The following is a 55,651-nucleotide window of genomic DNA, read 5'->3' as shown; positions in this document are numbered from 1 at the left end:
CATCCTGCTGGGCGCTCTATGTCTCCTTCGGCGGGGTGTCGATGCCGCTGTCGGGCATCGGCGAAAGCATTCGCAACGCCGCCTGGCTGCTGGCGCTGTTCACCATCTGGCGCCGCGGACCGGTAGGGCGGACCGGCGCGCGGGGCGCCATTGCGGCGGTCTATGCGGCGGTCGCCGGCCTGATCCTGATCCAGACCTTCACGGACCTGACCTGGCGGCAACTGCCGGTCGACAGCGACCTGCATCGCGCGCTGCTGACCTGCTCGCTGGTCTTGCGGATGATGACGGCCATCGGCTGCCTGCTGCTGGTGCATCAGCTCTATACCGGCTGGCCATCGCGCGAGCGGGGCGGGATCGCCCTGCTGCTCGGCGCTCTGGCGGCGATGTGGACCTACGACCTCAATCTCTACGCCATCTGCTATTTCGCGCCCAACCGGGTCAGCGAACTTTATGCCCTGCGCGGTCTGTTGATGGCGCTGCTGGTGCCCGTAGTGGCGATCGGCATGCGCAAGGGGATGGCCGGGCGGCTGCAACTGTCGCGCACCATCGCCTTCCAGTCGCTCTCTATCGTGGCGGTCGCCCTCTATGTCGCGGTGCTGGTCGCCGTCGCGGTGCTGATCGAACTGATCGCCGGACCCTATGCCCGTCTGGTGGAGATTGCAGCGGTCTTCTTCATCGCCGTTACCGCGCTGGTCCTGCTGCCATCGCCCCGCATCCGGGCGCTGTGGCGGGTGCAGGTGGCCAAGCATTTCTTCCAGCATCGCTATGATTATCGCACCGAGTGGATGCGCTTTGGCGAAACCATCGGCCGCCCCGGTGAAGACGCCGCGCCGCTGGGCGAACGGGTGGCGAAGGCGGTGGCCGACATCACCGACAGCCCGGCCGCCATGCTGATGCTGCGCGACGACAGCGGCGACCTGATCTTCGAAACCCATTGGAACTGGAATGACGATCTGGCCGCCGTCGGCACCGTGCCGTTCGCCATCGTCCGCAAGCTGGAGAAGAGCGGCTGGATCGTCGACCTCGCCCGGCTGAAGGGCGGGGAGGGGACACTCGACCTGCCCGACTGGTTGATGCAGGACCGCCGCGCCTGGGCGCTGGTGCCGCTGATCCATTATGGCCGACTGATCGGGGCTATCCTGCTGGCCCGGCCGCCCGTCGACCGGCGGCTGGACTGGGAGGATTTCGACATGCTACGTGCCGCCGGGCGACAGGCGGCCACCCATATCAGCGAAGCGCAGGGGCAGCAGGCGCTGGACGACGCCCAGCGTTTCGACGAATTCAACCGCCGCTTCGCCTTCATCGCCCATGACATCAAGAATCTGGTCAGCCAGTTGTCGCTACTCTCCCGCAATGCGGAGCGGCACGCCGACAATCCCGAATTTCGCGCCGACATGCTGCTGACGCTCAAGGAGTCGGTGGGCAAGATGAACGACATGCTCGCCCGCCTGTCGCTGCATAATAAGGGGCGGCCCGAAGAACCCCGGCCCATGCCGCTGCGCGACCTGCTGGTCCAGCTTGCCCAGGCCCGCGCACGCCAGCATGCCGTTCAGGTCAGTGGAGACGCCCCGCTGGCGCTGGCCGATCCCGCCCGCGTCGAACAGATCGTCCAGCATCTGATGCAAAATGCCATAGACGCCAGCCCGCCCGGCAGCCCGGTCGATCTGCGCCTGTCTGCCGATGCGCAGGACGTGATTGTCGAGGTGATCGACCGGGGCAAGGGCATGAGCGCCGAATATGTCCGTCGTGACCTGTTCAAACCCTTTTCCTCCAGCAAGACCGGCGGTTTCGGCCTTGGCGCGTTCGAGGCGCGCAGCCTGGCGGAGGCGATGGGCGGCCGCATCGACGTGGACAGCAAACCCGGCGTCGGCAGCCGTTTCACCCTGCGCCTGCCACTGGCGCCGCTATCCGATCGTAAAGAGAAGGCCGCCTGATGAGCGACACCCGCCCCAAATTGCTGATCGTGGAGGATGATCCGGGCCTGCAACGGCAATTGCGCTGGGCCTATGAGGATTATCAGCTCTTCATCGCCGGCGACCGGGAGGAAGCGATCGAGATGCTGCGGGCGGAAGCGCCCGATGTGGTGACGCTCGACCTTGGCCTGCCGCCCGATCCGGACGGCACCAGCGAAGGTTTCGCTACGCTGGCGGAGATGCTGAAGATCAAGCCCGATACCAAGATCATCGTCGCGTCCGGCCATGGCGCGCGGGAAAGCGCGTTGGATGCGATCGCGGGTGGCGCTTATGATTTCTACCAGAAGCCGGTCGATATCGACGAACTCGGCCTGATCGTTCGCCGCGCCTTCCACGTCCACGGTCTGGAGCGGGAGAATGTGCGGCTGGCCGATGTCGCGCCGGAGGATGGCCGCGTGCTGGGCCGCCTGATCAGCGGCGCGCCGGAGATGATGAAGGTCGCCCGCACCATCGAACGGGTCGCCAGCGCCAATGTCTCGGTCCTGCTGCTGGGCGCCAGCGGCACCGGCAAGGAGTTGCTGGCGCAGGGCCTGCATGATGCCAGCCCCCGCCGCACCGGTGCCTTCGTCGCGATCAACTGCGCGGCGATCCCCGAAACCCTGCTCGAATCCGAACTGTTCGGCCATGAAAAGGGCGCTTTCACCGGCGCGATCAAGATGACGCCCGGCAAGATTGAACAGGCGCAGGGCGGCACGCTCTTCCTGGACGAGGTAGGGGACATTCCGTTACCGTTGCAGGTGAAGCTGCTGCGCTTCCTTCAGGAACGGGTGATCGAACGGATTGGCGGCCGCCAGTCGATCGCGGTCGACACCCGCATCGTGTGCGCCACCCATCAGGATCTGGAGGCGATGATCGCCGCCGGCACCTTCCGCGAAGATCTCTATTATCGCCTCGCTGAAATCACCGTGCGCATTCCGCCGCTGCGCGATCGCCCCGGCGACCCGGCCCTGCTGGCGCGCCATTTCCTCAGCCGCTTTGCCCGCGACATGAACCCGCAGGTCAAGGGGCTGGCGCCCGATGCGCTGGCCGCGCTCGACGCCTGGGCCTGGCCCGGCAATGTGCGCGAACTGGAAAATCGCATGAAGCGCGCCGTCATCATGGCCGATGGCAAGCTCATCACCGCCGCCGACCTCGATCTGGATGACGAACGGGCGGACGGCGGCGATGTCGTGAACCTGAAGGCCGCGCGCGAAATGGCCGACCGCCGCGCCATCCGTCGCGCCATCGCCCGGACGGACGGCAATATCTCCGGCGCGGCCAAGATATTGGGGATCAGCCGGCCGACCCTCTACGACCTGCTCAAACAATATCAGATGCAGAATTGATGCGCCGCACCCGACTGATCCTGATTCTGGGCGTCGCGGCCCTGCTGCTTGGCGCCGCCGGCCTGTGGCAATGGCGCGCGCATGAGCGGGACGGCAGCGCTGCCCTGACGCGCGGCCTTGCGGCGCTGGACAAGGGCGACGCCCGCACCGCGCGGGTCGAGCTGATGAATGCGATCAAGGCCAATCCGCGCGCCGCCGATGTCCGCGCGGCGCAGGCCCGCGCGCTGGCGGAATTGGGCGATGGCTCCGGCGCGCAGGGCGAGGCGGAACGGGCGCGCGCGCTGGGCCAAACGGCATCGCAGACCCGTGCCGTCATGGCGCAGGCGCTGTTCCTGCAAGGGGATATGCAGGGCGCTCTGCGAGAAGCCCGCGCTTCCGATCTGCCCGAAGCCGATGCCGTACCGGCCGCGCGTGTCATCGCTCGCGCGTCTCTGGCGCTGGGCGACGCCTATGCCGCCCGCACCGCATTGGAACAGGCGCTGGCCCTTGCCCCCAATGATCCGGAAAACTGGATCGATCTCGGCCGCTTCCGCATCGCCATGGGGGATCAGGCAGGCGCCATCGTCGCCGCCGACCGGGCGGTGGCGCTGGCGCCCGGCAATGCCCGGGCGCTCGCCCTGCGCGGCGAGCTGGTCCGCGCCCAATATGGCCTAATCGCTTCGCTGCCCTGGTTCGACCGGGCGCTGGCCGCGAACCCGGATTCGGTCCCGGCGCTGGAGCAATATGCCGCTACGCTGGCGGACGCCGGACAGGCGAGCAAGGCGCTCAGCCTTAGCCGTCGCCTGCTGGCGCTCGACCCCGCCAATCCGCGCGCATGGATGTTTCAGGCGGTGATGGCCGCGCGGGCGGGGCAGGGCGACCTTGCCCGCAAGCTGCTCGATCGCACCAAGGGACGACTGGACGCGGAGCCCGCGACCCAATTGCTGCGCGCCATATTGCATATGGAGGATGGCAATGCCGTGCTGGCGGCCGATACGCTGGCGCCACTGGTCGCTGCGCAGCCGGACAACCGCACCGCCCGCACATTGCTAGGCCGGGCCTATTATCTGAATGGCGATTATGCGTCGGCGGCGTCCACGCTCGCCCCGGTCGTCGCCCAGCGCGACGCCGATCCCTATATATTGACGCTGGCCGCCCGCGCGCAGGAGGCGCTGGGTGAGCGCGCCATGGCCGCCGATATGCTCGCCCGTGCCGTCTGGCCAGTGCGCCCCGCGACCGATGCCTTCGCCAACTCGCGCGACGCCATGCTGGCTGCGTCGCCACCGTCCAGTGTCGCCACCGCCCGCGACAATATCCCCTATATCCGCGCCCTGCTCAGCACGGGTCAGCCGGAGGAGGCACTTAGCCGCGCCCGTGCGCTCAGCCGCGCCAATCCCGGTGCGCCCGACGCCTGGCTGATCCTGGGCGATGCACTCGCCACCGCCGGTCAGCCGCAACAGGCCGTCCGCGCCTATGAGGCGGCGGGCAATATCCGCTTCGATCGCGACGCCGCGCTGCGGCTGGCCGCCGCCTGGGGCCGCGTTGGCAATCCCGCCCGTGCCGGGCAGGTGGTGCAACTCTTCCTCTCGCAAAATCCCAATGATGTGGAGGCACAACGTCTTGCCGCCAGTGTCGCGGCGCAAGCACAGGACTGGCGCACCGCGCTGCGGATGCTGCGCGCCGTACGGGGGCAATTGGGCGACAATGACGCGCTGCTGATGGCCGATCTCGCCCGCGCCGCGCTGGAAAGCGGCGATCGCGCCGCCGCCCGCGCCTATGCCGCCCATGCCTATCGCCTGATGCCGGGCAATCCGGTGATGGCCGATATGTTCGGGTGGGTCTTGTTCAAAAGCGGCGAGAAGGGCCCGGTGCCCGTCGATCTGCTGGAAAAGGCCGTCGCTCTGGCTCCCGACGCGCCCGCGCTGCAACTGCATCTGGGGCAGGTCTATGCCGCCGCCGGGCGGAAGGGCGAGGCGAAACTGGCTCTGGCGCGCGCGGCGGCAGTCTCCGGCTTCCCCGGCCGTCAGGAAGCGATGGACGCGCTCGCGGCCTTATAGAATTTAGGCATGAAGTGCTCCTGCGAAAGCAGGAGCCCAGTTGAGAGGCCAGAACTTGGTTCCTGTTTTCGCAGGAACAAGGCTATCCTAAGCCTTAGCCATATCCAGATCGTCGATCCGCAGCCCCAGCCGCCGGATCTGCGCCGCGACCGGCGGCCAGACATTTTCGATGAAGTGCGCGCGCTCCATTTCGCGCAGGCGGCGGGTCGCGCCATCGGCCACGAACATGCCCACACCGCGCTTCACCACCACCAGCCCATCATCCTGAAAGCTCTGATAGGCCTTCGCCACCGTCAGCGGATTGGCGCCCTGCGTCGCGGCGAAGGCACGGACCGACGGCAACAGATCGCCATCGGAAAAATCCCCATCCAGGATGGAGGCGGCAATGATCTCACGCAGGCGGAGATAGACGGGTTTGGATTCGTCGGCCATGGTGCATCAGTGCCATAATACAGCCATAGGGGTCAAGCTAGGAAATTGCCTATTGCTTTACGTCCGTGTAATTATCTGTCCCAGGTCGATACGATATCGTCATATTCTGGCCGAGGACGCTCTTCCTGCGGCTTGCCCGGCGTGCCGATGAAAACGAATCCGGCGATCTTCTCGTCCGCCCCGCCAAAGGCATCGCGCACATCGTCGTTGAAGCTGGGCCATCCGGTCAGCCAGCCGCCGGCAAAGCCCAGCGCATGGGTGGCATGCAGCAGGTTCATGATCGACGCGCCGGCGGACAATTCCTGTTCCCAGACCGGAATCTTGCTGCCCGCGACCGGCTTCGACATCGCCACCACCAAAGTCGGCGCCTGCTGCGCAAACTGGTGCATCGCCTCGATCTCAAGCCGCCCGGCTTCCGGCTTTTCTGCGCGATAGGCTGCTTCCAGCAGCGCCGCCAGCGCATCGCGCCTGTCCTGCGGCACGATCACGAACCGCCAGGGCGCCAGCTTGCCATGGTCGGGCGTGCGCAGCGCCACTTCCAGTATCTGCCGCAACTGCGCGTCATCCGGGCCGGGGGCGACCAGATCGCGCGGCTTGCCGGAACGGCGGGTCTGGAGCAGGGCGAGCGGTGAGGAGAGGTCGTTGAACATCGCAGCGACAGATGGCGCGGCACGGCCGCGAGCGCAAGAGCAGGCGGGGCTTTTGACAGGACGAACCCTTCCGCTCTAGGCTGTTTCCATAAGCGGCCCCGTGCTCGGCGGCCGGAAACAAGATAGTGATAAAGGGTGCCGAATGGCGATTTCGGACAAGATTGCGATCGAGTTAGGCAAGACCTGGCTCGGTCATCCGCGCGGGCTATATTTGCTCTTCTTCGCGGAAATGTGGGAACGGTTCAGCTATTACGGGATGCGCGCCATCCTGATTTTCTACCTCACCAAACATTTTCTCTTTGGTGAGGACAAGGCTTATCTTCTCTACGGCGCCTATACGTCGCTGGTTTACATCACGCCGGTCATCGGCGGCTATCTGTCAGACCGATTCCTGGGGCCGCGCAAGTCGGTGCTGGTGGGCGGTGTCTTTATCGCCATCGGCCATTTTCTGATCGCTATGACCGAAGGACCGGGGGGGCAGGACCCGCTCTATCTCAACGGCTTCTACCTCGCGCTGGCCAGCATCATCGTCGGCACCGGCTTCCTGAAGGCCAATATCTCCGTGCTGGTGGGCGAACTCTACGCCCGCGACGATCATCGCCGCGACCCGGCCTTCTCCATCTTCTATATGGGCATCAACATGGGCGGCATGCTCGGCCCGATCGTCTGCGGCCTGCTGGGCGAGCTTTGGGGCTGGAGCTGGGGCTTCGGCGCGGCGGGCGTCGGCATGCTCGCCGGCCTCGTCATGTTCGTCTGGTTGCGGCCCTGGCTGCTGGGCAAGGGCGAACCGCCCGCACCCAAAGCGCTCAGCGCGCCGACCGCCGCCGGTCTTAATCAGGAATGGACCATCTATCTGGGCGCGGCGCTGGGCGTCGTCGCCATCTGGCTGGTGATCCGCTATGCAGAACTATTGGGTTATGCATTGCTCGCCTTCTCGGCCTTTACCGTCGTCTACATCCTCTGGCGCACGCTCGGCACGTTGGGGAAGGTGGATCGCGACCGGATGTTCGCCGCGCTCTTCCTGATCGCGCTCAACCCGCTTTTCTGGGGCTTGTTCGAACAGACCGGATCGTCGCTCAACATATTCACCGACCGCAATGTCGACCGCGCCATATTGGGCTGGGAGGTTCCCGCCTCGCTGTTCCAGTCGGTCAATTCGGTCTTCATCATCCTGTTCGCGCCGCTCTTCGCGGTGCTGTGGACCTTCCTTGACAAGCGCCGTCTCGAACCCTCCTCGCCCGCGAAGTTCGGCATCGGCCTCATCCTGTGCGGCGCGGGCTTTCTGGTGCTGGTCGCGGGTGCGGCGATGGCGGGCGCGAACCTGACGCCGGTCCTGTTCGTCTTCCTCATCTACCTGTTCCATACGCTGGCCGAACTCTGCTTCTCGCCGGTGGGCCTGTCCGCCATGACCCGCCTGTCGGTATCGTCGATGGTCGGGCTGGTTATGGGCACATGGTTCCTCGCCATGGCGGCGGGCAATTTCATCGCCGGCCTCATCGCCCGCGCGACGGGCAGCGGCGAAGTCGGAAATGTTGCCCAAGTGCTTGACGTCTATGCCCAAATCGGCTGGTTCGCGGTCGTGGTGGGGGTGCTGGTTCTGCTTGTGTCGCCCCGGATTAAACGCATGATGCATCTCGATCTTATCGGTTCGGAGGAAAAGGCATGAAGACTGGCGGCAGATGGCTGCTGATCGCGGCGCTGCTGGCGGGCAGCGCCGGCCCGCTCGCGGCAAAGCGGGACAAGGATGAACCGGCGTCCGCCGCACAGGGTTCTTCGGCAGAGCCCGAAAATCCCTATCCCTCCACCTACAAGCCCTATCCCGGTCGCCCCACGGCGATCCGCGGCGCCACCATCTTCGATGGGGAAGGCGGCCGCATCGACAAGGGCGTGGTCTTCCTGTCGGAGGGCAAGATCGTCGCCATCGGCGGCCCCGACACGCCGATCCCGGCCGATATCGCGGTGTTCGACGGCGCCGGCAAATATGTGACGCCGGGCGTGATCGACATTCACAGCCATCTGGGCGTCTATGCCTCGCCCGGCGTCGATGCGCTGTCGGACGGCAATGAAATGACCTCGCCCGTGACGCCCCATGTCTGGGCCGAACATAGCATCTGGCCACAAGACCCCGGCTTTGGCCGCGCGCTCGCCAATGGCGGCGTCACCACGCTCCAGATCCTGCCCGGATCGGGCAATCTGTTCGGCGGGCGCAGCGTCACGGTCAAGAATGTCCCTTCCCGCACCCAGCAGGGGATGAAATTCCCCGGCGCGCCCTATGGCCTGAAAATGGCGTGCGGCGAAAATCCCAAGCGCGTCTATGGCGGCAAGGGGCGTGAGCCGTCGACCCGCATGGGCAATATCGCGGTCGATCGCCAGACCTGGATCAAGGCGCGCGAATATCAGAAGAAGCGCGCCGCCGGGAAGGACCAGACCCGCGACCTCGGCATGGAAACGCTGGCGGACGTGCTGGAAGGCAAGATCCTGGTCCATAATCATTGCTATCGCGCCGATGAAATGGCGAACGTGATCGATATGTCGAAGGAATTCGGCTACCGGATCGCGGCTTTCCATCATGCGGTCGAAAGCTACAAGATCGCCGATCTGCTGCGCGACAATGGCATCTGCTCGGCCATGTGGGGCGACTGGTATGGCTTCAAGATGGAAGCCTATGACGGGATCAAGGAAAATATCCCGCTGGTGCAGCAGGCCGGCGCCTGCGCCATCGTCCATAGCGACGATCAGGATGGCATTCAGCGCCTCAATCAGGAAGCCGCCAAGGCGCTTGGCGCGGGCCGCCGCATGGGGATCAATATTTCCGACGAACTGGCCTGGACCTGGCTCGCCATCAATCCGGCGCGGGCCATGGGCATTGCCGAACAGACCGGCAGCCTGAAGGTCGGCAAGATGGCCGATGTCGTGCTGTGGAACGGCAATCCCTTCAGCACCTACACGCGGCCGGAGAAGGTCTGGATCGACGGCGCGCTCCTCTATGACAGCGCCAATCCGAAGCTGCGACCGGTCAGCGATTTCGAACTGGGCCAGATCGGCGCGGGAGACGTGAAATGAAGAAGAGCCTTCCTCTCCCCCCGTTCGCCCTGAGCCTGTCGAAGGGCCGTTCTTCTCTTCTGAAGAAGGGCAGGGCTTCGACAGGCTCAGCCCGAAAGGTGCTTGGGGCTGTGTTGCTCGCTGGTCTGGCATCCACCCCCGCACTCGCCCAGTCCATCGCCATCACCGGCGCAAAGCTAGCCATCGGCGATGGATCGGAACCGATCGAAAACGCCACCGTGGTCATCACGGCCGGCAAAGTGGTCGCAGCAGGCTCCGGCATTGCCGTGCCCGCTGGCGTGAAGACCATCGACGCCGCCGGCAAATGGGTGACGCCCGGCATCGTATCGGGCTTTTCCCGCGTCGGCCTGGCCGAAGTGCCCGGCGTCAAGGAAACCAACGACATCCGCGCCGCCCGATCGCCCTTCTCCGCCGCGATCGACGTCGCGCCGGCGATCAATCCGCTGGCCAATCCCATCGCGATCAGCCGCACGGCGGGCATCACTCGCGCGGTGGTGGCACCCGCGACCGCCAATGGCATTTTCGCCGGGCAGGGTGCCGTCATCGATCTGGGCGCGGACATGATGCCGATCACCCGCGCCCGCGCCTTCCAATATGTGGAAATGGGCGAAGAGGGGAAAGATGATGCCGGCGGCAGCCGCGCGGCGACGATCCTGACCTTCCGCACGATGCTGCGAGAGGCGCAGGAGTTCGCCAAGGCCCCCGCCAGCTATGATGGCCGGTCGAAGGATGCGCTGCTCAACCGCGTCGATGCCGAAGCGCTGGTCCCGGTCGTCACCGGCGCCATGCCGCTGATGGTCCATGCCGAAAGCGCCCGCGACATCCTGACCGTGCTGTCGCTGCGGCAGGATTTCCCGGCCCTCAAACTGATCCTGGCCGGCGCGACCGAAGGATGGATGGTCGCGCCGCAGATCGCCACCGCCAAGGTGCCGGTCATCACCGCCGGTCTCGAAGACCTGCCCTCCAGCTTCGAAAAGCTGGCCGCGACCCAGAGCAATGTCGGTCGCATGGTGAAGGCGGGCGTCAACGTCTCCATGGGCATGTTGACCGGCGACGATGCGCTGCAACTGCGCGCCGCGACCCAGCAGGCGGGCAATATGGTCGCGCTGAGCCGCGTGCCGGGCGCGACGGGTTTGAGTTGGGGACAGGCGCTGCGCACCATCACCTCCGCCCCGGCCGAAGCGATGGGGCTGGGCGACCGGATCGGATCGCTCAAGGCCGGCAAGGCAGGCGATGTGGTCATCTGGGACGGCGATCCGCTGGAAATGACCTCCGCCCCGGTGGCGGTCTGGATCGACGGCGTGGCCCAGCCGCTGGAAAACCGCCAGACCAAGCTGCGCGACCGCTACGCCACGCCCGGCGAAGGCGCGCTGCCCAAGGCCTATGAATGGTAAGAGAGGGAAGGGGGCTGCGGCCCCCTTTCTTTCTCACGGCGATTTTAATCCTATGGTCATGCATCGCTGTGACAACAGGATCATGCGTATTCTTCTTGTCCCGATGATGCTCGCTTTGACCGCTTCGCCCGCATTGGCGGACGATATTCCGATGGTGGGGATCGGCCTGCCCTTCGCGCCCGAAACGCCCCGGCCGGTCGCCGCCAGTCACCCGCTCTATCATCGCATCGAAACGGGCGAGATCGAAGGACTGCCCCCGACGATCAAAAGCTCCGCGCTCAACTGGATTGCCGCGGCCAAGCGATCGAGCGTCAATGCGGCGTTGCGCGACAATTTCGACCGGATGAACATGCTGGCGCCCGATGCGGCGGCGGGTCGCGCGCGACTGGCCGTTACATGGAAGGGCAGCGACACGCCGTTTCGCATCGCGACGAAGAATGAGGCCAGCGTGACCCTGCACTATCGACTGGTGCGGATCGACAATGGCCAAGTGATTTTCGATCGAGAGATCACGACCTCGGCGAAGGGCGGCGGAGTCGATGCAGGCATGCGCGACAATGGCATCGTGCGCGCGGCGATTGCGGCGAACTTTGCGTCGGCGGCCAATTGCATCGATCACGCCGCCTTCGGCACGGCCCCGGCCGATTGCGCGCTGGTCCCGAAATTCTCGGTATCGGTCGAACGCCGCCGCTGAGAGCAGGGGGGCTGCGCTATTGCTGCATTCATGCTGGTCTTTGAGGCGGCGCTCATCAGCTTGCGACCAGAATCCGACATCCAAAGTGACGCAAGAATTTCCAGTTTGCTGACGTTGCTAGGGTTACGGTCCGATGGCATAACTTTTGCCATGAGCGACTATGAGTGGGTCAAGCGACCTCCAAATATCATCGAACGCATTGTTGCCGGTGCCTTTGTCACTGTGCTCCTCTTGGCGTATGCAAGCTCATATGCTGGATGGCGCATTTTCGGGGAGCATGATGGCACAGTCGCTGTAGGTGCCACAGTCTTTGGGGTGATCCTGATACGGCTTTTGCCGCAAGCGAGACGAAAGCCACCAGCCTGATAACGACCAGAAATGGGCACTCCAAAGCAGCGGCCGGAGCGCTACAAGCGGACCTTGTGATCTATTTCGATCCGCCATAGCTTCGCAGCGCTCGAATGACTGGAAAGTTTGACTGATGTCGCCTGCAACCTTGCTGTTATTGAAAATTGCAGCAATTGCATTTGGCCCATTGGCCGTGACGGTGCTGATACCCTCACGATGGTTTTTGCCGTGGATTATCGTCTATGCCGCAGGAGCATATTGGCTCCTAGGCGGACCATATGATGGAGCTGGCGCATTTGCTGCCCCTGCAATCGCCCTTATGTTAGCCGCCCCCACTTTTTTTGCGATTGCTATCAGGATCGCGATTCTTTCAAAATAACATAGCGCTTGAATGTCGGTCTTGTTGTGTAGCTAAGCCAGTAGCTGTCATTCCCCTTCCCACCCAAACTGTCCTATGCACGCCATATCCGCTAAGCCGGAGCACGGCTCTTGCACACCACACATCAAGCGCCCCGCATGTACGAAAATTTCCCACTTTCGCACGAAAATATCAAGATTCACGGGAAATATGCGAAGTTAAGCGGCGCAAATCCTATTTGTCGGTTGCGCCCCAGATGTCGCTGGCCTTCACATAGCCGCGCTGGCCCTTGATATCGAAACCGCACCAGCCGCCCGAACAATCGCTCAGGCGGCCGACCACGCCGCGTTCGGCCCGGAACAGGGTGCGGGATCCGTCGCTGGCGCCTTCATGCAGGGGGGCAACGTCGGCTTTCACTATGGCAGTGGCGGTATCGCTCAGCAGGCGGACATGCATCCATCCCTGCGCGCCGTCCGGGTCTTCGACCTTGCGCCACTGGCCCAGCACCTGCACCACCTTCACCGGCAGGTCGCGGCGGCGATAGACCCAGTTGGACGGATAATCCAGGCTCGGCCCCACGCGCATCCGCGCTTCATCCTGCGCCAGCGAAGCCCAATAGGGCACCGGCTTGGCCGGGGCCGCCAATGCGGCGCCCGCCGCGCCGATCCCGGCAGCAATGCCCGCACCCAGTAAAAACCGCTTCATTCCAGACCTGAAAACCATGTCACCCATGGCTCTCCATAATCGCTTGCATCGATTTGCGACAGTCTTTCCTATCACCCGGCCCGCCATATCCGCTTGACCCGCGACCCGGCCGGGAATAGCGGCTTGATCCATGGCCAAGAAGCAGCGACCCGCCAAGCCGCGCGTCATCGTCACGCGCCGCCTGCCACCCAATGTGGAGGCGCGCATGGCCGACCTGTTCGATACCAGCTTCAATGTCGGCGATGTGGCGATGAGCCGCACCGAACTGGCCCGCGCCATGACGCAATGTGATGTGCTGGTGCCCACGATCAACGACCAGATCGACGCCGCCCTGATCGATGCCGCGCCTGACCGGCTGCAACTGATCGCCAGCTTCGGCAGCGGCGTCGACCATATCGATCTCGCCGCCGCCCGGCGGAAGGGGATCATCGTCACCAACACCCCCGGCGTCCTGACCGAGGATACGGCGGACATGACGATGGCGCTGATCCTGTCAGTGCCGCGCCGTCTGGCAGATGGGGAGAAACTGGTGCGTACCGGCGAGTGGCGCGGCTGGAGTCCGTCCGGCATGCTGGGCCACCGGATCGGCGGCAAGAAGCTCGGGATCATCGGCATGGGCCGCATCGGCCGCGCCGTCGCCCGTCGCGCCCGCGCCTTCGGCCTGTCGATCGCCTATCATAACCGCCACCGCCTGCCCTTCGAAGTGGAGCAGGAACTGGAAGCGGACTGGCAGCCCGATCTGGACGCATTGATGACGGCGAGCGACATATTGTCGATCCATTGCCCGCTCAACGCCGACAGCCGGGGTTTGATCGATGCCCGTCGTATCGCGTTGCTGGGGCCGAACGCCTACCTCATCAACACCTCGCGCGCGGAAATTACCGACGAGCGGGCGCTGATCGACGCGCTTGAGGAAGGCCGGATCGCTGGCGCGGGTTTCGACGTCTATACCCATGAACCGGCGGTGGACCCGCGCCTGCTGGCGCTGTCCAACGTCGTGCTGCTGCCGCATATGGGGTCAGCGACCTTCGAGGGGCGCGACGCCACGGGTGCCCGCGTCATCGCCAACATCCGCACCTGGGTCGATGGCCATCGGCCGCCCAATCAGGTGCTGGAAGGCTGGGTGTGACGCCGGTCAGGCACTGGGTCAGGCGGTGGCGAGCTGGTCCTTGAGGCCGTTCACGACCAGATGGCCACGCATCACCGACTCATTGGCCTGTCGAACGGCGGCATGGGTGTCGGCATCGATCGCCTCGTCCTTCAGCACCCGTTCGAATTCCTCGCGCAGATAATCCTCGCCACGGTCGATCGCCTGGATCACGGCCTTGTCGCCGCCGCCCAGCGCCACGAAAATATCCTCCATCCGGCGATGCACCGTCCCGGCAACCGATCCGAATTCATTGGGCTTGCCGCCCAGCGCCCGGCTGCGTGCCTGCAACAGGTCCACCGCCTTGCGGCGTTCGGCCGACAGATCGCGAAACAGCGTCTGGAGTTCGGCCGACTTCGCCTTTTCGGCGCTATGGTCATAGCCTTTCACGCTGTCGATCAGGGTAGTGATCAGGTCGTCCAATTTGCTGATGGCATGGTTGCTCGACATTACCTTCTCCTCATGATGGCGGGGAAACAACCGCCGATCGACCATGATGGTTCAATCAAGCGCCTGATATTCAACCTTAACCCGGCGTTAGTCATAGCCGATCAATCCGCTACGCAGGCGGAACAAGCTGCGCCGTAATCGGTTGAGCAGGGCATGATCGCTCTCCTATGAAAGGACCCATCATGATCAAGCTTGCCCTTATCTCGCTCGTCATCGCCGCTGTTCTGGCGCTTCTGGGCTTTGGCGGCGCGGCCGGCACCTTTGTCGGCATCGCCAAGATCCTCTTCTTCATCGCCATTGCCGTCTTCGTTCTTTTCCTGGTGCTGGGAATCCTGGCTGGCAAGGGGATCAAGGACGCGATAGACTGATCGAATGACTGAAATCGGCGCTGGAGTGAATGAAACAGGCAGGTTGCTGCGCGATGAAGCCGGTTTCCTGCTCCAGCGTGATTGCGGCGGCAGCTACCGCCTCGTCCTGTTGCGCGTGCCCGTGGACCATGTGGAAAAGCGGGTACGGGTGCAGGGCTATTATGCCGGCGACAATATTGTCGAGGCGGAGGGCGTGGCCGCCGCCTGACCCCCTTGCCAAAATCCGCGTGAAGCGCGATCCATTGCGCCCATGCGCAAGATTCTTTCTTCTCTCATCCTCTTGTCCGCGCCCGCTCTGGCGCATGCCCAGACAGCGCCCCATGACCAGCTGACCAAGGTCGTCGACGATCACTGGGCCTGGTATCTGTCGACCCATCCGGTCGAGGCGACGGCGCGCGGCGTGCGCGATTATGACGACCGCATCTACGACATGTCGCTCGCCGCGCGCGATGCGCAGATCAAGGCGGAAGGCGGCTTCGTTACCCGTCTGGAGGCCGTTCCGGCGCAGCAACTGGATGCCGCTGACCGCGTCAATCGTGACGTGTTGCTGTGGATGCTGCGCGATGATATCGACAGTGACCGGCATCCGGCAGAGCGGCTGATGCTCTTCACCACCTATTATGGCTGGCATCAGGGCTTTTCCGGCATGGCCGATGGCCTGCCTTTCTACAATCAGGCGGATTATGACAGTTATCTGAAGCGTCTTGCGCTTTATCCGAAGCAGAATGGCGATGCCCTCGCGATCACGCGTCAGGCGATCAAGGGTGGCTATGTCCAGCCCTGTTCCGTGCTGCAAAATTACGCGAAGAGCATCAGCGGCATCGTGGACGGCAAGCCTGAGGACACGCGCTTCTACGAACCGTTCAAGCGCCCCAAGCCGCGCGATATCAGCGATGCGGACTGGAGCGCGATGCAGGCGCGGGCGGTTGCCCTGATCCGCGACGTGCTGACGCCCGAATATCGCAAGTGGCATGATCTGTTCGTGACCGACTATCTGCCCCATTGCCGCAAGAGCGACAGCGCATCGTCGCTGCCCGGCGGCGCGGCCTGGTATGCCAGCCGGGTGCGGGCGCACACCACGACGGATCTGACGCCCGACCAGATCCACCAGATCGGCTTGGATGAAGTCGCCCGCATCGGCAAGCGGATGGACGAGATTGCAGCGAAGGCCGGCTATCCCAGCCGCGCCGCCTATATCCAGCATCTGCGCACCGATCCCAGCTATTATGCCAAGACCCCCGAGGAACTGCTGCGCGTCGCCGCGCGGCAGGCCAAGACGATCGACGGCCTGCTTCCACGCTATTTCGGCACGCTGCCGCGTCTGCCCTATGGCCTGAAGCCGATCCCGGCGGCCGAGGCGGAAGGGACCACCACGGCCTATTATGGTCCCGGTGCGCCGGAGAGCGGCATTTCCGGCACCTATTGGGTGAACACGTCGAAGCTCGACCAGCGCCCCTTCTGGGAGCTGCCCGCGCTGACCGCGCATGAAGCGGTGCCGGGTCATCACAACCAGATCGCGTTGCAACAGGAATTGCCGCTGCCGCCGTTCCGCAAATATCTGGCGGGCTTCACCGCCTATGTGGAGGGCTGGGCGCTCTACACCGAATATCTGGGCGAAGAGATGGGCCTATACGACACGCCCGAAAAGATGATGGGCCGTCTGTCCTATGAAATGTGGCGCGCCTGCCGTCTGGTGGTCGACACCGGCATCCATGCCAAGGGCTGGGACAAGGCAAAGGCGGTCGCCTTCATGAAGGCCAACAGCGCCCTGTCCGACGCCAATATCGATGCGGAGGTCAATCGCTATATCAGCTGGCCGGGACAGGCGCTGGGCTATAAGCTGGGCGAGATCAAGATTCGGGAGCTGCGCGCGAAGGCGGAGGCAGCGTTAGGGTCGAAATTCGACCTGCGCCGCTTCCATGACGCGCTACTGTCACAAGGGGCGGTGCCACTGACCGTGCTGGAAAGCCAGATCGACCAGTGGATCGCGACGGAAAAGACGCGCTGAGGCTGTCTTAGACGATCGGGAAGGGCGCCAGCTGGATGGATTCGGACACCATGCTAAGCCATTCCCGATGGCCCTGCTCGATCGGTAGCGCTGTTTCGCAGCGCACACATTCCGCCACTATGCGTCCCACCAGCCAGTGGCGTTCGCCGCAAGCCGGGCAAGCCATCGCGCGACCGGGACGATAGGCCAACAGGCCTGCTTGACGATCGACGGCGGCGTCCGAAATGGTCAGCGACATGGCAGTACTTCCCCTGATTACGCACAATAAACGTGCGTGCGCCGATTAGTTTCCTGAGAACCGTTTGCAGTAACGAAAAATGACGGTAAGGAAGGTCCGTTTGGCTATTTTGTCCATTTGACTTGGCCGTCTCAGCCTGTATGGCACCGCAGCATCGGGACATACTTGCTTCGACCATTGGTTGGGGCGCATCCCCTACCGACCCGCCGTCCGGCCGATTTCGCTGCACGGTGAGCCTCTGGTGGAAACGCGCCATCCTCTGGCCGCAGCGCCTTGCGAGGAGACGCACATCTTATGACCGCCATCGGACAGGACACTCTGGGCACGCGCGACACGCTGAATGTCGGCGGCAAGGACATCGCCATCTATTCTCTCAAGAAAGCGGCGGAGAAGCTCGGAGACGTTTCGCGCCTGCCTTTCTCCATGAAGGTGCTGCTGGAAAATCTGCTGCGCTTCGAGGACGGCGTTACCGTCACCATCGAGGATATTCAGGCGATCGTCGACTGGCAGAATGACCGTGGTAAAGCCGAGCGGGAAATCCAGTACCGCCCGGCGCGCGTGCTGCTTCAGGACTTCACCGGCGTTCCCTGCGTCGTCGACCTCGCCGCCATGCGCGACGCGATGAACGCGCTGGGCGCCGACGCCAGCAAGATCAACCCGCAGGTGCCCGTCCATCTCGTCATCGACCACTCGGTCATGGTCGACGAGTTCGGCACGCCCAAGGCGTTCGAACAGAATATGGAGATCGAATATCAGCGCAATATGGAGCGCTACGACTTCCTGAAATGGGGTAGCAAGAGCCTCGCCAATTTCTACGCCGTGCCCCCCGGCACCGGCATCTGCCATCAGGTGAATCTGGAAAATATCGCGCAGGGCGTCTGGTCGAGCGAAGCGGCCGATGGCACGATCATCGCCTATCCCGACACCTGCGTCGGCACGGACAGCCACACCACCATGATCAATGGCCTTGGCGTACTGGGCTGGGGCGTGGGCGGTATCGAGGCGGAAGCCGCGATGCTGGGTCAGCCTGTCTCCATGCTGATCCCCGAAGTCGTCGGCTTCAAATTCACCGGCAATCTCAAGGAAGGCGTGACCGCCACCGACCTCGTCCTCACCTGCACCCAGATGCTGCGTGCGCGCGGCGTGGTGGGCCGCTTCGTCGAATATTTCGGCCCCGGCCTTGCCACCCTGTCGCTGGCCGATCGTGCGACGCTGGCGAATATGGCGCCCGAATATGGCGCGACCTGCGGCTTCTTCGGCATTGATGACAAGACGCTGGACTATATGCGCCTGACCGGCCGCAGCGATGACAATATCGCGCTGGTCGAGGCCTATGCCAAGGAACAGGGCTTCTGGATCGATCCGACGATCGAGCCGGTCTTCACCGACACGCTGGAGCTGGACCTTGGCACCGTTGTCCCCAGCCTTGCCGGCCCGAAGCGCCCGCAGGATCGCGTGGCGCTGCCTGACGTCGATGACGTGTTCAACGCCGACATGGTCAATACCTACAAGAAGGCGCAGACCCGCGTGCCGGTGGAAGGCAAGGATTTCGACATTGGCGACGGCGATGTCACCATCGCCGCGATCACCAGCTGCACCAATACCTCGAACCCCAGCGTCCTTGTCGCCGCCGGTCTGGTGGCGAAGAAGGCGAATGAGCTGGGCCTCAAGCCCAAGCCCTGGGTCAAGACCAGCCTTGCGCCCGGTTCGCAGGTCGTCACCGACTATCTGGAAAAGGCCGGCCTCCAGTCGCATCTCGACGCGATCGGCTTCAATCTGGTGGGTTATGGCTGCACCACCTGCATCGGCAATTCGGGACCGCTGGCTGAGCCGATCAGCAAGGCAATCAACGAAAATGGTCTGGTCGCCGCGGCCGTCATTTCGGGTAACCGCAATTTCGAAGGGCGCGTGTCGCCGGACGTGCGCGCCAACTTCCTCGCCAGCCCGCCGCTGGTCGTCGCCTATGCGCTCAAGGGCACGGTGATCGAGGATTTCATCACCACCCCGATCGGCACCAGCAAGGACGGTCAGGCTGTCTATCTGAAGGATATCTGGCCGACCAATGATGAGGTGGCCTCCACCCTGGCGGGCGCTGTCGACCGCCAGATGTTCCAGGCCCGTTACGCCAATGTGTACAAGGGCGACGCCCATTGGCAGGCGATCGAAGTCACCGGGTCGGACACCTACACCTGGCGCGCCGGATCGACCTATGTCGCCAATCCGCCCTATTTCGAAGGGCTGACCATGACCCCGGCACCGGTCACCGACATTATCGACGCCATGCCGTTGGCGATCTTCGGCGATTCGATAACCACCGACCACATCTCGCCGGCTGGTTCGATCAAGGCGTCGTCGCCCGCCGGCAAGTGGCTGAGCGAGCATCAGGTCGCGCAGGCCGACTATAACAGCTATGGTTCGCGTCGTGGCCATCATGAGGTGATGATGCGCGGCACCTTCGCCAATATCCGCATCAAGAATCTGATGCTGGATGGCGTCGAAGGCGGCATGACCAGCTATAAGGGCGAGATCATGGCGATCTATGATGCCGCCATGGCGCACAAGGCCGACGGCACGCCGCTGGTCGTGATCGGCGGCAAGGAATATGGGACCGGTTCCTCGCGCGACTGGGCAGCCAAGGGCACCAATTTGCTGGGCGTCCGCGCCGTGATCGTCGAGAGTTTCGAACGTATCCACCGGTCCAACCTGGTCGGCATGGGCGTGCTGCCGCTGGTGTTCAAGGATGGCCAGACCCGCGACACGCTGGACCTGAAGGGCGATGACAGCTTCACCATCACCGGTGTCGCCGACCTGAAGCCGCGTCAGGACGTGACCGTCAACGTGACCCGCGCCGATGGTTCGACCTTCAGCTTCACTGCGCTGTGCCGCATCGATACCGTTAACGAACTGGAATATTTCCTGAACGGCGGCATCCTTCAATATGTGTTGCGCAAGCTGGCCGCTTGATCGGCTGACGCGCTGAGCTAAGGAAACAGGGCTTCTTCCGGAAGGGAGGGGCCCTTTTCTTTGGGAGTCGCGATGGCGCTGTTCGTGGAAATCATCGGCTGGGTCGGCGCGCTTCTGGTGCTGGCCGCTTATGTCGGCGTGTCGACCGGGCGACTGGCGGGCGGATCGGCAACCTTCCAATGGCTCAATGCAGTCGGCGCGACCCTGTTCGTGGTCAACACCTGGTGGCATGCGGCCTTCCCGTCGATGGTGCTCAACATCATCTGGAGCGTCGTCGGTTTCTACACATTGTGGCGTATCCTTCGCCGGAGAATATCCCCGTCATGACCCGCTTCATCGATCTGAGCCACGCCATCGAACATGGCATGGCCACCTATAAGGGCGTCGCCGCGCCGCATATCTGCGATTACTGGACCCGCGACCAGTCACGCGCCAACTATGCCGATGGCAGCACGTTTCAGATGGGGCGGATCGACATGGTGTCTAACACCGGCACCTATCTGGATGCGCCTTTCCATCGTTTCGAGGAGGGGGACGACCTGTCGATGCTCGATCTCGACCGTATGGCCAGCCTGCCTGCGATCGTGGTGCGGCGGCCGTTCGAGGCGGTAGGGCTGGCAACCGATGCGGCCGATCTGGACGGGATAGACGTGGCAGGGCGGGCGGTGCTGGTCCACACCGGCTGGGATCGGTACTGGCGCACGCCGGCCTATTTCGAGGAGCATCCCTTCTTAACCGAAGCTGCCGCCTGCTTGCTGCTGGAGCGCGGCGCCAAGCTGGTCGGCATCGATAGCCATAATATCGATGACACGCGCCCCGGTACCGGTCGCCCGGTCCATCGCGAACTTCTGGGTGCAGGCGTGCTGATCTGCGAGCATATGACCAACCTTGGCGCGCTGCCGGATGCAGGCTTCACCTTTACCGCCATGCCGCCGAAGATTGTGGGCATGGGGACGTTCCCGGTGCGGGCTTTCGCGACACTATAGCGGCAGAAAGCGAGCCATGCGCGCCTTCAACAGCGCGATCAGATCCGGGTCCATAAACTCATAATCGTCGGGGATATCAAGGCAGACGATTCTTGTCCCTTCCAGCGCTGACCGGAAACGCTTCTGGATTTTATTGCGATGGGTCTTTTCCATCACGAAGATGGTGTCGGCCCAGCGCAACATCTCATCATCCAGCGGCGTTTCTGCATCATGGTTGGTTCCGGCGGACAAGGTTTCGATACCGGGACAGTCAGCGAAAATCTGTTCCGCCGTAGGGCTGCGCAGCTTGTTCTGGCTGCAAATAAACAGATAATGCCGCTCCCGCTCCATCAGCGCCCATATCCCGTCATCGAATAGGGCCGCGCCTTGACGCCGGTCGCCCATAGCTTGTTGGATGCGGCCTGCATGGTGAAGTGCAACTCGCCGCCAGCGCGGATTTCCGCATCAGTGATATAGCCCCGGTCGAGCGGCTTGCCGTTCAGCGTCACCCGGCCAACATAGCGATTGGAGTCGGACAGGCCATCGGCAATCACGGTGAAATGCTGGCCGTTCGGCAATGTCATCTCGGCCCGCTCCACGAACGGCCGCCCGATCACATATTCGTTGCTGCCCGGCGCCACCGGATAGAAGCCGAGCGCGGTGAAGACCAGCCAGGCGGACATCTGGCCCAGATCGTCATTGCCGGCCAGACCCTCGGGCGTGGGCTTATACTGGCTGTCGATTATCTGCTTCAGCCGCTCTTGCGTGCGCCAGGGCTGGCCCGCATAGCTGTAGAGATAGGCGACATGGTGGCTGGGTTCGTTGCCATGGATATATTGGCCGATCAGGCCGGATATATCCTCGGCATGGCTATAGTCGATCTTGCTATTGTCATAATCGAACATGGCGTCGAGCTTGGCGACGGCTTTCGCGTCGCCGCCCAGCAGGCGGAACAGGCCGCCCTGATCGTGCGGCATGAACCAGCTATATTGCCAGGCATTGCCCTCCGTATAGTCGCTGCCATAGTTGATCGCGATCGGATCGAAGGGGCTGCGGAAGCTGCCGTCGGCCTTGCGGGCCCGCAGGAAGCCGGTCTTCGCGTCGAAGCTGTTGCGCCAGTTCTGGGCCCGCTTTTCGAACCGCTCTGCGGTGGCGGTGTCACCCAGTTGGCGAGCAAGGCGGGCGATGGTCCAGTCGTCATAGGCATATTCGACCGTCTTGGACGCCGCTTCCGGCTCGCGGTCGATCGGCACATAGCCGAGCTTCATATAGTCGCCAAGGCCGCCATAGGGGGCGTAATCGGCGCTGGCGACCATGGCCTTGAGCGCGGCGGCGCAGTCGATGCCCCTGATCCGTTTCAGGCAGGCATCGGCGATGACGGGAACGGCATGATAGCCGATCATGGTCCAGGTTTCCTTGCCGCCGAACTGCCAGACGGGGAGGATGCCGAAGGGGCTGGTCTTTTGCCCCGCGACCAGCGAGTTCACGAAATCGGCATTTTTCGCTTCGGGCTGGATCAGCGTCAGCAGCGGATGTTCGGCGCGGAACGTATCCCACAGCGAGAAGGTGGAATGCATGGTGAAGCCGGTTCCGGCATGCACCTGATCGTCCGGTCCGCGCCAGCGGCCGTCGGCATCGCTCCAGACGCTGGGCGCCATCAGGCTGTGATAAAGGGCGGTATAGACATTGGTGCGCATCGGTTTTGGCGCGTCGATCTTCACCGCGCCCAGCGCGTCGTTCCAGGCGGTGCGGGTCTTCGTCCGGATCGCGTCGAAATCGCCCGGCTCGCTGGCGAGGTTGGCGATGGCGCCATCTTCATCCACGCCCGACAGCGCGACCTTCACTTCCAGCGGCTTCGTCAGCGTGCCAAAGTCGAGTTGCGCCACCAGTGCGCGGCCGGAGAGGGAGTCCAGCGTCTCGGGACCGCGACCGGGGCCTTTGAATCCCTTGTAGAGTACATCCTTTTCCGTACTGACGAACCGGTGGCTAGTCAGCAGCGCGGAAAAGCGGATGGCGAAGAAGATGCGCCGGGGCGTGGCCCAGCCGCGTACTTCGCGCGATCCGGTGATGATGCCATCGGGGCGGATGCGGATCGACGACCAGAGAATTTTGCCCGGATAGTCGTAAATGATAGAGCGCAGGTCCAGCACAAGATGCGCAGCCTTGCCCGCCGGGAAGGCATAGCGGTGAACGCCGACGCGGGTGCCGGCGGTCATTTCCGCGCGTACGCCCGGATCGGTCAGGGTGACGGCATAATAGCCGGGTGACGCAATCTCATCGGCCTTGTGCGATCGGAAGCCGGGCGTCTTGCCGTCGCCAGCCTCCAGCGGAACCGTATCGCCGCTGACCGGCATCACCAGAAAATCGCCCAGATCACTATGGCCCGCACCCGAGAAATGGGTGTGGGAAAAGCCCAGGATCACCGGGTCTTCATGACGATAACCAGCAGCCCAATTATAGGTTTGGCGCGCCGGGCCGACATGGGTGTCGGGGGAGAGCTGGACCATGCCGAACGGCGCGACGGCGCCGGGAAAGGTGTGGCCTTCGCCCGAAGTGCCGATGAAGGGATCGACCGCTGCAACCGGATCATTGTCGGTCGTCTGAGCGAGGAGCGGGGCGGCAACGAGGGAGCCGGCGAGCAGCGCGATGCGAAGGGCGTTCATGCGCCGGTTAGATCATGGCGGCGCGGATTGGCCAATAGTCCTAATTTTACAGCCGCAAGAAAGGCTGGGGTGGCGGCGACCGGTGGGATTGTCTAGCGTCCGAATCAGCAATGAAAAGAGCGTTGATCGTCCGTCATGTGCCGCGCGAGGGTGCGGCAGGGTATCTCCAACCGATTGAGGCGGCGGGCTATCATATCGATCGTATCGATGTGGCCAGCCCCGATTTCGCACAGGTCGATCTGTGCGATCCCGACCTGCTGATCATGATGGGCGGCCCTATGGGCGTCTATGAGCAGGATGTGCATCCCTGGATTCCTGTACAGATCGAAAAGCTGTCGGCGCGGCTGACAGCGGATCGTCCGACGTTGGGCGTATGTCTGGGGAGCCAGATGATCGCGGCGGCACTGGGCGCGCGCGTCTATCCCGGGGGTCATATGGAGCTGGGCTTTGCGCCGGTGACGGTCAATCAGGTCGGCGCCGCGTCCCCGTTGCGCCATATCGATGGCGTGCCTATCCTGCATTGGCACAGCGACACGTTCGACCTGCCCGACAATGTCGAACTCCTCGCCTCCACCGGCAAATATGCGCATCAGGCCTTTCGCCGCGGTTCGAACCTGCTGGCGCTGCAATTCCATGCCGAGATGGGCGAGGATCCGCGCTTCGAGGATTGGCTGACCCATTTCTGGGCGGATCTGGACGTGGCCCAGCAGTGCGGCATCGCCCTGCGGGAGGATCATGCGCTGCACGGTCCGATCGCGGTGGCGGCGGGCCGCGCAATGATCGGCGAGTGGCTGGCCGGGATCGATATTTAGCAAAAAGCCCCGGATCACTCCGGGGCTTTTTGCTGTTTGATGACCTGATCGATGATCAGGCGGCGGCCAGACGCGCCATCTTTTCCAGCTTGCCGCCGGCGATGCGCATCATCGCCTTTTGCAGCTTTTCGAAGGCGCGAACCTCGATCTGGCGGACACGTTCACGCGATACGCCATATACCTGGCTCAGTTCTTCCAACGTCTTGGGCTCTTCGGCCAGACGGCGTTCGGCCAAGATATGCTTTTCGCGGTCGTTGAGGTCGTCCATCGCTTCGACCAGCATGTCATGACGCATTACGCGCTCCTGCTCGTCACCGACGCGCTCGTCCTGAAGCGGGTCGGTATCCTGGAGCCAATCCTGCCACTGACCATCGCCGTCCTCGCGCATCGAGACGTTGAGCGAAGTATCCCCGCCCATCGCCATGCGACGGTTCATGGAAACGACATCGTCTTCGGAGACGCCAAGATCGGTAGCGATCTTGTTCACGTCGGCCGGCTTCAGATCGCCGTCCTCGAACGCATTGATGCTGTTCTTCATCCGGCGCAGGTTGAAGAAAAGCTTCTTCTGCGAGGCGGTGGTTCCCATCTTCACGAGCGACCAGCTGCGCAGGATGAATTCCTGGATCGAGGCGCGGATCCACCACATGGCGTAGGTCGCCAGGCGGAAGCCGCGATCAGCCTCAAACTTCTTCACGCCCTGCATCAGGCCGATATTGCCTTCGCTGATCAGTTCGCTGACCGGCAAACCATAACCGCGATAGCCCATGGCGATCTTCGCGACGAGACGCAGGTGCGAAGTTACAAGCTGCGCTGCGGCTTCGGGATCCTGATGTTCCTCGTAGCGCTTCGCCAGCATATATTCCTGCTCAGGGGTGAGCAGCGGAAATTTGCGAATTTCCGACAGATAGCGGTTGAGGCTGGCTTCACCGCCCAGCGCCGGAACCGCGGGGACATTGCTCTTGGCCATGTCGTCACCTTTCCCTTTCATTGCGCGGCGGGACCCAGAAGAGGCGTCACAGGCGCCGTCGCAAACTTGTCTAAACCTATACGTGAAGCTCGCTTAACAGTTCCTGCATGTCGGTGGGCAACACACTTTGAAACAATAGGGGCTTTTCCGTTGCAGGATGTATGAACCCCAGTGTTTTCGCGTGCAATGCCTGCCTTTTGAAACCCAGCGTTTCCAGTATTGATTTGAAACCTTTTCTTTCTCTACCGTAAACCGGGTCCCCGATCAAGGGGTGTCCCAGATGCGCCATATGGACGCGGACCTGATGGGTTCGGCCGGTTTCCAGCCGACATTCCACCATCGCCGCGCCGCGCAGGCGGTCTATCATGCGGTAATGGGTGACGGCATGTTTGCCGCGCCCTTCCCGATGAACCGCCATCTTCTTTCGATCAGCGTCGGACCGGCCGATCCATGTATCGACCGTTCCGTTGCCCGGCACCGGAACGCCATAGACGATGGCGGCATAGAGCCGGTCGATGCTATGATCCTTGAACTGGCGGGCGAGGCCTTCATGGGCCTTGTCCGTCTTTGCAACGACCAACAGGCCGGAAGTATCCTTGTCGATGCGATGAACGATGCCCGGACGCGCCACGCCGCCAATACCGGACAATCGACCGGCGCAATGATGCAGCAAGGCGTTAACCAAGGTGCCGTCCAGATTGCCGGCGGCAGGATGGACGACAAGGCCGGCGGGCTTGTCCACCACGATCAGGTCGTCATCCTCATGGACGATGACGAGCGGGATGTCCTGCGCCACCGTATCGAGCGGGACGGGTGGGGGCAGGGTGATACTGTAAAGCTGACCGGCCGATACCTTCATCGACGCATTGATCTTGTTCGTCTGTGGGCTTTGTACCTGGCCTTCGCCAATCAGCGTCTTCAGCCGCTCACGCGACAGGTCGGGCAGAAGATCTGCCAGTGCGCGATCTAGCCGCAGCCCGTGCTGGGCCTCACCGATCGCTGTTTCAATGATGGAAACCCCCGATTGCATTGCGTAGGGATGTAGGAATGACGGTAGCGATTTCAAGATCATTGTTGGAACAAATCATGGCCCTGGCAGCGGCGAGCCGGGACGAGATTTGCGGTCTGTTGCTGGGACGAGACGATGCGATCGAAGCAATATTGCCCACCGCCAATGTGGCCCCCGATCCCGCACGGCATTTCGAACTGGACCCGGCGGCGCTGATCGCGGCGTATCGAGCGGCGCGCAAGGGTGGTCCGGCGGTGATCGGCCATTATCATTCGCACCCTTCGGGCGTCGCCGCGCCTTCGGAAACCGATCGCGCCTGCGCAGCGCCGGATGGAAGTTTGTGGCTGATCATCGGGGGCAGAGAAGCCACTTTATGGCGCGCAGGGCCGGGTGTGGCGGTTAATGTCAATTTTACCAAAACTTCCCTCGACGGTCGGTGATGGAAAGGCGGCAGGCCGGGCTTGCATCGGGCGGCAGGGCAGCGCATTAGCCAATTAACGCGCCTTTTCTGCCCTCTTATCCAGCGATCTTCATCCGCATGACCAATCCGACCGACAGTATCGAATTTGCCAGCCTGCTCTGCTCGCGCCTGTGCCATGACCTGCTCAGCCCCGTGGGTGCGCTGAACAATGGCCTGGAACTGATGGCGGATGAAACCGATCCGGACATGCGGGAGCGCTGTCTGGACCTGCTGGGTGAAAGTGCGCGGACGTCGGCCAACAAGCTCAAATTCTTCCGGCTGGCATTCGGTTCGGCGGGTGGCTTTGGCGATGCGGTGCCCCCGCATGAAGCGCGGGTCGCGATCGAGGGCATGTTTGCCGGTACGGGTCGGGTCAAGATCGGCTGGATGGTCGAGGAACAGTTGCTCGACAAGCTGGCGGCCAAGATCTTGCTCAATCTGGCGCTGATTGCCGGCGATGCGCTGGTGCGGGGCGGGCAGCTCGACATCGGCGCGGAAACGCGGCCGGGTGTTACGGAGATCGTCGTGCGTGCCGAAGGGCCGAAGGTCGTGCTGGACCCCGATTTGCGCGGGGCGCTGGCCGGGACGCTGCCGATCGAGGGCTTGGCGTCGCGTACGGCGGCAGCGTGGATGACGCGCCAACTGGTGATCGAGGCGAAGGGCGATATTGCATTGTCGCCGCCAGGCGAGCCGGTACTGCTGTTCGGCGCCTCTATTCCCGAGCGACGCTGAAGCCGCAGGCGGTCAGGCGCTTTCCGAGAGCGTCGTCGCTCTCCTCTTCCAGCGCGAGAAGCGCGATATAGGGATCGCCTGACAAACCAAGCAGCGCGGCGAAGGCAGGTTCGGTTTTCAAGCCATCCTGCCTTTTGCGGAGGACGGCCTCTCTCAGCGATGACCCGCCGAGAGCGAGCAGGCGGCGTTCGATCATGAAATGGCGCTGGCCATGCTGCCGGGACACCGGGCAAGGCTGGCCGAAAATTTCGAAGGACCAGCCATCGGCCGAGAAACGCACGATGATAGCGCGCAGGTCGGCGCGGTGATGCAGCGAAAAATCGGGCAGAGTGCCTATCACTTCGCGCAGGAATGTAGAAAATGCATTCAAGTCATTGGATTCGCATAGAATGTCGATGTCGCTGGTCGGCAACTCTATGCCGAGCGGCGGCGTTCCGGCGACATGCGGATCGAATGCGGCGAGTTTCGTCATGATCCCGCTACGGGCCAGTGCCTCGTCATAGGTTATGCGGGTCATGCCGCATGCATTTCCTTTACCAGTTCGGCTATCAGGTCAGCGGCGGGGAGGCTGCGGGCGAGTGGTGCGCCCTGACCAGCCCATTGGGCGCCATAGCCGCTTTCGCCGCTGGTTTTGGCTGTTTGGTTGAGGGCTTTTCCGGCGTCATAGGCGATCGGATAGTCCGGGATCTGCGTATCGCTGGTCGCGGCCCAGTGTGTGAAACGGTTGGCCAGGCATCGGGCGGGGCGGCCGGAAATGGCGCTGGTCATCAGAGTATGGTGGGCGGCGGGACTGGCCAGGGCGGCGCGATAGGCGGCGTCGGCGCTGCTTTCCGGGCAGGCGATGAAGGCGGTGCCGAGTTGCGCGGCGATGGCGCCTAGATTGAGCGCAGCCCGGACGCCGTAGCCATCCATGATTCCGCCCGCTGCGATGACGGGCAGGTCGCAATGCTCGACCAGCAGGCGGGTCAGGGCGATGGTGCCAAGGCGGGCGTCCGGTGCCTGCGGATCGAAAACGCCGCGATGGCCACCGGCTTCATAGCCCTGTGCGACGATCGCATCGATACCCGCCGCCTTGATCGCCAATGCTTCGTCCAGATTGGTGGCGGTGGCGAGAAGGAGGCTGCCGGCGTCCTTGAGGGCCGCAATGCGGCGCGTGTCGGGGAGGCCGAAATGGAAGCTCACAACGGCAGGTCTGGCCTCCACCAGCATTGCCAGCATGGCGTCGTCCACGGCGAAGCTGCGATAGATTTCCCGCAGGGATGGCGGCGGGGCTGCGCCATATTGCGCGAAGAGCGGCGCCAGCGCAGCTATCCAGCCTTGCTCCACGTCGGGCTTCGGCTGCGCCGGCTGATGGACGAAGAGGTTGACGTTGAAGGGGCGATCGGTTCGGGCGCGCACGGCATCGATCATAGTGCGGGCTGCTGGCGCATCGACGGCGCCGATCCCGATTGACCCCAGTCCACCGGCATTGCTGACGGCGGCGGCCATTTCCGGTGTGGAAACGCCTGCCATTGGGGCCTGAATGATCGGAACGGACAAGCGGAGAGAGTCGAGTGCGGTCATGCCTGGCATGTGGGCGTGGATGGGGCAAAGGAAAAGGCCCGGTCGCGATGTGCGGCCGGGCCTTCCCGAAATTTCAGTCCTGAAAAGATCAGGCCCGAGAGATTATGCGCTGTAGTACATGTCGAATTCGACCGGCGACGGCGCCATTTCCCAGCGATAGACTTCAGGCCACTTCAGTTCGATGTACGCATCGATCTGGTCCTTGGTGAAGACGTCGCCCTTCAACAGGAACTCATAGTCGGCTTCGAGGCTGTTGAGCGCTTCGCGGAGCGAACCGCAAACGGTCGGCACCTGGCTCAGTTCTTCCGGCGGCAGGTCATAGAGATTCTTGTCCATCGCGGGTCCCGGATGGATCTTGTTCTCGATGCCGTCGAGGCCGGCCATCAGCAGCGCGGCGTAGCACAGATAGGGGTTGGCCATCGCGTCGGGGAAGCGGAATTCCACACGCTTTGCCTTGGCGCCGGCGCCGTAAGGGATACGGCAGGACGCCGAACGGTTACGTGCCGAATAGGCCAGCAGAACCGGTGCTTCGAAGCCCGGCACCAGACGCTTGTAGCTGTTGGTGGTCGGGTTGGTGAAGGCGTTCAGAGCCTTGGCGTGCTTGACGACGCCGCCGATGAAGTAGAGGCACATGTCGGACAGACCGGCATAGCCTTCGCCCGCGAACAGCGGCTTGCCGCCGTCCCAGATCGACATGTGGGTGTGCATGCCCGAACCATTATCCTGCGCGATCGGCTTGGGCATGAAGGTCGCGGTCTTGCCATAGGCCTGGGCGACCATCTGCACGACATATTTGTAGATCTGCATGCGGTCGGCGGTCTGAACCAGCGTACCGAAGGTCAGGCCGAGTTCGTGCTGGGCTGCAGCGACTTCATGGTGATGCTTGTCGCAGGGCAGGCCCATTTCGAGCATCGTGCTGACCATTTCGGCGCGGATGTCGGTGCAGGGGTCGACCGGCGCGACGGGGAAATAGCCGCCCTTTGCGCGCGGGCGGTGGCCCAGATTGCCGCCTTCATATTCCTTGCCGGTGTTGGTCGGCAGTTCGATGTCGTCGATCTTGTAATAGCTCTGCGAATAGTCGTTTTCGAAACGCACATCGTCGAACATGAAGAATTCGGCTTCCGGGCCGACATAGATGGTGTCGCCGAAACCAGCCGACTTGACGAAGGCTTCAGCGCGCTTCGCGCAGGAGCGCGGGTCGCGGGCATAGAGTTCGCCGGTGTCGGGTTCCACGATGTCGCAGAAGAGGATCAGCATCGGGGTGGCGCTGAACGGATCCACATAGACGGCGTCCAGGTCGGGCTTCAGGATCATGTCGGATTCGTTGATCGCCTTCCAGCCTTCGATCGACGAACCGTCGAACATCAGGCCCTGCGTCAGCTCATCTTCGCCAATGACGCTCGACACCATGGTCAGGTGCTGCCACTTGCCCTTGGGATCGGTGAAGCGGACATCGACCCACTCGATCTCCTTTTCTTCGATCATCTTCAGGATGTCTTTTGGCGTGTTGGCCATGTGCAGTTGCCCTTCTGTTGAAATACCCCCCCGAAGGGGTTGTTGAAGTCACTCTTCGCCGCCCCCTGTAAGTCGGCGAAATTCGAAGAAGATCAGATGGCGTCGCTGTCGCGTTCGCCGGTACGGATGCGGACCGCACCCTCGATATTGGAAATGAAGATCTTGCCGTCGCCGATGCGGCCGGTCTGGGCAGCCGAGCAGATCGCTTCCACCACCCGGTCGGCCAGGGCATCGTCGACGACGACTTCCAGCTTCACCTTGGGGAGGAAATCGACGACATATTCGGCGCCGCGATACAGTTCGGTATGGCCCTTCTGGCGGCCGAAGCCTTTCGCTTCGGTGACGGTGATGCCCGAAACGCCCACTTCGTGCAGCGCTTCCTTGACCTCGTCCAGTTTGAACGGCTTGATGATGGCTTCGATCTTTTTCATCACTCGTAATCCCAACCCATGACGCACGCGAGAGTGCGGGAGCGACCCGCACCTTTCTCTCCTTCGAGCGACGAACGACATGCCCCCCAAGGCTGGCGTCGTCTCTCTTGGCAATCAATTACCGTGCCAAATGGCGAATCGCTAGGAATGCTTTCGGCGATGCAGCAATATTTGTCCATATTGCCCGGATTCCGGGCAATATCATGACGTCATGCCTGTTTTTTGGGCAGGCTTGCGATGATCAGAGCTTATAAGGGGGGCAGTTGAGCCCGGTGGGGCTGCTGGTGAAAATCTCGCAGCCGGTTTCGGTGATTCCGATGCTATGTTCGAACTGGGCGGATAGGGTGCGATCGCGGGTTACGGCGGTCCAGCCATCGTCCATCATCTTCACGCCGGGTTTGCCGATGTTGATCATCGGTTCGATCGTGAAGAACATGCCGGGCCGCAATTCCGGACCGGTGCCGGGGCGACCGATATGGACGACCTCCGGACTGTCATGGAAGACCCGGCCCAGCCCATGGCCGCAAAAGTCACGGACCACGCCGTAGCGATGCTTTTCGGCATGTTTCTGAATGACATGGCCGATATCGCCCAGATTGTTGCCGGGCCTGGCCTGCTCGATGCCCAGCATCAGGCATTCATAGGTAACTTCGATCAGACGGCGCGCCTTGATGGACGCTTCGCCGGCAATATACATGCGGCTGGTGTCGCCATGCCAGCCATCGACCAGCGGGGTCACATCGATATTGACGACATCGCCGTCCTTCAGCCGATAATCGCCCGGAATGCCGTGGCAGATCACATTGTTGATCGATGTGCAGCAGCTATGGGTGTAGCCGCGATAGCCCAACGTTGCCGGCACGCCGCCGCCATCCAGCGTCATGCGACGGACGATGTCGTCCAGTTCGCCGGTCGTGACGCCCGGCACCACATGCGGCACCAGCGCATCCAGTATCTCGGCCGCCAGCCGCCCGGCTTTGCGCATGCCGGCAAAGCCTGCCTCGTCATAGAGCTTGATCGCGGCGGAGCGCGAAACCGGCGCATCGGCCGTCATCGTCATATATTCGGTCATGGCGCTGATTATAGGCGCAGAGGACGGATAATGCGAGAGGGCGGCTAGGCATGGCGCGCGGCGCAGGCTATGGGCTTTGCCATGGCCGATCCGACCCGCATCTGGACCGCAGCGCTGATCGTGATCGGCGACGAGATTCTCTCCGGCCGCACCCAGGACAGGAATGTCGCGCAGATCGCGACCTGGCTGAACGTGCAGGGCATCCGCCTGCGCGAGGTGCGGGTGGTCCCCGATGATGAGCCTGCCATCGTCGAAGCGGTCAATACGCTGCGGGTGCGCAACGATTATCTGTTCACCACCGGCGGAATCGGCCCGACCCATGACGACATCACGGTCGATGCGATCGCGGCGGCGCTGGGCGTCGGCGTGGACATTCATGAAGGCGCGCGGGCTATCCTGTCGGCCTATTATGAAACGCGCGGCGGGCTGACGGAGGCGCGCTTGCGCATGGCGCGCGTGCCAGCAGGTGCCGAGTTGATCAAAAACCGCATGTCCGGTGCACCGGGCATCCGGCATGGCAATATCTTCATCATGGCGGGCGTGCCGTCGATCACGGCCGGTATGCTCGACAGCCTGACCGGCACGCTGGAAGGCGGTCTGCCGGTGTTGTCGGCCACCATCGGTTGCTGGGTGGCCGAAAGCGAGATCGCCGATCTGCTGGCCGCGACGGAGAGGGCGCATGAGGGGTGCCAGATCGGCAGCTACCCCTTCTTCCGGGAAGGGCGGACCGGCGCGAATTTTGTGATTCGCGCTACGGAATCGGTCGTGCTGGACGCCTGCGTCGCCGACCTCAGCGCCGCGCTGGAACGCGGCGGCTGGGCCGTGACGGCAGGCGGTATCTGATCTGCCTTACTTGGCTTCGGCCTTCAGATAGGCGATCAGGTTGGCGCGATCGGCCGGATTGGGCACGCCGGCAAAGGCCATCTTGTTACCGGGGACCAGCGCGCTCGGCTTGGTGATGAAGGTGTCGATGCTCTTGGCATCCCAGCGGATTTTCGCTTTCTGCATCGCCGGGGAATAGGCAAATCCGGCCAGCGTGCCTGAAGTGCGGCTGAAAACGCCGGAAAGGTTCGGCCCCATTTTCTTCGGGCCGGGTTTCACATCATGGCAGAGCGCACAACGGGCAAATACGGTCTTGCCCTTGGCGGCATCGCCGGCCTGGGCCAAAGCGGGTGCGCTGGCTGCGCAAAGAGCGAACAGGACGAGCGTTCTGGCAACAGGCACAAGCGACATCGATGATTTCCCCTTGGTAATGCGACAGCATTGTTTCCGGTCTTTGCCGGAGATGTGCCTTTACGGCATGCCGTATGAATGGGGCTTGAAGCAGGGGGACGTCAATATGCGTTGCTATGCATTGTTGCTGATCTTTTAACGCCGCTTTCAATCGCAGGCGCGCACATCCCAATGATAGGACAGAGGAAAGATCGTTACGACAGGGGCCTTATGGCTAACGACAATGCGTGCGCAGGGAGAGGATGGATGAAGGTCGGTATCATCGGCATGATCATGGCTCTGGTCACGACAATGGCAGCGGTGCCGGTTCAGGCCGGGTCGAGCGAATTGGTCTATGTCGGGATGCACGGGACGGAAGTGCGGGCAGGGCGGTTTGATAGCAGGACGGGCAGCCTGACGATGATCGGGCCGGTCGCATCGGTGCCGCGTCCAACATGGAGTGTGAAGCATCCGCGCCTGTCCATCCTGTATGTCGCCAATGAGGATGGGAATGACGGTACCAAAAATGGCAGCGTCTATGCCTTTCGGATCGATCCGAAGAGCGGGGCGCTGACCAAGATCGGCGAGGCGGATGCAGGCGGCGGCGGGACGACCCATCTGGCGCTCGATTCGCGATCGATGACCCTGGTCGCGTCCAACTATGGCGGTGGATCGGTGGCCACTATTCCCATCCTGCGCGACGGGAATTTGGGCAAGGCGGTGTCGGTTGTCGCCGCTAGCGGATCAGGCCCGCACCGTCGACAGGCCAAGCCCCATGCGCACAGCGCGCAGGTCGATCCGTCGGGGCATTATGTCGTGGTTGCCGATCTGGGGGCGGACCGGCTGTTCGTCTATCCCTTCGACGGCAAGAAACGGACGCTGGATGCGGACGCGGCTGGGCGGGCGCGGGACTATGTCGCTGCGCCCGGCAGCGGTCCGCGCCATTTCGCCTTTCATCCCAATGGCCGCTTTCTCTATCTGGTCACCGAGTTGACGGCGGATATCCAGACGCTTGGCTGGGATGCGGCGGCCGGGCGTTTCAGCCTGCTGCAATCGCAATCGACCAGCGAAAAGCCGGATACCCCGCAGTCCAGCGCTTCGGAGATCCTGGTCAGCCGCGATGGTCGCTTCGTCTATGCCGGCAATCGTGGCGAAAACAGCCTGCTGGTTTATGCGGTCAATCCGACAACCGGGCATCTGTCGCTCGTTCAGCGGATCGGTTCGGGCGGGGATACACCCTGGAGTTTCAGCCTTGATCCGAGTGGACGATGGCTGTTGGTCGCCAATGAGAAATCGGATCGGCTATCGACCTTTGCGGTGGATCGTGCATCGGGCCGGTTGCGCGATACCGGGCATGCCGCGACCTCACCAAAGCCGGTCACTATCAGTTTCACGCGATGAATGAGCCGCTTTTCAGGCTTTTATAGAAGTCGGCAGGCAGAGCATAATTGTCAACGGGATCGGCCTTGACACAGCTACGGTATCGTTAGATATTTCTGTCATGACAGAAATATCTAACGAGTCGAGCAAGCTGCCCCAGGCCGTCGAGGAGTTCGTTCTCCGTTGGGGCGACATGGGTGGGCAGTGGGGCGTCAATCGCTCGGTCGCGCAGATCCATGCGCTGCTCTTCCTGTCCGACCGGCCGCTGACGGCGGAAGATATTGCCGACAAACTGGATATGGCGCGGTCCAACGTGTCCAACAGTTTGAAGGAATTGCTGATCTGGAAGCTGGCGTGGAAGGCGCCGATGCTGGGGGACCGGCGCGATCATTATGTCGCCGAAACAGACCTGTGGCAGATGGCGAACAAGGTGGCGCAGGGACGCAAGGAGCGGGAGATCGATCCGATGGTCGCTGCTATCCGTGCCGCTATGGCCGGGGTGGACGATCCGCGCATCAGTCCGGTGGTGCGTAAGCGACTGCACAGCATGCACGATTTCATGAATACGGTCGAGGGCTGGTATCGGCAGATGCTGGATGTGCCCCCATCGCAGATCATGACGCTGATCCGCATGGGGTCCAAGGTCGTGGGCCTGCTGAAGTTCGTCGGCGGCCGGAATAGCAAGGTTGAACCGGACTGATCCGCTTATTTTTTGCTCCTTAATTTCTCTTTGTACAGAAATATCAAAAATTACTGGAGGAAGGGTTCATGGCATGTTTGGCGATAATGGGCGAAGGGACGGGTGAAATGCCCGCCGATCGCCCGGACAGGCATCTCCCCGATATGCGCTTTCGCGCTTTGCTGGGGGCGCAGGCCTGGGACCAGTTGCCCGCCACGGTGCGGACCCGCTTTTCCAAGCGCCTGCTGCCCGGACGGTCGGTCAGCTATGCCGGGCAGGTCACGACCTGTACCATGCACCCGCTAGGCTGGGTGCTGGCGCAGGCTTGCCGGTTGATCGGCGCGCCGCTGCCGCTGGGGCGGGACCTGGGCGTCGCGGCGATCGTCACCGTAACGGAGGACGGCGCCAGCGGCGGGCAGATATGGACCCGCGTCTATGCACGGGCGCGCGGCTTTCCGCAGGTGATCCACAGCGCCAAGCGCTTCGCCGGGCCGACAGGACTGGAGGAATATCTGGGCGCTGGATTTGGTATCGCCCTGAAACTGGAGGCCGGTCCGCGCGGCATCCGCTTTCGGAGCGACCATTATTTCCTGGCGCTGGGCAAGCTGCGCCTTCGGTTGCCGGCGTGGATCGGCCCCGGCGCGCTCAGCATCGATCATGAAGATCAGGGGGAGGGGGGCTTCGCCTTCACATTGAAGCTGCGGCACCCGTTGCTGGGCGAACTCATTCGACAGGTCGGTCATTTCCATGATCAGCCCGCCGCACAAAAGGAGCAATTGGCATGACCGACCTGCTTTGGATCATCGTCGCGGTGCAGATGGGGATGGGGGCGTTCGACACCTTCTATCATCATGAAGGCACGGAAAGGCTGGCCTGGCGACCGGGGCAGCAGATAGAGTTGCGGCTGCATGGCGTCCGCAATCTGGCCTATGCGCTGCTGTTCACGGCGCTTGGATGGACGATGCCCCAAGGCGGGTGGGCCGTCGCGCTGATCCTGCTGATGATCGGCGAACTGATCATCACGCTGTGGGATTTCGTGGAGGAGGACCGCACCCGGCACCTGCCATGGACGGAGCGGGTGGTGCATACGCTGTTGACGCTGAATTATGGCGTCATCCTTGCCCTGCTGCTGCCCATTCTGATGGGCTGGGCAAAGGAGCCAACGGGCCTGTCGCTGGTTGATTATGGCATGATGAGCTGGTTTTGCGCCATTGCTGCTGTGGGCGTGATCCTGTCCGGGCTGCGTGATCTGGCGGCGGCGCGGCGCTGTCCGCACATCGTTCCCGCACCCGCCGCGTCGCTGGCAGGCGCTTTGAACGGCCGCAAGGCGGTGCTGGTGACTGGCGGCACCGGTTTTGTCGGCAGCCGACTGGTGGAGGCGTTGGCGACGGCAGGTCATGATGTTCTGGTCCTGACCCGCGATCGGGCCAAAGCGATCCCGTTGCTGCAAGCCGGGTATGTCCGGATCATCACCACCCTTGACCAGATCGAAGCGGCGGAGCGGATCGACGCCATCGTCAATCTGGCGGGCGAACCGATTTCCGACCGGCCATGGACCCGCGCCAAGCGCATCCGCATCCTGCGGTCGCGCCTTGCCGTGACCCATGGGCTGGTTCGGCTGATCCGGCGGCTGGAGCATCGACCTGCGGTGATGATCAGCGGATCGGCCGTTGGCATTTATGGGCTGCGGGGCGATGAAGTGTTGCGCGAAGGGGATGGCGGCACGGCCTGCTTTTCCCGGCGGGTATGCCTTGGCTGGGAACGTGCGGCGCAGCCGATAGAAGCGCTGGGTGTCAGGACGGTCTATCTGCGCACCGGGCTGGTGCTGGACGCGGCGGGCGGGATGCTGGCCCGGATGCTGGCGCCGTTCGAATATGGTGTCGGCGGGCGCTTCGGTGATGGCTGGCACTGGATGAGCTGGATTCATCGCGATGACCTGGTCCGGCTGATTGTTCATTGCATCGCCATGCCGACGATCTGCGGGCCGGTGAATGGAACCGCGCCGGAGCCTGTCACCAATCGCGCCTTCACCGCTGCGCTGGGGAAAGCGCTGCATCGCCCGGCCATTGTGCCGATCCCGGCCTGGCCTTTGCGTCTGCTGCTTGGCGACTTTGCGTATGAGCTGCTGCTCAGCGGGCAGAAAGTGCTGCCCGAAGCTGCCCTGGCCAGCGGATTTCGTTTCCGCTACCCTCGCATCGACGGCGCGCTTGCAGCTATTGCCGGAGCGGATCGTCGGTCAGGCGCGCTGCCGCAACTTCCCCATGCCATCCAGCAAATGAGCGTCTGACCATGATTAACTTGATCTTCCGTCACGCATCCTATTAACTCCGACAAATGACGAGGATGACGTGGAAGGCCAGCCGCCGCGATATGATCGCAGGCGGTGTGGCGGGGCTTGCGGCTGCGGGAGCGGTGCGCGCAGGGGCAACATCGACGGAAGCGGGCAAAGCGCTGCTGGCGCCGCGTCCGCCGATGGGGTGGAATAGCTGGAACAGCTTTGCCACGACGATAACCGAGGCGCAGGCGCGAGAAACCGCCCGGATCATGGCGGATAAGCTGCTGACCTTTGGCTATGACATCTTCACCGTGGACATTCAGTGGTATGAGCCCGAAGCGTCGAGCTATACCTATAATGCGAAACCCAAGCCCGCGATGGATGGCTATGGCCGGATGATTCCGGCGCCCAATCGCTTCCCCTCCAGCGCTGGCGGCAAGGGCTTCACCCAGTTGGCGAAAGAGGTGCATGCGCTGGGCATGAAATTCGGCATCCATGTGATGCGCGGCATTCCGCGCGCGGCGGTCGAGCAGAATTTGCCGGTTTTGGGCACGAAATATCGCGCGGCCGACATCGCCGACAGGGAGAGCATCTGTTCCTGGAACCCGGACATGTATGGCGTCGATATGACGCGGCCGGGCGCGCAGGCTTATTATGACAGCATCTTCCGCCTCTATGCCGACTGGGGCGTCGATTTCGTCAAGATGGACGATATGAGCCGCCCCTATGACGCTCATGCGCCGGAGATCGAGGCGGCGCACAAGGCGATCGTCGCGACGGGGCGGCCGATCATCCTGAGCCTGTCGCCGGGTGAAACGCCGGTGATCCGGGGCGATCATGTGCGCAAATATGCGCAGATGTGGCGCATTTCCGACGATTTCTGGGACGACTGGACGATGCTGGAGGCGCAGTTTACCCGGCTGGAGAACTGGACGCCCTATCGCGGGCCGGGATCATGGCCGGATGCCGACATGCTGCCGCTGGGGCGACTGGCGCTTGGCGAGCGGGATACGCGCTTCACGCCGGACGAACAGAAGACGCTGATGACATTGTGGGCGATCGCGCGGTCGCCGCTCATCATGGGCGGCGATTTGCGTCATCTGGACGCGGCGACCTTGGCGCTGCTGACCAATCGGGAGGTGCTGGCGGTCAATCAGGCGAGCCAGGGCAATTGCCCGCATTTCGTGGAAGATGGCGTGCGGGTCTGGTCGGCCGTGCCGGAGGATGGAAAGGGGCGCTATGTCGCTTTGTTCAACACCGGCGACAAGGCGCGGCAGGTTGGCGTGAAACTGCGCGATCTGGGGATCGACGGGCCGGTCGCCGTCCGGGATTTGTGGGAAGGCAAGGCGCTGGGGCAGCAGGCGGAGCGGGTGTCTGTGGTGCTGCCGGCGCATGGGAGCGCACTGTATCGATTGGGTTGACATATCAGGCTGTTCCCCGGCGAAGTTGATGGGAGGCACGTGACTCCCATCAACTTCGCTGGGGAACGGCTTGGTTGGTTGCGTTACTTCCGGACCGCTGCGCTCTTGTCGCGGATCGCCTTGAACTCCGATCCGGCCTTCCATTCGGGCCAGCGGGTGGAGAAGGCGAGATCGCGGCCGATGTCGTACATCAGGTCTACGTCCTGCGCGGCGCCGTCCAGTTTCCAGGTGTCGTCAACCGCGTCGCAGGCCTGATGATAGCATTTGCCGGTATAGGTATCGATCCACGCCTGACCGGCGGCACGGCCGCCCTCCATCATGTCGGATGCGCCGGCAAGGCCCATCATCAGCAGCACGGGCACGCCGCGCTTGGCCATGGAGAAATGGTCGGCACGGTAGAAGAGGCCGCGTTCGGGCAGGCTTTCCTGCGTGATGACGCGGCCTTGCTTGGCGGCGAACTTCGCCAGATCGTCCTCCAGCACATTCTGGCCCTTGCCGATCAGGATGACGTCCTTTGCCTTGCCGCCGGTCTGGAGCACGTCGATGGTCAGGTTGGCGACCGTCTTGTCGAGCGGATAGACCGGGCTTTGGGCGTAAAATTCCGATCCCAGCAGGCCGCGTTCTTCCGCCGTCCAGGCGGCGAAGACGATCGAGCGGTCGGGGGCGGGGCCGGCCTTGAAGGCACGGGCGATTTCGAACAGGCCGGCCATGCCAAGTGCGTCGTCATTGGCGCCGGCACGATAGATGCGGCCCTGTGCGTCGGGCGCACCCTTGCCATAGGCATCCCAATGGGCGCCATACATGACCGTTTCGTCCGGCCGCTTGGCGCCGGGGATGCGGGCGATGACGTTGGCGCTCTTCACCACTTCCTGGGTCACCGGGAAGGCGGCGGAGAAGGTCGCGCCCTTGAGTTCGACCGGCTTGAACTTGGCCGAGCGGGCCTGCTTGCGCAGGGCGGCGAGGTCTTGTCCGGCGCCGGCGAAGAGGGCCTTGGCCGCAGCCCCCTCGACCCAGCCCTGCACTTGCAGGCTGGTCAGCTTGTCGGCGGGGCGGACGAGGTCGTAATTTTCGCCGCTCGGGCTGGTGACGACGTTCCAGCCATAGCCGGCACCCGGCGTATCATGGACGATCAGCGCGCCGATCGCGCCGTGGCGGGCTGCTTCCTCGAACTTGTAGGTCCAGCGGCCATAATAGGTCATGGTCTTGCCGCCGAACTTACCGAACGGGTCTTCGCCCTTCACCGCCTCGAAATCCGGGTCGTTGATCAGGAAGACGGCGATCTTGCCCTTGAGGTCCACGCCTTTGAAATCGTCCCAGCCGCGTTCGGGGGCGGAGACGCCATAGCCGACGAAGACCATCGGCGCGTTGGCGACGGCGACCTTGTCCTTGGGCTGGAGGGTGGAGAGATAGACTTGGCGTCCGAAGGTCCAGGGGGTGGCGGTGCCGTTCTGGGCGACCTGCAACCCTTCGGCTTGACCGAGGCGGGTGTGGAGCAGCGGCACGGTCTGCACCCACTGGCCGTCCGGACCGCCCGGCTCCAGCCCCAGTTGCTCGAAGCGGGCGACGACATAGCCGATCGTGCGTTCTTCGCCGACGGTGCCGGGCGCGCGTCCTTCGAACAGGTCGGACGCCATGGTGCGGACCGACTGTTCAAGTCGCTGCGGATCGGTGGTCTGGGCATGAAGCGCGAGGGGCGTAAGGGCGGCGGTCAGGCCAAGGGCCAGAGCAAGGGTACGGAGTGTCATCCGAACGCCTTACGCCCGGCCCCGCGCAGGGGAAAGAGGGATCAGAACTCGATTTCGAGCTCGGCCATCTCTTCGGGTTCGGCGCGCGCCGCATCGATCCATTCGCGCATCAGCGGCCAGTTGTTGATCGTCTGGCAGTAGGCGGCGGAGGTTTGCGTTACGGGCACGGCATAGGTCAGGAAGCGCTGGGCCACCGGGGCGAACATGGCGTCGGCGACAGTTGGCGTATCGCCGAACAGCCAGGGGCCGCCATAGCTGTCCAGACATTCCTGCCAGATGGTTTCGACCCGTTCGATATCCGCCTTCGCGCCGGAGAAGATCGGGAAGCGGGCGTGGCGCACCTTCAAATTCATCGGCAGGGCAGAGCGCAGATTGGCGAAGCCCGAATGAATTTCCCCCGACACCGACCGGCAATGGGCGCGGGCGATGCGATCGGCCGGATACATGGCGGCCTGCGGATAAAGCTCATGCAGATATTCGGCGATCGCCAGCGTGTCCCACACGCTCGCCCCTTCATGGGTGAGACGCGGGACCAGCACGGACGGGGAGAGGAGCAGCAGTTCTGCCCGGTTCTCCGGATCGTCCAACGCCACCGGTTTTTCTTCCACCTTCAGCCCCGCAAGGCGGCACAAAAGCCATCCGCGAAGCGACCAGGACGAATAATTCTTACTGGATAGAGTGAGTTCCGCGACAGCCATGCCTACCCTCCCGCTTTAGTCCAACGTCCCATTAATGGTGATGCAGTGCAACACAAAAAGCCTGTATAGCGTTTCAGCAAAATACCGATTCGGTTCGCGCGCACAGATCAAGGCTTTTTTGTTATCATGCGTATGCTTTACAGTGGTTATCAGGCTTGGAACGACATGCTGGCTCCCGCTCGTCTGGGCGCGCAATGGGCACTGGGCATGCGGGACAAGATGGGGCCGATGGCCGACTGGGCGATGCCGCGCCGCATGTTCGCGCTGATGGATGTGTTTGAGGGCGCCAAGCTGACCCACAAGCGTCCGGCTTATAACATCCATACGGTCACTAGCGGCAATGCCGAGGTGTCGGTGCGTGAGGAGATCGCGCTCGACCTGCCATTCGGCGACCTGCTGCACTTCGCCAAGGACGAGGTGGAGGCCCACCAGCCCAAGGTGCTGGTGGTGGCGCCGATGTCCGGGCATTTTTCGACGCTGCTGCGTAGCACTGTCGCCACGCTGCTGCGCGATCATGATGTCTATATCACCGACTGGAAGAATGCCCGCGACGTGCCGATGGAGGCCGGGCGGTTCGGTTTCGACGATTATGTCGACTATGTAATCCGTTTCCTCCAGGAACTGGGCGAAGGGTCGCATCTGGTGTCAGTATGCCAGCCCTGCGTGCCTGCGCTGGCGGCCGTGGCGCTGATGTCGGAGGACAAGGACAAGGCGACGCCCAAGTCGATGACGCTGATGGGGGGGCCGATCGATCCCAATGCGGCGCCGACCGTGGTCAATGATCTGGCCAATGAAAAGTCGATCAAATGGTTTGAGGAAAATCTGATTTCCGTGGTGCCGTTCCGTTATGCCGGGCGCGGGCGCGAAGTCTATCCGGGCTTCCTGCAATTGTCGGCTTTCGTATCGATGAACATGGAGCGCCATGGTGCGACCCATCGCGAACTTTACCAGTTGCTGGCCGATGGCAAGACGGTCGAGGCGGATCGGATCAAGACCTTTTATGAGGAATATTTCGCGGTCCTGGACATGACCAAGGAATTTTACCTCGAAACCGTGGATATGGTGTTCCAGCGCACTTTGCTGTCGAAGGGCGAATTGACGGTGCATGGCCGCAAGGTCGATCCGGGCGCGATCCGCAAGACGGCGCTGCTGACGGTCGAGGGCGAGAAGGACGATGTCTGCGCGGTCGGCCAGACCTCCGCTGCCCATGGCCTGTGCACCGGGCTGCGTCCGCATCTCAAGCGCCATCATCTCCAGCCGGGGGTCGGCCATTATGGCGTCTTTTCCGGCAGCAAATGGGAAAAACAGGTCTATCCGCAGGTGCGGAACATGATCCTGGCGATGAACTGACCGGCGGCAATCCGCCGCTGTTTGTGCCGGCAAAATAGTAAAGCGACGCCTTAACTTCGCATATTTCCCGCGAAACGGGACATTTTCTGACGCATGTTGGAAATCATGTTTCGTGGATGGTTAGGGGTGGACGATGGGAAAGAGCCGTTCGGGATATTGCCCTTTATCGCCCTTTGTAGGACAGGATGGCGCTGGTCGCCGGGCAGGATGATCCGATGCGCATAGCGGTTCTTTCCGATATTCATGGCAATCTTATTGCGTTGAATGCCGTTCTGGCGGACATCGCCGCGCGCGCTGTCGACCGGATCGTCAATCTGGGGGATATCCTGTCGGGTCCGCTTTGGCCCTGCGAGACGGCGGATCGGCTGATGGCATTGGAATTGCCGACGATCCGGGGCAATCATGAGCGGCAATTGCTGACTCAGAGCAGGGAGGCGATGGGCCTGTCCGATCGCTACACCGCGTCGGTGCTGGAGCCCCGGCATCGCGACTGGATCGCCAGCCTGCCCGACAGCCTGTGGATCGCGCCGGACGCGCTGATGGTGCATGGCGCGCCGGGCGATGACCTGTGTTACTGGCTGGAAAGTCTGGAGGGCGGACAGGTGCGCGCCGCGAAGGCCGAAGAGGTCGAGACGCGGGCAGGGGGCGTGGATGCGCCGCTGATCCTGTGCGGCCATACGCATATTCCGCGCATTCACCAGCGGCCGGGCGGTGGTCTGATCGTCAATCCCGGCAGCGTCGGCCTGCCGGCCTATGGCGACGATCATCCCGTGCCGCACAAGGTGGAGACGGGTTCGCCGCATGCGCGCTATGCCATTGTCGAACGGGTGGGCGATGAATGGCAGGCGGAATTGATCGCCATCGACTATGATTGGGAGACGGCGGCGCAGGCGGCGGATTTGCGCGATCGGCCTGATTGGGCCGTCGCCCTGCGAACGGGGCGCGTCTAAGCGCATTGCGCCGCCAGTCTGGCCGTCTATATCGGCCCCATGGACAGCGTGACCCAGATTCCGCCCGAAAAGGCTCCGTCCCCTTTTTCCATTCCGGTTTTTCGCGGTATCTGGACCGCGAGCCTTGCGTCCAACTTCGGTGGCCTGATCCAGTCAGTCGGCGCAGCGTGGATGATGACGTCGTTGTCCGCTTCGCCGGTGCTGATTGCGCTGGTGCCGGCGGCGACGACGCTGCCGATCATGCTGCTCTCTTTATGGGCTGGGGCGGTGGCCGATAATCTCGATCGGCGCAAGGTGATGATCCTCTGCCAGTCGGCGATGCTGCTGACGTCGGCGCTGCTGGCGGCGGCGGCCTGGGCCGGGCTGATCACGCCCTGGCTGCTGTTGGGCTTCACCTTTGCATTGGGCTGCGCCACCGCCATTAACGGGCCGGCCTGGCAGGCTTCGGTGGGGGATATGGTGCCGCGGACGATATTGCCCAGCGCGGTGGCGATGAACTCCATGGGCTTCAATCTGGCGCGGAGCGTCGGGCCGGCGCTGGGCGGCGTGATCGTGGCGGCGGCAGGGGCGGCAGCCGCGTTCCTGGTTAATGCGCTCAGCTATGTCGGCCTGTTGGTCGTGCTGGCGCGCTGGCGACCGGACCTGCCGCCCAAGCTGCTGCCGCGCGAACGGCTGGGCGTGGCGATGGTGGCGGGCGTGGGCTATGTCGCCGCCTCGCCCAAGATCAAGCTGGTGCTGCTGCGCGCAGGCGCCTTCGGTATCGGCGCGGCCGCCGTGTCGGCGTTGATGCCGCTGGTCGCGCGCGATCTGCTGGGCGGCGGGGCGCTGACATTTGGTGTGACCAGCGGTGCGTTCGGCATCGGGGCGGTGATGGGCGCGCTGTCCAGCCGGACGCTGCGCGCGCGTTTTTCGATCGAGACGATCGTGCGGTCCGCCGCGCTGACTTTGGCGCTGGGGACGGCGCTGACGGCGGCAAGCCCCTGGCTGGCGCTGGCGATCCTGGGCTATATGCTGGCGGGCGCTGGCTGGGTGCTGGCGCTGTCGACCTTCAACGTGTCGGTGCAGATGTCGGCGCCTCGCTGGGTCGTCGCGCGCGCCGTCGCGCTGTATCAGATGATCGCCTTTGGCGGGATGGCGGGCGGCGCCTGGCTGTTCGGCTGGATATCGGAACATCATGGCGTCGTCGTCGGCCTCTATGCGGCCGCGTCGACGCAATTTGTGGCGGCGATGCTGGGTTTCTGGCGGCCGCTGCCGCAGGTGGGCGACGATAATCTGGACCCGCGCGGCGATTGGCATGAGCCCGATACGATCATCCCGATCGAGCCGCGCAGCGGGCCGGTGGTCATCACCATCGAATATCATATTCCACCCGGTTCGATCGTGCCGTTCCTGACGGCGATGAGCGAGCGTCGCCGCATCCGTCGGCGCGATGGCGCGCATGGCTGGCAATTGCTGCGCGATCTGGGCGAGCCCGACCTTTGGGTCGAGCGATATCATGTGTCGACCTGGCTGGATTATGTGCGCCATAATCAGCGGCGCACCGTGGCCGACATCGCCAATAGCGAGGCGATTGCCGCGCTGCATGCCGGGCCCGACGCGCCGGTCGTGCATCGGCGGCTGGAACGGCAGACCGGATCGCTGCCGATCAGTCGCGCGCCCGATGCCCGCGAGATGAGCGATGCAATGACCGACCCGACCCGGTCGAGTTGAGGGCCAATCGACATTCAGCCCTGACGGGCTGCAAATGGCGAATTTCCGCGCTTCCGGTGCTCACGTACTTTTAGTGCGCTCCGCTCCGGGTCGCGAAAATCTACCATTTTCGCTCCGTCACCATCTTAATGTCTATCGGCGCTTATCAGTCGGGCGTTACCGATTTCCGGCCGGTCAGGTCTTCGGGCGTGTCGATATCGTGCAGGATGGCGCCGGTCGTTTCGATCTGAAGGCCGTGGCTGAGCAGCGCCCGCGCCCCCTGATCCCCCTTTAACGCCAGCAATTCCGGGAAATGCTTGCGCCCGATGAAGGCGGGGGGCGAGGAGGAGAAACTGTCGGTGCTGGCCACGACGGAACGTATGTCCTCCGCGGCTAGACAGATGCGGTTATAATGACTGGGCGGCACATCCGGCATGTCGGCCAGGCAGATGAGGATGCCGCGGATCTTTTCATCGGGCAGGACATGTTCGACTGCGCGGACGATGCTGCTCGATATGCCGTCTTCGGGTCGGTCATTGACCAGGATCGTATAGCCGCGCCGGTCGAGTTTGCGATGGAGGACCGGCGCGAATTCGATCGGCCGCACCACGGCGATCAGTTCGGCAAAGGCCATGGAGGCGACGGTTTCCAGCGTATGCGCCGCCACCGGCTTTCCCCGCAGGTCAGCCATCAACTTGTCTTCCTCACCGAACCGGGATGAGGTGCCGGCTGCCAATAGGACGGCAGCGATTTTTTCTGTGCGCATGAATATCTTACGGCGTGACTTATGGTTGTGGCGATCCCTGTGGGAGCGATGTGCCACCGGAGCGATCTTGTGTCCAGTCACCCCGAAAGGGCTGGCCATCGCTGGGGGGAGACGCCATATGCGGACCAATTGATGGAAGGAGCGCCTGTTCATGGCATGTGAACTCGAAGCCGAAAGCGTCGGCGTAAGCAAGGAACTGGTCCCGGCGGAGGTCCAGGATGCGATCCGCACGCTGATCCGCTGGTCCGGCGATGCTCCCGAACGCGAAGGGCTGCTGGAAACGCCCGAGCGCGTCGCGCGGGCGTGGAAGGAATATTGCCGTGGCTATGGCGACGATCCGGCCTATCATCTGTCGCGCATCTTCCATGAGGTGGGCGGCTATGACGATGTCGTGCTGCTGAAGGATATTCCGTTCCAGTCGCATTGCGAACATCATATGGCGCCGATCGTGGGGAAGGCGCATATTGCCTATCTGCCCGGCCAATATGTGGTCGGCATTTCCAAGCTGGCCCGCGTGCTCCATGCCTTCGCCAACCGGTTGCAGGTGCAGGAAAGGCTGACGTCGGAAGTCGCCAACTGCATTCAGGAGCATCTGAAGCCCCAGGGCGTGGCCGTGGTGATCGAGGCGACCCATGGCTGCATGACCGGGCGCGGCGTGCGGACGCCCAATGTCATCATGAAGACCAGCCGGATGCTGGGCGTGTTCCGCGACGATGAAAAGTCGCGGGAGGAAGTGCTGAAGCTCATCGCTTCATGAGCGACGAGGCAGAACCTGCCTATCGGCCGCTGGGCAAGGCGCGGAGCGATGCGGCACCGGTGGGCGCGCCGCTCGCGCCCAAGCGGCTGGCGCTGGTCACGGGCGGGCATCGGCGGCTGGGCGGCATCATCGCCGCGACGCTGGCGAAGGCGGGGCATTCGCTCGCCATTCACGGCAGCCATGACACGCGGCTCGATTCCCATCTGGCGATGACGCTGGAGGCGGAAAAGACCGAGTGGGAGGGGTTCGTCGTCGATTTCGCCGACCCCGAAGGGGCGGAGGAACTGGTTGCGAAGGTCGCCGAGCGCTTTGGTCGTCCGCCCGACATATTGGTGAACAGCGCCGCCCTTTTCGGGCAGGACCGGCTGGAAACGGTGACGGCGGATGACCTGATGCGCCATTATGCGGTCAATTGCGCGGCGCCGACGATGTTGACCAAGGCCTTCGCCACGATCCCGGCAGGTGTCGGGGACCGATGCATCGTCAACATATTGGACCAGCGGATCGACCACCCCCATGCCGACCAGTTCGCCTATACCCTGTCCAAGCTGGCGCTGGCGGGGCTGACGCGGACCAGTGCGACCAGTCTGGCGCCACATGTGCGGGTCAATGCGGTCGCGCCGGGACTGACGATTGCGACGCCCGATTATGACGCGGCGCAGATGGAGCGGCTGGGCGAGATGATGCCGCTCGCTCGCCTGCCGCAGGCGGAGGAGATTGCGCAGGCTGTGCTGTATCTGACCAATGCGACCGCTATGACCGGCCAGACCCTCTATGTCGATGGCGGCGCGCATCTGAAAAGCTATGATCGCGATTTCATGCATTTGTGCCGATAGGCGCGGCAGTTTTACGCGCTGGATGGGGGCTGGCGCAGCGTCGCCGACGCCCATAGAGCGGTTGCCAACGGATAAAGGGAGATGGCTATGACCTATGAAACGATCCTGGTCGAACAGCGCGACGCGGTGACGCTGATCACGCTCAACCGGCCGCAGGCGCTGAACGCGCTCAACAGTCAGGTGCTCAAGGATCTGAGCGCCGCCTTTGCCGCCTATGACGCCGATCCGGGGCAGCGCTGCGCGGTGCTGACGGGCAGCGGGGAGAAGGCCTTCGCGGCGGGCGCCGACATCAAGGAAATGGTGGAGAAGGACGCGGCCGACTTCTTCCTTCAGGATTTCTTTTCGGGATGGCAGACGGGCGTGGTCGCGACCCGCAAGCCGTGGATCGCGGCGGTGCAGGGCTTCGCGCTGGGCGGCGGTTGCGAACTGGCGATGATGGCCGATTTCATCCTGGCGGGTGACACGGCAAAGTTCGGCCAGCCGGAAATCAAGCTGGGCGTGGCGCCGGGCATGGGCGGATCGCAGCGCCTGACCCGCGCGGTGGGCAAGGCCAAGGCGATGGAAATGTGCCTGACCGGCCGGATGATGGATGCCGCCGAAGCCGAGCGGGCCGGGCTGGTGAGCCGGGTGGTGCCGGCGGCGGAATTGCTGGACGAGGCGATCAAGACGGCTGCCAGTATCGCCGCGATGCCGCCCATGGCCAGCATGATCAACAAGGAACTGGTCAATGTCGCGTTCGAGACGGGGCTGGCGCAGGGCATCCTCACCGAACGCCGCCTGTTCCAGATACTGACCGCGACGGAAGACAAGAAGGAAGGCATGACCGCCTTTGTCGAAAAGCGGCCGGGCGTCTGGAAGGGGCGCTAAGCCTCTCATAATATTTTGATTATCTCGCCACGGACTGAGAAATTCTCATTGGTCCGTGGCGGAGTTGCCCGGCACTCTCGTTTCACAAGAAAACGCGAATAGTCACGGGGAGAGGCGCACCGCCCGGTGCGACCTGTCTGCCGTCGCGTTGTGAAAAAGGGAGCCTTTGAATGTCCGTATCCTCGTCCATCCGTCTTTCCGCGCGCGCCGCGCTGCTGCTGGCTTGCGCCTGTGGCGCGCTGAGCACCGCCTATGCGCAGGAGGCCGCTGAAGGCGACGACAGCAGCATCACCGTAACCGGCCGCCGCATCTCGCTGTCAGCTGAGGCGATCGGTCAGGACAAGGTGACGAACACCGTGGGCATCACGCGCGACGCCCTGTTGTCCGCGCCGTCGGGCATTTCGGGCCTGAAGATGCTGGAGCAGTTGCCCGGCTTCAACGTGCAGACGGACGGGCCGCTCGGCCTCTACGAGTTCGGCAACAGCGTTCAGAGCCGCGCCTTCAATCTGGATCAGATCGGCTTCATCGTCGACGGCATTCCTACCGGCCGCAGCGATGCCTTTGGCGGCAGCCCGGTGTTCCGCTATGTCGACAATGAAAATCTGGGTCGCGTGGAAGCATCGGTCGGTGCGGGCGACGTTGGCCTGCCCAGCTATTCCTCCCTTGGTCCGGTCATCAGCTATAATAGCATCGAGCCGCAGGACCAGATGGGTCTGTTCGTGTCGCAGAGCTTTGGCGACAATGATCTGAAGCGCACTTTCATCCGGGTGAATACGGGCAAGATCGGTCCGTTCAAGGCCTATGTCAGCCGTACGAAGCTGGACAGTGACCTGTGGCGCGGCGAAGGGTCTGTGGACCGCGAACATTGGGAAGCGCAGCTTCATGCCGATCTGGGCGGCGATAGCTGGGCGCGGTTCAAATTCGTGTCGAACGACTTTTTCGACTATGACTCGCCCACGCTGACGCGGGCGCAGTATAATTCGGCCACTCCGATTTTCTACGGCAGCGGCACGGGTCGCGACATCGGCTACATCGTTGCGCCGCCCAACACGACGCCCGGTTTCGCACCCACCGCGGCTGGCGTGGCTTATTCGAATTCGGCCTATATCAACAGCTACAACCTCGCCATCAACGTTCGCAAGGACAAGCTCTATGGCGGCACCGTCCATCTGGGCGTGGCGGATAATGCCTGGTTCGAAACGACCGCCTATTGGGAAGACAAGGGCGGTTATGGCGTGTCGCCGGACAGCTATGCCAACAGCCTTGCCATTTATACCGGGCAATCGGCCATCGGCCTGCCGGTCAATGCGCCGCGCGGGACGCAGTTCGGTCGCTCTGGCGTTGGCGGCAACCGTTATGGCATCACGGGCAAGTTCCATATCGATATCGGCAATCACAGCATCGAGGCAGGGGCCTGGGCCGAGCTTGACCAATATCATCGCACGCAGGCCCGCTACAACACGACGGATGGTTCGCCTGCCAGCCCGGCCGATCTGGATTCGCTGGTGTTCCTGCGGCGCGATTATCGCAGCGAACGCAACATCACACAGGCCTTCCTGAAGGACACGGCCAAGTTCCTTGACGACAGGCTGATCGTCGACGTCGGCTTCAAGGCGCTGTCGATGGACTATCATTATTTCGGCTATCGCGACTATGCCGACTATTATCGCAATATCGGGACAACCGCCGCGCCCAACTATGTGGCTGGCTGGGGTCAGCATGGTGCTTCAGCCAATTATACGGATGGCTTCCTGCCGATGGCGGGCCTGATCTACAAGCTGGATGGCCGGTCGCAGGTCTTCGCCTCCTATGCGGAAAATACCGCTCTGCCCAAGGGGCTGGACGATATCTATTCCGTCGTGCCTTCGACGGGTGTGGTCGCGCCCAAGCCGCAGGCGGAAAGGTCTAAGAATTTCGAGCTGGGCATTCGCACCAACCAGTCGGAATTCTACGGCGCGCTGGCGCTGTACTACACCAAGTTTGATAACCGCATCGCCGCAACGGCCGTCCCGCTGGCGGGCAGCACCGTGCTGGAATCGGTCTATACCAATGTCGGTGGCGTGAAGGCCTATGGCGCCGAATTTACCGGCACCTACAAGCCGGCCTTCCTGCATGGCCTGGCCTATTTCAATCTCAACGCCACCTACAACCATGCCAAGTTCCAGGACGACTTGCCCAATGGCACGCAACTGGCCGGCAAATATCTGCCCGACAGCGCCAAGTGGATCGTGAACGGGGGCGTGACGATCGAACCTGCCAGCTGGCTGGTCGCCAATTTCAGCGGCAAATATACTAGCAAGCGTTGGTCGACGCTGGTCAATACGGCGGGATCGAGCGTGCCGGGATTCACCATCTTCAGCGCCTATGTCGACATTGGCGATGGCATCACCCTGGGCCCGGTCAAGGGTGTGAAGGCGCGGTTCAATCTGGACAATGTGTTCGACAAGGATACGCTCTCCTATATCTCGCCGGTGGTTTCGGGCGACGGCAATTTCCGTCCCCAGTCGCCGCGCACCTTCCAGTTCACGATCTCGGGTGAAATTTGATGCGGACTGTTTTGATGATGGGGGCAGCGATCGTCGCGCTGCTCCCGCTGACCGCGCAAGCGGAGGCGCCGGTTGTGACCAAGCAGGTCTATCAACTGCACCAGAAGCTGATCACGCTCGACAGCCATCTCGATACGCCGGCTTCGCTCGATCTGCCGGGCTGGTCGATCGAGGAGGAGCATGGTGTCCATAGCGACTTCACTCAGGTCGATCTGCCTCGGATGAAGAAGGGCGGTCTGGATGGCGGTTTCTGGGCGATCTACACGGGGCAGGGGCCGCTGACGATCGAGGGGTTCCGCAAGGCGCGCGACTTTGCGATCCTGCGCGGGCTTTCGATCCGCAACATGGTGGCGGCGGACCCGGCGAATTTCACGCTGGCGCTGGAAGCGAAGGACGCCGCGCCGATCGCGGCGTCGGGCAAGCACATCGTCTATATGTCGATCGAGAATGCCTATCCGCTGGGCGAGGACGTGTCGCTGATCAAGACCTTCTACGACATGGGCGTGCGGGTTTCGGGCTTTGCCCATTTCGCGCATAACCAGTTTGCCGACAGTTCGACCGATCCGTCGAAGAAGCCGCGCTATGGCGGGCTTAGCCCGCTGGGCAAGGAATTGCTGAAGGAGATGAACCGGCTGGGCATCGTGCCCGATGCGTCGCACAGCAGCGATCAGGTTCTGGACGATCTGCTGGCGCTTTCCACCACGCCGGTGCTGCTGACCCATTCGGGGTGCAAGGCGGTCTATGACCATCCCCGCAATATCGATGACGAGCATCTGAAAGCGCTGGCGGCCAAGGGCGGGGTCATCCAGATGAACGCCTATGGCAGCTATCTGCGCGCGTCCAAGCCCAATCCGGAGCGGCAGAAGGCGCTGATGGCGCTCTATGGCCAGATGCGGGAGGATGCCAAGCTGTCGCCGGAGAAGAGGGCCGAACTGCTGGCCCAGCGGCAGGAGATCGACAAGCTCTATCCCGATACCGACCGGCCGACCTTCGACGATTTCATGGCGCATATGCTGCATGCGCTGAAGGTCGTTGGGCCGGAACATGTCGGCATCGGGCTGGACTGGGACGGCGGCGGTGGCGTGGTCGGCCTGGAAGATGTGGTCGACCTGCCCAAGATTACCGCTGCGCTGCTGAAGGCGGGTTACACGCAGGCCGATCTGGAGAAGATCTGGTCCGGCAATGTGCTGCGTGTGCTGGCTGCGGCGGAGGCGGGCAAGGGGAAGTAGGGCGATCCGTGCTCCTGCGAAAGCAGGAGCCCAGATTTGCCGGGTGGGGACTTGCCGCCCTGGGCTCCTGCTTTCGCAGGAGCACGGGAAAGGGGTTATTTTCCTTCCAGCATCTCGATCATCAGGGAGAAGTCGCGGGTGGCTTCGCCCTGATTGGCGAGGAGCTGGTAGAGGGATTCTGCGGCATTGCCCATGGGCACGGAGGCGCCGACCAGCGCGGCGGCTTCGGTCGCGAGTTTCAGATCCTTCAGCATCAGGCCGACGGCAAAGCCGCCCTGATAGCCATTGTCGGACGGTGACTGCGGACCGACGCCGGGGACGGGGCAATAGCTGGTCATCGACCAGCTCTGGCCCGACGATACGCTGCTGATATCGTAGAAGGTCTGCGGATCGAGGCCGAGCTTTCTGGCCATGGCGAAAGTTTCGCAGGTGGCGACCATGGTGGCGCCCAGCAGCATATTGTTGCAGATCTTGGCCGCCTGACCATTGCCCGCGCCGCCGGCATGGATCACCGCCCGGCCCATGGCGCTGAGGATCGGCTTGGCGCTGGCGAAGGCGGCGTCGGTGCCGCCGACCATGAAGGTGAGCGTGCCGCCATTGGCCGCCGCGATGCCGCCCGAAACCGGGGCGTCGACCATCTCGAAACCCTTGGCGACGGCCGCCTCGATCACGCGGCGGGCGGTGGCGACGTCTATGGTGGAGCAGTCGAGGAAGAGCGCGCCGGGCTTTGCCGCGCCGAAGACTTCATTGGCATAGACGCTTTCGACATGCTTGCCGGCGGGGAGCATCGTGACCACCGCGTCGGCGCCGGCGACTGCATCGGCGGCGCTGGCGGCGCGGACCGCGCCATGGCTTTGCGCCTTGGCCAGCGCCTCTTCCGACAGGTCGAAGGCGCGCACGGCATAGCCATTCTTGAGCAGATTGGCGGCCATGCCGCCGCCCATATTGCCAAGGCCGATGAAGGCGATCGTCTGGGTCATGACTCTATTCTCTCCCGCTTAACTTCGCATATTTCCCGTGAATTATGACATTTTATTGCGTGGTCCTGATCCTATCGGAAAGGCGGGGAAGCTGTGCCGAGCATAGCCCTCACCCGCCAAATAGGACAGGTCAGCCCATCCCCGGCTCCACGCCCGGTAGCGGGGTCCATTGTTTCTCCGGTGGCAGGGGCGCGAAGATCGCGTCGATCATCGCGTCGCTGGTGTCCTTCAGCGTGGCCGGGGACCAGAGGGGGGCATTATCCTTGTCGAAGATCACCGCGCGCACGCCCTCGACAAAATCGGGTCGGCGGATGATCGCGCAGGCAAGGCCATATTCCATCGCCATATTGTCGGCGAAGCTGGCCTTGTTCGCGCCCTCGACCAGTTGGCGCAGCGCGACCTTGATCGTCTGGGGGGATTTGGTGGCGAGCACGGCCAGTTGTTTTGTCGCCCATTCTCCGCCATCGGCTTTCAGCGCGGTGATGATGTCCTCGGCCCGGTCAGAGGCGAAGAGGCGATCGATCTCGGCGCGATGGGCTTCCAGCTTCGAGGGGGGCGGCGTCTGCGCATTTTCGTCCAATATGTCGCCCAGACCCAGCGGATCGGCGAGGATGCGAGCCTTGATCGCGTCCAGCCTGTCGGAGGCGATATAGTGGGTGGCGATGCCGATCGCTGCGCAATCCGACCCGTCGATGCGCGATCCGGTTGCCGCCAGCCAGGCCCCGACCCGGCCGGGCAGGCGCGGCAGAAACCAGCCGCCGCCCACATCGGGGAACAGGCCGATGCCGGTTTCGGGCATGGCGAAGGTCGTGCGTTCGGTGGCGACGCGGAAGCGGGCGGGCAGCGATATGCCGACCCCGCCACCCATGACGATCCCGTCAATGAAGGCGACGATCGGCTTGGGGTAGACGAACAGCAGATGGTTCATCCGATATTCGACATGGAAGAAGCGTTCCGCCTCGACGCAGTCGGCCTTTGCGCTATTGGCGATCAGGGCGATGTCGCCGCCGGCGCAGAAGCCGCGCGAAAGTTTGGGATCGCCGTCGGCGGCGGGCAGATGGTCGATCATGACCGCGATGACGCTGTCATCCTGCGCCCAGCCAAGCAGCGCGTCGTTGATCGCTTCGCACATGACCGGCGTGAGGGCATGGATCGCCTTTGGCCGGTTGAGGCGGATGCGGCCGACACCGTTTTCGATTGTGGTCAGGACTTGGTCGGTCATATCAACTCCGTTCGGGCTGAGTTTGTCGAAGCCTCCGCCTGAGCGGAGCGAAGGCCTCACTTCGTTCGGCAGAGCCCTTCGACAGGCTCAGGGCGAACGGATTACTAAATCATCCGCGCAACATGTCCCGCGCGACGATCATGCGCATCACCTGATTGGTGCCTTCCAGGATGGAGTGCACGCGCAGGTCGCGCCAGAAGCGTTCGATGGGATAGTCCATCAGATAGCCATAGCCGCCATGGAGTTGCAGCGCGCGGTCGACCACGGATGATCCGGTGTCGGTGGCGAAACGCTTAGCCATGGCGGCGAAGCGGGTCTTGTCCGGTGCGTTTTCCGTCACCTTGACGGCGGCGGCATAGAGCAGGGTGCGGGCGGCCTCCAGTTCGGTCTGCATGTCGGCCAGCGTGAACTGGGTGTTCTGGAAGTCCGCGATGGACTGGCCGAACTGTTTGCGATCCTTGGTATAGGTGACGCTTTCGTCGATGCAGCGTTGCGCGCCGCCCAGCGAGCAGGCGCCGATATTGAGGCGGCCGCCGTCCAGACCCATCATCGCGATGCGGAAGCCTTCGCCCTCCGCCCCGACCAGATTTTCGACCGGCACGCGGACGCCGTCGAAATTGACCTGCGCGGTGGGTTGCGAATGCCAGCCGAGTTTGCGTTCCTGCGCACCGAAGCTGACGCCTTGCATGTCCTTTTCGATGACGAGG

54 protein-coding genes (2 of these 54 only partly in view) are annotated in these 55,651 nt (G+C 63.1%); 33 read left to right on the top strand and 21 right to left on the bottom strand.

The genetic code is table 11. The features are described from left to right. The 3 genes in view from prsK to BMX92_RS04285 are tightly spaced (each overlapping or abutting the next) and all read left to right on the top strand, a layout consistent with a single transcriptional unit that may run on beyond the window. Positions 1-1,934, top strand: partial view of an XrtA/PEP-CTERM system histidine kinase PrsK gene (prsK, locus tag BMX92_RS04295; protein ID WP_093012360.1) — the 3' portion only. The gene continues 139 nt to the left of window position 1, outside the view; the window shows 1,934 of its 2,073 coding nt (coding positions 140-2,073); the start codon falls outside the window, past its left edge; its stop codon occupies positions 1,932-1,934. Continuing rightward, complete coding sequence (gene prsR, locus BMX92_RS04290) at positions 1,934-3,298, top strand: PEP-CTERM-box response regulator transcription factor (protein ID WP_093012357.1); 1,365 nt, start codon at positions 1,934-1,936, stop codon at positions 3,296-3,298. Before prsK ends, prsR begins: the two co-directional genes overlap by 1 nt. Then, on the top strand, positions 3,298-5,334 hold the full coding sequence (locus tag BMX92_RS04285; protein ID WP_093012354.1) for a tetratricopeptide repeat protein: 2,037 nt from the start codon (positions 3,298-3,300) through the stop codon (positions 5,332-5,334). Before prsR ends, BMX92_RS04285 begins: the two co-directional genes overlap by 1 nt. An 87-nt stretch (positions 5,335-5,421) precedes the next feature. Here the strand turns inward: BMX92_RS04285 and BMX92_RS04280 are convergent, their stop codons facing one another. Together BMX92_RS04280 and BMX92_RS04275 are read right to left on the bottom strand one after the other, a co-directional pair. Continuing rightward, positions 5,422-5,766: a GntR family transcriptional regulator gene (locus tag BMX92_RS04280; protein ID WP_093012351.1), complete on the bottom strand. Its 345-nt coding sequence runs from the start codon at positions 5,764-5,766 to the stop codon at positions 5,422-5,424. Positions 5,767-5,837: 71 nt separating this feature from the next. Next, positions 5,838-6,416 (bottom strand): nitroreductase family protein, encoded by a 579-nt coding sequence (locus BMX92_RS04275; RefSeq protein WP_093012348.1) that lies wholly within the window; start codon positions 6,414-6,416, stop codon positions 5,838-5,840. A 142-nt stretch (positions 6,417-6,558) separates the two neighbouring features. Here BMX92_RS04275 and BMX92_RS04270 point away from each other — a divergent pair, with 142 nt between their 5' ends. The 6 genes from BMX92_RS04270 (at position 6,559) to BMX92_RS26835 (ending at position 12,294) form a co-directional block, all read left to right on the top strand. Further along, the gene (locus tag BMX92_RS04270) at positions 6,559-8,082 is read left to right on the top strand and encodes a peptide MFS transporter (protein WP_093012345.1); all 1,524 of its coding nucleotides are present in this window, start codon (positions 6,559-6,561) and stop codon (positions 8,080-8,082) included. After that, a complete protein-coding gene (locus BMX92_RS04265) occupies positions 8,079-9,479 on the top strand; it encodes an amidohydrolase (protein WP_093012342.1) in 1,401 nt (466 codons plus the stop codon). Before BMX92_RS04270 ends, BMX92_RS04265 begins: the two co-directional genes overlap by 4 nt. A gap of 110 nt (positions 9,480-9,589) precedes the next feature. Continuing rightward, positions 9,590-10,873: an amidohydrolase family protein gene (locus BMX92_RS04260; protein WP_256213262.1), complete on the top strand. Its 1,284-nt coding sequence runs from the start codon at positions 9,590-9,592 to the stop codon at positions 10,871-10,873. 82 nt (positions 10,874-10,955) lie between these two features. Further along, positions 10,956-11,567, top strand: coding sequence for a hypothetical protein (locus tag BMX92_RS04255; RefSeq protein WP_143066722.1), 612 nt, complete (start codon positions 10,956-10,958; stop codon positions 11,565-11,567). A gap of 30 nt (positions 11,568-11,597) precedes the next feature. Beyond that, positions 11,598-11,933: a hypothetical protein gene (locus tag BMX92_RS04250; RefSeq protein ID WP_093012333.1), complete on the top strand. Its 336-nt coding sequence runs from the start codon at positions 11,598-11,600 to the stop codon at positions 11,931-11,933. A 115-nt stretch (positions 11,934-12,048) separates the two neighbouring features. Continuing rightward, positions 12,049-12,294 (top strand): hypothetical protein, encoded by a 246-nt coding sequence (locus tag BMX92_RS26835; RefSeq protein ID WP_143066721.1) that lies wholly within the window; start codon positions 12,049-12,051, stop codon positions 12,292-12,294. 213 nt (positions 12,295-12,507) lie between these two features. Here the strand turns inward: BMX92_RS26835 and BMX92_RS04245 are convergent, their stop codons facing one another. After that, on the bottom strand, positions 12,508-13,005 hold the full coding sequence (locus tag BMX92_RS04245) for an SH3 domain-containing protein (RefSeq protein ID WP_093012330.1): 498 nt from the start codon (positions 13,003-13,005) through the stop codon (positions 12,508-12,510). Between the two features lie 103 nt (positions 13,006-13,108). Between BMX92_RS04245 and BMX92_RS04240 the strand changes: the two genes are divergently transcribed. Further along, positions 13,109-14,107, top strand: coding sequence for a 2-hydroxyacid dehydrogenase (locus tag BMX92_RS04240; protein WP_093012327.1), 999 nt, complete (start codon positions 13,109-13,111; stop codon positions 14,105-14,107). An 18-nt stretch (positions 14,108-14,125) separates the two neighbouring features. Here the strand turns inward: BMX92_RS04240 and BMX92_RS04235 are convergent, their stop codons facing one another. Next, a complete protein-coding gene (locus BMX92_RS04235; RefSeq protein ID WP_177184926.1) occupies positions 14,126-14,575 on the bottom strand; it encodes a ferritin-like domain-containing protein in 450 nt (149 codons plus the stop codon). Positions 14,576-14,757: 182 nt separating this feature from the next. On the opposite strand from BMX92_RS04235, the gene BMX92_RS04230 reads away from it, so the two are divergent. Genes BMX92_RS04230 through BMX92_RS04220 form a run of 3 tightly spaced genes read left to right on the top strand, consistent with a single transcriptional unit; the run spans position 14,758 to position 16,951 of the window. Beyond that, entirely contained in the window at positions 14,758-14,943 is a 186-nt protein-coding gene (locus BMX92_RS04230) for a DUF1328 domain-containing protein (protein ID WP_093012647.1), read from the top strand. A 4-nt stretch (positions 14,944-14,947) separates the two neighbouring features. Then, a complete protein-coding gene (locus BMX92_RS04225; protein ID WP_093012321.1) occupies positions 14,948-15,151 on the top strand; it encodes a DUF5818 domain-containing protein in 204 nt (67 codons plus the stop codon). 42 nt (positions 15,152-15,193) lie between these two features. Then, positions 15,194-16,951 (top strand): DUF885 domain-containing protein, encoded by a 1,758-nt coding sequence (locus tag BMX92_RS04220; RefSeq protein WP_093012318.1) that lies wholly within the window; start codon positions 15,194-15,196, stop codon positions 16,949-16,951. 7 nt (positions 16,952-16,958) lie between these two features. On the opposite strand, the gene BMX92_RS04215 is transcribed toward BMX92_RS04220, so the two are convergent. Beyond that, on the bottom strand, positions 16,959-17,189 hold the full coding sequence (locus BMX92_RS04215) for a hypothetical protein (protein WP_093012315.1): 231 nt from the start codon (positions 17,187-17,189) through the stop codon (positions 16,959-16,961). Between the two features lie 294 nt (positions 17,190-17,483). Here BMX92_RS04215 and acnA point away from each other — a divergent pair, with 294 nt between their 5' ends. The 3 genes from acnA (at position 17,484) to BMX92_RS04200 (ending at position 21,139) form a co-directional block, all read left to right on the top strand. Continuing rightward, positions 17,484-20,153 (top strand): aconitate hydratase AcnA, encoded by a 2,670-nt coding sequence (acnA, locus tag BMX92_RS04210; RefSeq protein WP_093012312.1) that lies wholly within the window; start codon positions 17,484-17,486, stop codon positions 20,151-20,153. Positions 20,154-20,225: 72 nt separating this feature from the next. Next, positions 20,226-20,480, top strand: a complete 255-nt coding sequence (locus tag BMX92_RS04205; RefSeq protein ID WP_093012309.1) for a CBU_0592 family membrane protein — start codon at positions 20,226-20,228, stop codon at positions 20,478-20,480. Continuing rightward, positions 20,477-21,139, top strand: a complete 663-nt coding sequence (locus BMX92_RS04200; RefSeq protein WP_093012306.1) for a cyclase family protein — start codon at positions 20,477-20,479, stop codon at positions 21,137-21,139. The genes BMX92_RS04205 and BMX92_RS04200 overlap by 4 nt, the downstream gene beginning before the upstream one ends. On the opposite strand, the gene BMX92_RS04195 is transcribed toward BMX92_RS04200, so the two are convergent. Together BMX92_RS04195 and BMX92_RS04190 are read right to left on the bottom strand one after the other, a co-directional pair. After that, positions 21,134-21,469 carry a low molecular weight protein tyrosine phosphatase family protein gene (locus BMX92_RS04195; protein ID WP_093012304.1) on the bottom strand — a complete coding sequence of 112 codons (336 nt, stop codon included), beginning with the start codon at positions 21,467-21,469 and terminating at the stop codon, positions 21,134-21,136. The two genes, BMX92_RS04200 and BMX92_RS04195, sit on opposite strands and share 6 nt — an antisense overlap. Further along, positions 21,469-23,781, bottom strand: a complete 2,313-nt coding sequence (locus BMX92_RS04190; protein WP_093012301.1) for a GH92 family glycosyl hydrolase — start codon at positions 23,779-23,781, stop codon at positions 21,469-21,471. The genes BMX92_RS04195 and BMX92_RS04190 overlap by 1 nt, the downstream gene beginning before the upstream one ends. Before the next feature lie 110 nt (positions 23,782-23,891). Between BMX92_RS04190 and BMX92_RS04185 the strand changes: the two genes are divergently transcribed. Further along, positions 23,892-24,593, top strand: coding sequence for a glutamine amidotransferase (locus BMX92_RS04185; protein WP_093012298.1), 702 nt, complete (start codon positions 23,892-23,894; stop codon positions 24,591-24,593). A gap of 55 nt (positions 24,594-24,648) precedes the next feature. Here BMX92_RS04185 and rpoH read toward each other — a convergent pair whose 3' ends face one another. Together rpoH and BMX92_RS04175 are read right to left on the bottom strand one after the other, a co-directional pair. Beyond that, positions 24,649-25,560: an RNA polymerase sigma factor RpoH gene (rpoH, locus tag BMX92_RS04180; protein WP_093012644.1), complete on the bottom strand. Its 912-nt coding sequence runs from the start codon at positions 25,558-25,560 to the stop codon at positions 24,649-24,651. Positions 25,561-25,636: 76 nt separating this feature from the next. Continuing rightward, positions 25,637-26,590, bottom strand: coding sequence for an RluA family pseudouridine synthase (locus BMX92_RS04175; protein WP_093012295.1), 954 nt, complete (start codon positions 26,588-26,590; stop codon positions 25,637-25,639). Positions 26,591-26,607: 17 nt separating this feature from the next. On the opposite strand from BMX92_RS04175, the gene BMX92_RS04170 reads away from it, so the two are divergent. Together BMX92_RS04170 and BMX92_RS04165 are read left to right on the top strand one after the other, a co-directional pair. Beyond that, the gene (locus tag BMX92_RS04170; RefSeq protein WP_093012292.1) at positions 26,608-27,009 is read left to right on the top strand and encodes a Mov34/MPN/PAD-1 family protein; all 402 of its coding nucleotides are present in this window, start codon (positions 26,608-26,610) and stop codon (positions 27,007-27,009) included. A 98-nt stretch (positions 27,010-27,107) separates the two neighbouring features. Further along, on the top strand, positions 27,108-27,761 hold the full coding sequence (locus BMX92_RS04165; protein WP_093012289.1) for a histidine phosphotransferase family protein: 654 nt from the start codon (positions 27,108-27,110) through the stop codon (positions 27,759-27,761). On the opposite strand, the gene BMX92_RS04160 is transcribed toward BMX92_RS04165, so the two are convergent. The 5 genes from BMX92_RS04160 to map form a co-directional block, all read right to left on the bottom strand. Continuing rightward, a complete protein-coding gene (locus BMX92_RS04160) occupies positions 27,742-28,278 on the bottom strand; it encodes a DUF4269 domain-containing protein (RefSeq protein WP_093012286.1) in 537 nt (178 codons plus the stop codon). The two genes, BMX92_RS04165 and BMX92_RS04160, sit on opposite strands and share 20 nt — an antisense overlap. Continuing rightward, complete coding sequence (locus BMX92_RS04155) at positions 28,275-29,324, bottom strand: NAD(P)H-dependent flavin oxidoreductase (RefSeq protein ID WP_093012284.1); 1,050 nt, start codon at positions 29,322-29,324, stop codon at positions 28,275-28,277. Before BMX92_RS04155 ends, BMX92_RS04160 begins: the two co-directional genes overlap by 4 nt. 102 nt (positions 29,325-29,426) lie before the next feature. Then, the gene (gene glnA, locus BMX92_RS04150; RefSeq protein ID WP_093012281.1) at positions 29,427-30,839 is read right to left on the bottom strand and encodes a type I glutamate--ammonia ligase; all 1,413 of its coding nucleotides are present in this window, start codon (positions 30,837-30,839) and stop codon (positions 29,427-29,429) included. Between the two features lie 92 nt (positions 30,840-30,931). Continuing rightward, positions 30,932-31,270 (bottom strand): P-II family nitrogen regulator, encoded by a 339-nt coding sequence (locus BMX92_RS04145; RefSeq protein WP_093012278.1) that lies wholly within the window; start codon positions 31,268-31,270, stop codon positions 30,932-30,934. A gap of 241 nt (positions 31,271-31,511) precedes the next feature. Further along, positions 31,512-32,342, bottom strand: coding sequence for a type I methionyl aminopeptidase (gene map / locus BMX92_RS04140; protein ID WP_093012275.1), 831 nt, complete (start codon positions 32,340-32,342; stop codon positions 31,512-31,514). A gap of 81 nt (positions 32,343-32,423) precedes the next feature. Between map and BMX92_RS04135 the strand changes: the two genes are divergently transcribed. Then, positions 32,424-33,185 carry a competence/damage-inducible protein A gene (locus tag BMX92_RS04135; protein ID WP_093012641.1) on the top strand — a complete coding sequence of 254 codons (762 nt, stop codon included), beginning with the start codon at positions 32,424-32,426 and terminating at the stop codon, positions 33,183-33,185. A 6-nt stretch (positions 33,186-33,191) separates the two neighbouring features. Here BMX92_RS04135 and BMX92_RS04130 read toward each other — a convergent pair whose 3' ends face one another. Further along, entirely contained in the window at positions 33,192-33,575 is a 384-nt protein-coding gene (locus BMX92_RS04130) for a c-type cytochrome (protein ID WP_093012272.1), read from the bottom strand. A gap of 246 nt (positions 33,576-33,821) precedes the next feature. Here BMX92_RS04130 and BMX92_RS04125 point away from each other — a divergent pair, with 246 nt between their 5' ends. The 5 genes from BMX92_RS04125 to BMX92_RS04105 all read left to right on the top strand — a co-directional run bounded on the left by BMX92_RS04125 (position 33,822) and on the right by BMX92_RS04105 (position 39,309). Continuing rightward, a complete protein-coding gene (locus BMX92_RS04125) occupies positions 33,822-34,955 on the top strand; it encodes a lactonase family protein (RefSeq protein ID WP_177184925.1) in 1,134 nt (377 codons plus the stop codon). A 100-nt stretch (positions 34,956-35,055) separates the two neighbouring features. Next, complete coding sequence (locus tag BMX92_RS04120) at positions 35,056-35,634, top strand: GbsR/MarR family transcriptional regulator (protein WP_093012265.1); 579 nt, start codon at positions 35,056-35,058, stop codon at positions 35,632-35,634. Positions 35,635-35,702: 68 nt separating this feature from the next. After that, positions 35,703-36,398, top strand: a complete 696-nt coding sequence (locus BMX92_RS04115) for a DUF4166 domain-containing protein (RefSeq protein ID WP_256213261.1) — start codon at positions 35,703-35,705, stop codon at positions 36,396-36,398. Continuing rightward, positions 36,395-37,900, top strand: a complete 1,506-nt coding sequence (locus BMX92_RS04110; protein ID WP_093012262.1) for a TIGR01777 family oxidoreductase — start codon at positions 36,395-36,397, stop codon at positions 37,898-37,900. The genes BMX92_RS04115 and BMX92_RS04110 overlap by 4 nt, the downstream gene beginning before the upstream one ends. Positions 37,901-37,956: 56 nt before the next feature. Continuing rightward, positions 37,957-39,309, top strand: a complete 1,353-nt coding sequence (locus tag BMX92_RS04105) for a glycoside hydrolase family 27 protein (protein ID WP_093012259.1) — start codon at positions 37,957-37,959, stop codon at positions 39,307-39,309. Positions 39,310-39,392: 83 nt separating this feature from the next. Here BMX92_RS04105 and BMX92_RS04100 read toward each other — a convergent pair whose 3' ends face one another. Then, entirely contained in the window at positions 39,393-41,054 is a 1,662-nt protein-coding gene (locus BMX92_RS04100) for a M28 family metallopeptidase (RefSeq protein WP_256213260.1), read from the bottom strand. 41 nt (positions 41,055-41,095) lie between these two features. Next, positions 41,096-41,752 (bottom strand): glutathione S-transferase, encoded by a 657-nt coding sequence (locus tag BMX92_RS04095; RefSeq protein WP_093012256.1) that lies wholly within the window; start codon positions 41,750-41,752, stop codon positions 41,096-41,098. A 126-nt stretch (positions 41,753-41,878) separates the two neighbouring features. On the opposite strand from BMX92_RS04095, the gene BMX92_RS04090 reads away from it, so the two are divergent. The 3 genes from BMX92_RS04090 to BMX92_RS04080 all read left to right on the top strand — a co-directional run bounded on the left by BMX92_RS04090 (position 41,879) and on the right by BMX92_RS04080 (position 45,762). Then, positions 41,879-43,102: a polyhydroxyalkanoate depolymerase gene (locus BMX92_RS04090; RefSeq protein ID WP_093012253.1), complete on the top strand. Its 1,224-nt coding sequence runs from the start codon at positions 41,879-41,881 to the stop codon at positions 43,100-43,102. 215 nt (positions 43,103-43,317) lie between these two features. Next, a complete protein-coding gene (locus tag BMX92_RS04085; RefSeq protein ID WP_093012632.1) occupies positions 43,318-44,052 on the top strand; it encodes a metallophosphoesterase family protein in 735 nt (244 codons plus the stop codon). Positions 44,053-44,091: 39 nt separating this feature from the next. Next, a complete protein-coding gene (locus BMX92_RS04080) occupies positions 44,092-45,762 on the top strand; it encodes an MFS transporter (protein WP_093012250.1) in 1,671 nt (556 codons plus the stop codon). Positions 45,763-45,907: 145 nt separating this feature from the next. Here the strand turns inward: BMX92_RS04080 and BMX92_RS04075 are convergent, their stop codons facing one another. Then, a complete protein-coding gene (locus BMX92_RS04075; RefSeq protein WP_093012247.1) occupies positions 45,908-46,507 on the bottom strand; it encodes a nucleotidyltransferase family protein in 600 nt (199 codons plus the stop codon). 151 nt (positions 46,508-46,658) lie between these two features. On the opposite strand from BMX92_RS04075, the gene folE reads away from it, so the two are divergent. The 5 genes from folE (at position 46,659) to BMX92_RS04050 (ending at position 52,742) form a co-directional block, all read left to right on the top strand. Next, on the top strand, positions 46,659-47,264 hold the full coding sequence (gene folE / locus BMX92_RS04070; protein ID WP_093012244.1) for a GTP cyclohydrolase I FolE: 606 nt from the start codon (positions 46,659-46,661) through the stop codon (positions 47,262-47,264). Next, the gene (locus tag BMX92_RS04065) at positions 47,261-48,100 is read left to right on the top strand and encodes an SDR family oxidoreductase (protein ID WP_093012241.1); all 840 of its coding nucleotides are present in this window, start codon (positions 47,261-47,263) and stop codon (positions 48,098-48,100) included. The genes folE and BMX92_RS04065 overlap by 4 nt, the downstream gene beginning before the upstream one ends. 87 nt (positions 48,101-48,187) lie before the next feature. After that, positions 48,188-48,967, top strand: coding sequence for an enoyl-CoA hydratase-related protein (locus BMX92_RS04060; RefSeq protein WP_093012238.1), 780 nt, complete (start codon positions 48,188-48,190; stop codon positions 48,965-48,967). 170 nt (positions 48,968-49,137) lie between these two features. Beyond that, positions 49,138-51,513, top strand: coding sequence for a TonB-dependent receptor (locus BMX92_RS04055; RefSeq protein ID WP_093012235.1), 2,376 nt, complete (start codon positions 49,138-49,140; stop codon positions 51,511-51,513). Continuing rightward, the gene (locus BMX92_RS04050) at positions 51,513-52,742 is read left to right on the top strand and encodes a dipeptidase (RefSeq protein WP_093012232.1); all 1,230 of its coding nucleotides are present in this window, start codon (positions 51,513-51,515) and stop codon (positions 52,740-52,742) included. The genes BMX92_RS04055 and BMX92_RS04050 overlap by 1 nt, the downstream gene beginning before the upstream one ends. Before the next feature lie 95 nt (positions 52,743-52,837). Here BMX92_RS04050 and mmsB read toward each other — a convergent pair whose 3' ends face one another. The 3 genes from mmsB to BMX92_RS04035 form a co-directional block, all read right to left on the bottom strand. Further along, positions 52,838-53,722: a 3-hydroxyisobutyrate dehydrogenase gene (mmsB, locus tag BMX92_RS04045; RefSeq protein ID WP_093012227.1), complete on the bottom strand. Its 885-nt coding sequence runs from the start codon at positions 53,720-53,722 to the stop codon at positions 52,838-52,840. A 130-nt stretch (positions 53,723-53,852) separates the two neighbouring features. Further along, a complete protein-coding gene (locus tag BMX92_RS04040; protein WP_093012224.1) occupies positions 53,853-54,944 on the bottom strand; it encodes an enoyl-CoA hydratase/isomerase family protein in 1,092 nt (363 codons plus the stop codon). Positions 54,945-55,053: 109 nt separating this feature from the next. Continuing rightward, a protein-coding gene (locus BMX92_RS04035) for an acyl-CoA dehydrogenase family protein (RefSeq protein ID WP_093012221.1) crosses the window boundary here: on the bottom strand, positions 55,054-55,651 show its 3' portion. Its footprint extends 557 nt past the window's final position; 598 of the gene's 1,155 nt are visible here — the last part of the coding sequence; its start codon lies off the right edge, out of view — the gene reads right to left on this strand; its stop codon occupies positions 55,054-55,056.

Origin of the sequence: Sphingobium sp. YR768 (assembly GCF_900111125.1) — a bacterium.
Classification (GTDB): Bacteria; Pseudomonadota; Alphaproteobacteria; order Sphingomonadales; family Sphingomonadaceae; genus Sphingobium.
Note: the sequence above shows the minus strand (reverse complement) of the source record. Positions and strands in the feature narration are given on the sequence as shown.

What these genes read in the sequence shown, in the direction of transcription:
- BMX92_RS04275 (WP_093012348.1), bottom strand. Translation starts at nt 6,416, where the DNA reads ATGTTCAACGACCTCTCCTCACCGCTCGCCCTGCTCCAGACCCGCCGT.
- BMX92_RS04205 (WP_093012309.1), top strand. Translation starts at nt 20,226, where the DNA reads ATGGCGCTGTTCGTGGAAATCATCGGCTGGGTCGGCGCGCTTCTGGTG.
- BMX92_RS04225 (WP_093012321.1), top strand. Translation starts at nt 14,948, where the DNA reads ATGACTGAAATCGGCGCTGGAGTGAATGAAACAGGCAGGTTGCTGCGC.
- BMX92_RS04110 (WP_093012262.1), top strand. Translation starts at nt 36,395, where the DNA reads ATGACCGACCTGCTTTGGATCATCGTCGCGGTGCAGATGGGGATGGGG.
- BMX92_RS04230 (WP_093012647.1), top strand. Translation starts at nt 14,758, where the DNA reads ATGATCAAGCTTGCCCTTATCTCGCTCGTCATCGCCGCTGTTCTGGCG.
- BMX92_RS04220 (WP_093012318.1), top strand. Translation starts at nt 15,194, where the DNA reads ATGCGCAAGATTCTTTCTTCTCTCATCCTCTTGTCCGCGCCCGCTCTG.
- BMX92_RS04040 (WP_093012224.1), bottom strand. Translation starts at nt 54,944, where the DNA reads ATGACCGACCAAGTCCTGACCACAATCGAAAACGGTGTCGGCCGCATC.
- BMX92_RS04285 (WP_093012354.1), top strand. Translation starts at nt 3,298, where the DNA reads ATGCGCCGCACCCGACTGATCCTGATTCTGGGCGTCGCGGCCCTGCTG.
- BMX92_RS04195 (WP_093012304.1), bottom strand. Translation starts at nt 21,469, where the DNA reads ATGGAGCGGGAGCGGCATTATCTGTTTATTTGCAGCCAGAACAAGCTG.
- BMX92_RS04240 (WP_093012327.1), top strand. Translation starts at nt 13,109, where the DNA reads ATGGCCAAGAAGCAGCGACCCGCCAAGCCGCGCGTCATCGTCACGCGC.
- BMX92_RS04055 (WP_093012235.1), top strand. Translation starts at nt 49,138, where the DNA reads ATGTCCGTATCCTCGTCCATCCGTCTTTCCGCGCGCGCCGCGCTGCTG.
- BMX92_RS04075 (WP_093012247.1), bottom strand. Translation starts at nt 46,507, where the DNA reads ATGCGCACAGAAAAAATCGCTGCCGTCCTATTGGCAGCCGGCACCTCA.
- BMX92_RS04270 (WP_093012345.1), top strand. Translation starts at nt 6,559, where the DNA reads ATGGCGATTTCGGACAAGATTGCGATCGAGTTAGGCAAGACCTGGCTC.
- prsR (WP_093012357.1), top strand. Translation starts at nt 1,934, where the DNA reads ATGAGCGACACCCGCCCCAAATTGCTGATCGTGGAGGATGATCCGGGC.
- BMX92_RS04105 (WP_093012259.1), top strand. Translation starts at nt 37,957, where the DNA reads ATGACGTGGAAGGCCAGCCGCCGCGATATGATCGCAGGCGGTGTGGCG.
- BMX92_RS04160 (WP_093012286.1), bottom strand. Translation starts at nt 28,278, where the DNA reads ATGACCCGCATAACCTATGACGAGGCACTGGCCCGTAGCGGGATCATG.
- folE (WP_093012244.1), top strand. Translation starts at nt 46,659, where the DNA reads ATGGCATGTGAACTCGAAGCCGAAAGCGTCGGCGTAAGCAAGGAACTG.
- BMX92_RS04090 (WP_093012253.1), top strand. Translation starts at nt 41,879, where the DNA reads ATGCGTATGCTTTACAGTGGTTATCAGGCTTGGAACGACATGCTGGCT.
- mmsB (WP_093012227.1), bottom strand. Translation starts at nt 53,722, where the DNA reads ATGACCCAGACGATCGCCTTCATCGGCCTTGGCAATATGGGCGGCGGC.
- map (WP_093012275.1), bottom strand. Translation starts at nt 32,342, where the DNA reads ATGACCGAATATATGACGATGACGGCCGATGCGCCGGTTTCGCGCTCC.
- acnA (WP_093012312.1), top strand. Translation starts at nt 17,484, where the DNA reads ATGACCGCCATCGGACAGGACACTCTGGGCACGCGCGACACGCTGAAT.
- BMX92_RS04065 (WP_093012241.1), top strand. Translation starts at nt 47,261, where the DNA reads ATGAGCGACGAGGCAGAACCTGCCTATCGGCCGCTGGGCAAGGCGCGG.
- BMX92_RS04215 (WP_093012315.1), bottom strand. Translation starts at nt 17,189, where the DNA reads ATGTCGCTGACCATTTCGGACGCCGCCGTCGATCGTCAAGCAGGCCTG.
- BMX92_RS04185 (WP_093012298.1), top strand. Translation starts at nt 23,892, where the DNA reads ATGAAAAGAGCGTTGATCGTCCGTCATGTGCCGCGCGAGGGTGCGGCA.
- BMX92_RS04080 (WP_093012250.1), top strand. Translation starts at nt 44,092, where the DNA reads ATGGACAGCGTGACCCAGATTCCGCCCGAAAAGGCTCCGTCCCCTTTT.
- BMX92_RS04060 (WP_093012238.1), top strand. Translation starts at nt 48,188, where the DNA reads ATGACCTATGAAACGATCCTGGTCGAACAGCGCGACGCGGTGACGCTG.
- BMX92_RS04135 (WP_093012641.1), top strand. Translation starts at nt 32,424, where the DNA reads ATGGCCGATCCGACCCGCATCTGGACCGCAGCGCTGATCGTGATCGGC.
- BMX92_RS04255 (WP_143066722.1), top strand. Translation starts at nt 10,956, where the DNA reads ATGCGTATTCTTCTTGTCCCGATGATGCTCGCTTTGACCGCTTCGCCC.
- BMX92_RS04155 (WP_093012284.1), bottom strand. Translation starts at nt 29,324, where the DNA reads ATGACCGCACTCGACTCTCTCCGCTTGTCCGTTCCGATCATTCAGGCC.
- rpoH (WP_093012644.1), bottom strand. Translation starts at nt 25,560, where the DNA reads ATGGCCAAGAGCAATGTCCCCGCGGTTCCGGCGCTGGGCGGTGAAGCC.
- BMX92_RS04190 (WP_093012301.1), bottom strand. Translation starts at nt 23,781, where the DNA reads ATGAACGCCCTTCGCATCGCGCTGCTCGCCGGCTCCCTCGTTGCCGCC.
- BMX92_RS04145 (WP_093012278.1), bottom strand. Translation starts at nt 31,270, where the DNA reads ATGAAAAAGATCGAAGCCATCATCAAGCCGTTCAAACTGGACGAGGTC.
- BMX92_RS04250 (WP_093012333.1), top strand. Translation starts at nt 11,598, where the DNA reads ATGCTGGTCTTTGAGGCGGCGCTCATCAGCTTGCGACCAGAATCCGAC.
- BMX92_RS04265 (WP_093012342.1), top strand. Translation starts at nt 8,079, where the DNA reads ATGAAGACTGGCGGCAGATGGCTGCTGATCGCGGCGCTGCTGGCGGGC.
- BMX92_RS04095 (WP_093012256.1), bottom strand. Translation starts at nt 41,752, where the DNA reads ATGGCTGTCGCGGAACTCACTCTATCCAGTAAGAATTATTCGTCCTGG.
- BMX92_RS04200 (WP_093012306.1), top strand. Translation starts at nt 20,477, where the DNA reads ATGACCCGCTTCATCGATCTGAGCCACGCCATCGAACATGGCATGGCC.
- BMX92_RS04085 (WP_093012632.1), top strand. Translation starts at nt 43,318, where the DNA reads ATGCGCATAGCGGTTCTTTCCGATATTCATGGCAATCTTATTGCGTTG.
- BMX92_RS04165 (WP_093012289.1), top strand. Translation starts at nt 27,108, where the DNA reads ATGACCAATCCGACCGACAGTATCGAATTTGCCAGCCTGCTCTGCTCG.
- BMX92_RS04120 (WP_093012265.1), top strand. Translation starts at nt 35,056, where the DNA reads ATGACAGAAATATCTAACGAGTCGAGCAAGCTGCCCCAGGCCGTCGAG.
- glnA (WP_093012281.1), bottom strand. Translation starts at nt 30,839, where the DNA reads ATGGCCAACACGCCAAAAGACATCCTGAAGATGATCGAAGAAAAGGAG.
- BMX92_RS04245 (WP_093012330.1), bottom strand. Translation starts at nt 13,005, where the DNA reads ATGGGTGACATGGTTTTCAGGTCTGGAATGAAGCGGTTTTTACTGGGT.
- BMX92_RS04235 (WP_177184926.1), bottom strand. Translation starts at nt 14,575, where the DNA reads ATGTCGAGCAACCATGCCATCAGCAAATTGGACGACCTGATCACTACC.
- BMX92_RS04175 (WP_093012295.1), bottom strand. Translation starts at nt 26,590, where the DNA reads ATGCAATCGGGGGTTTCCATCATTGAAACAGCGATCGGTGAGGCCCAG.
- BMX92_RS26835 (WP_143066721.1), top strand. Translation starts at nt 12,049, where the DNA reads ATGTCGCCTGCAACCTTGCTGTTATTGAAAATTGCAGCAATTGCATTT.
- BMX92_RS04130 (WP_093012272.1), bottom strand. Translation starts at nt 33,575, where the DNA reads ATGTCGCTTGTGCCTGTTGCCAGAACGCTCGTCCTGTTCGCTCTTTGC.
- BMX92_RS04125 (WP_177184925.1), top strand. Translation starts at nt 33,822, where the DNA reads ATGAAGGTCGGTATCATCGGCATGATCATGGCTCTGGTCACGACAATG.
- BMX92_RS04050 (WP_093012232.1), top strand. Translation starts at nt 51,513, where the DNA reads ATGCGGACTGTTTTGATGATGGGGGCAGCGATCGTCGCGCTGCTCCCG.
- BMX92_RS04280 (WP_093012351.1), bottom strand. Translation starts at nt 5,766, where the DNA reads ATGGCCGACGAATCCAAACCCGTCTATCTCCGCCTGCGTGAGATCATT.
- BMX92_RS04115 (WP_256213261.1), top strand. Translation starts at nt 35,703, where the DNA reads ATGGCATGTTTGGCGATAATGGGCGAAGGGACGGGTGAAATGCCCGCC.
- BMX92_RS04170 (WP_093012292.1), top strand. Translation starts at nt 26,608, where the DNA reads ATGACGGTAGCGATTTCAAGATCATTGTTGGAACAAATCATGGCCCTG.
- BMX92_RS04100 (WP_256213260.1), bottom strand. Translation starts at nt 41,054, where the DNA reads ATGACACTCCGTACCCTTGCTCTGGCCCTTGGCCTGACCGCCGCCCTT.